Consider the following 57,170-nt stretch of genomic DNA (forward strand, 5'->3'; position numbering starts at 1 on the left):
CTCCGTGGAAACGATCTGAGTGTGGTTACCCACATCGTTCCCGGAGGTCTTCGCTCACCTCAGCCGATCACAACGTGTCGAGGAAGAACAGCTAGCCCCAGCGCTTCAGAAGGCGCTTTTCCAGGAGCCCAACCAGAGCATCCGTGGTCTTGCCCAGAATGGCGAGCAAGACGATCGCCAGGAACAGCCGATCGATGCGGCCATTGTTCTGCGACTCGATAAGCAAGAAGCCGAGACCCATGCTCGAGCCGACCAGCTCGGCGGCGACGAGGAACAGCCACGCCTGCGCGAGGGCGAGACGCAGGCCCGACACCACGGCCGGAACGATCGCGGGCAACTGCACCGTCGTCAAGAGCGATACACCGGTGTAGCCGTACGCTCGCCCGAGCTCGACGAGCTGCCGGTCGACGTGCCGGAGGGCACCGGCGACGGTCGTGTAAACGGGGAACGCCGCACCGATCGCGATCAGCACGACCTTCGAGTCTTCGCCGAAGCCGAGGTACAGCAGCAGCAGCGGCGCCCAGGCGAGCGACGGCACCGCACGCAGGGCGCCGATCGTCGGGGCGAGAGCGCCGTCCGCGAGGCGCGACAGTCCCACGATGGCGCCGAGCACCAGCCCGATGATCGCGCCGATTGCGAACCCGATGAGCACTCGCTGGGTCGAGATGGCGATGTATAGGCCGAGGAGGCCGCGCTCGCCGAGATCGATCGCCGCGACGACGAGCGACTCGGGGGTCGGCAGGCGGTAGGCCGGAATCCAGCCGAAGGTCGACGCGGCCTGCCACAGGGCGAGGATCGCGATCGGCAGCAGGGCGCCCAAGCCGATGTGGGCGAGGCGCCGACGTCGGCTCACCGCGCCGGAGCGGCGACGGTCGACAGTCGAGCGTCCCTCGACGGAGACGGCGACGCGAGGGAGCGCCGCAGCGCGGCGGCCCGAATCCTCGGGTCGCCGCGCTGCGGTGGCGCGATTGCGCTCGTCAATGGCCATGGAGTCCTCCTTGGCTACTCGAACCGACCGGGGTCGGCGGCAGCGGCGTAGTCGGGCACGAACAGCTCTGCGAGAGCCGCGTCCACCGCGTCCTGCGAGGCGATGTCGCCGTTGGCGACCTGGATCGGGCCGATCGTCGTCAGCACATCGAGCTGCACGTCGCCGGGCACCGGGTCGAGATCAATCACGGTTCGCTCGAGCAAGACGGTTCGCGCGATCTCGATATCGATCGCACCAACCTCGGCGAGGATCTCCGCGGTCTCGTCGGGGTTGTCGAGCGCCCACTGCCGAGCACGCTCGTAGGCGTCGACGACGAGCTGCAGCAGGTCGGGGCTCTGCTCGATGAACTCCTCCGTCGCGTTCAGGACGCCGTAGGAGTTGAAGTCGATATTGCGGTACACGAGCGTCGCGCCGGTTTCCTCAGCGGAGGCCATGATGGGGTCCAGCCCCGACCAGGCGTCAACCGTGCCGTTCGCGAGGGCTGCCGCACCATCGGCGTGCTGCAGGTTCTGGATGTTCACCTCGTTCGCGTCGACGCCCGCCTCTTCGAGTGCCTGCAGCAGGAAGAAGTAGGGGTCAGTACCGACGGTGACCGCGACCGTCTTGCCACGAAGGTCGGCGACCTCCGTGATGTCAGATCCTTCTGGCGCGACAATGGCCGCCCACTCGGGCTGCGTGTACACGGCAACCGTGTGGATCGGCGAGCCGTTGGCGCGGGCCAGCAGCGCGGCCGAGCCGGCCGTCGAGCCGAGGTCGAGTTCGCCGGCGCGCAGGCCCTCGTTCGCGCGGTTCGAGCCGAGCGACTGGGTCCAGACCACCTCGACGTCGTCGCCGAGCTCGGCCTCGAGCCAGCCCTGGTCGCGAATGATCAGGCTGAGCGGGTTGTAGGTCGCGAAGTCGAGCGAGAGGCGGTCGCTCGACCACTCCCCCGCGGCGGCGCTTTCGGTGGGCTCGGGAGCGCTGGCACTGCCCTCGCCTGCGACGCACCCCGTCATCGCCATCGTCGCGACAGCGGCGACGGCGGCGAGAGAGATGAGGGGACGGCGAGTCATGGTGGTGCCTTTCGTGTGTGCCCGGAGGCGGTTGGGGTGGTGGTGGGTGGTGCAGGTGGTGCGGGTGGTGCGGTCTAGTGGCCGTGATGGCTGTCGACGCCGAGGGCGTCGAGCAGTTCGGCGCGTAGCTCGGCGAGCTCGGCGTCAGCGCGGTCGCGCGGACGCGTTCCGGGAACGTCGACGATGCGGCGGATGCTCGCGCCCGGCGCGTCGTCCGCGTCGCGTCCCAGCAGAACGACGCGGTCGGCGAGGGTGAGCGCCTCGTCGACGTCGTGGGTGACGAGCACGATTGTGGCCGGCTCGACGGCGTGGATGTCGACCAGCAGGTCTTGCATCGTCAGGCGGGTGAGCGCATCCAGCGCGCCGAAGGGCTCGTCGAGGAGCAGCACGCCCGGGCCACGCGCGAGCGCACGGGCCAGCGACACGCGCTGAGCCATGCCGCCCGAGATCTGACGGGGGCGCAGCGCGGCGGCGTCGGTGAGCTGAACGAGTTCGAGCAACTCGGCAACACGCTCACGACCGGCGGCGCGGTCGAGGCTGCGCGGGATGCCCAGTTCGACGTTGCGAGAAATGGACCGCCAGGGCAGCAGGCGCGGTTCTTGGAAGGCCACGGCGCAGCGCTGGTCGGCCGGGGTGACCGCCTCGCCGCCGATCGTGACCGAGCCGGTGGTGGGCGCATCCAAGCCGCTGATCTGACGCAGCAGCGTCGATTTTCCGCAGCCGGAGGCACCGATCAAAGCGACGATTTCACCGGCGGCGATGTCGAGGTCAACGTCGCGGAGCACGGGGCGCTCCCCCGAGCCGGCGTCGTCGGTGAATGAGCGCCCCACGCCCGACAGGCGCACGGGAAGTGCGGGCGAGGTCGCCAGAGTCGAGGGTGCGGTGAACGTCATGCCGCCACCGTACGGAGCCGCGTCGTCGAGCCTCAAGCGCAGGCGACACAGTGTGACACCCGGTGAAACATTGCGTCACACAGCCTCAGGGCTGGCCAGTGCTGGCTAGTGCCGCCCGTCGGCGATTGCCCCGAGAACCCCGTTGACGAAGGCGGCGGAATCGTCGGTCGACAGCAGCGTCGCCGCCTCGATGGCCTCGCTGATCGCGACCGCGTCGGGCACCTCGGGATTGTGCAGCAGTTCCCACACGGCGACACGCAAGATCGCGCGGTCAACCGCGGGCATGCGGGCGAGGCTCCAGCCGGTCGCGTGCAGTTCGATCAGACGGTCGATGCCGTCGGCGTTGTCGATCACCCCACGCACGATCTCTTCGGCATATGGCCAGCTCGACGAGCGCTGGGGCTGGGCGGCAGAGCGCTCGGCCTCCTCGCGCAGGATGTCGCGCAGCGGCAGCTGCCGGACATCGGCGATATAGAGCATGTCGAGGGCGCGCTTGCGCGCCTTCGTGCGGGCGCTCACGCGTGGCCCCGCGGGGCTCGGAACGGGTGCGTCACGACGCTAGTCGTTGACGCGGCCGAGGTAGTCACCCGAGCGAGTGTCGACCTTCACCTTGGTGCCCGTCTCGAGGAACAGCGGCACCTGGATCTCGTAGCCGGTCTCGACGGTGGCGGGCTTCGTGCCGCCGGTCGAGCGGTCGCCCTGGAGGCCCGGCTCGGTGTAGGTAACCTCGAGCACGACCGACGCGGGCAGGTCGAGGTAGAGCGCGGCGCCCTCGTGCATGGCGATCGTGACGTTCTGGTTCTCGAGCATGAAGTTCTTGGCGTCGCCGACGACCGCGGCAGGAACGGTGACCTGGTCGTAGTCCGACAGGTCCATGAAGACGAAGTCGGCGCCGTCTTGGTAGAGGTACTGGTAGTCGCGACGGTCGACCGTGGCGAAGTCGACCTTGGTGCCAGCGTTGAAGGTCTTATCGACCACCTTGCCGCTCGTCACGTTCTTGAGCTTGGTGCGCACGAACGCGCCGCCCTTGCCGGGCTTCACGTGCTGGAACTCGATGACGTTCCAGAGCTGGCCGTCGATCGACAGCACGCTGCCGTTCTTGATGTCGTTCGTGGTCGCCATGCGCGTGTCGTTTCCGTTCGTGGGGTGCGAGAAGTCGAGCAAGGTGCGCGTCGGCACCGACCGGGAAGTCTAGTCGACGCTATGCGCGCCGCCGCACCTCGTCGAGGGCGAGGAGGTACGAGTGGGCGCCGAAGCCCGCGATCACGCCGGTAGCCACGCCGCTGATGACGCTCGTGTGGCGAAACTCTTCGCGGGCGTGCGGGTTCGACAGGTGCACCTCGATGAGGGTCAGCCCGGCCTCCGTGACGAGGGTTGCGGCGTCACGCAGCGCATACGAGTAGTGCGTGAACGCGGCCGGGTTCAGGATCACGGGAACCCGCGCATCGACGGCCTCATGCAGCCAAGCGATCAGTGTCGCCTCGTCGTTGCTCTGGCGCACCTCGATCGCGAGATCCGCGTGGTGCTCGGCGAGCATCCCTTCGATGTCGGCGAGAGTCATCGTGCCGTACACCTCGGGCTGGCGCGTGCCCAGCCGATCGAGGTTCGGCCCGTTGAGAACGAAGACCCGCAGCGCGTCAGCCATGTCGTCACTGTAGCGCCGGGGCTAGGCGCCGACCTCCTGGTACGCGCTGAACAGCAGCGACTCGTCGGTGCCGTTCAAGACCCGCGGGCGCCCGACGTCGTCGAGCACGATGAAGCGCAGCATGCCGGCGCGCGCCTTCTTGTCGCGCTGCATGGTTGCCAGCAGCGTCTTCCAGCGGCCGAGCGGGTAACTCGTCGGCAGGGTGAGCGAGGTGAGGATCGCGCGGTGCCGGTCGACGACCGCGTCGGGCAGGCCCGTCGCCAGGCGCGACAGCTCGGCGGCGAAGATCATGCCGATCGCGACGGCCGAACCGTGGCGCCAGCGGTAGCGCTCGGCGTGCTCGATCGCGTGGCCGAGCGTGTGGCCGTAGTTCAAGATCTCGCGGCGACCCTGCTCGGTGAAGTCGTCGCTGACGACATCGGCCTTGACGCGAATGGCGCGCTCGATGAGCTCGCGGAACACGTCGCTTGCGGGGTCGGTTGCGACGTCGACGTCGGCCTCGATCAATTCCAGGATGCGCTCATCGGCGATAAAGCCGGCCTTCACGATTTCGGCGAAGCCGGCGAGGATGTCGTTCTTCGGCAGGGTCGCCACGAGGTCAAGATCGGCGACGACGGCGCGCGGCGCCCAGAACGCGCCGACGAGGTTTTTGCCCTCCGCCGTGTTGATGCCGGTCTTGCCCCCGACAGCGGCGTCCACCGCACCGAGCACGGTCGTCGGCACGGCGATCCACGGCACACCCCGCAGCCACGTGGCGGCGACGAAGCCGGCGACGTCGGTCGTCGCTCCGCCACCGAGGCCGATGATCGCGTCCGTGCGCGTGAAGTCGGTTTGACCCAGGATCTGCCAGCAGAACGCGGCGACCTCGACGCGCTTCGCGCCCTCCGCATCCGGAATCTCGGCGAGCAGCACCTCGAGGCGGCCCGAGAGCTGCTCGCGCAGCCGCTCGGCGACGACCCCCATGGCGGGCGCGTGGATCACGAGCACCTTGGCGGCGTTCGGCGGCAGCACGGCCGCAAGATTCTCGACGAGGCCACGGCCGACGTGCACGTCGTAGCCGCCTCCCGAGGCGACGGAGATGATCGTGGCGTCGCTCATGATGCGTCCTTCCTTTCGGGGGCGCCAGCGCGCACCCAGTCGGCGATGTCGAGGGCGATGCGATCAGCGGGGAACGTCGAGGTGTCCCAGCTGGCGCGCGCCAAGCGTTCATAGGTGGGCATGCGGCGCTCGACCAGCGCCTCCCACTGGGCGAGACCTCCGGCGACGAGCGGGCGCGTCGACGCCGACTTCTCGAGCCGCGCGGCGACCGCCTCGGCCGACAGGGTGAGCAGCACCACGGGCATGCCCGTAAGTCGTTTAGCGGTCTCGGGCGTCATGACCGCTCCCCCGCCGAGCGCGACGACGGCACCGTCGATCGCGAGGGCGTCGGCGACCGCGTCGCGCTCGTAGGCTCGGAACGTCGCCTCCCCCTCGTTCGCGAAGATGTCCGGAATCGGGCCGTGACGCTCCACGATCATCCGGTCGGTGTCGAGGAACTCCGCGTCGAGTGCGCGCGCGACGCGCTTGCCGATGCGGGTCTTTCCCGCGGCGGGCGGACCGATCAGTACCGCGGCGGGGCCAGCAGCATCCGGATGCACGGTGTCAGTCACCGCTTGCGACGGCCGTCGCGAGCGTGGCCGGGATCGCGGCGAGGTACGCCTCGAGGTTGCGGCGCGTCTCGGCCACCGAGTCGCCGCCGAACTTGTCGAGCACGGCGTCGGCGACGACGAGCGCCACCATGGCCTCGGCGACGACGCCGGCGGCGGGGACGGCGCACACGTCGGAGCGCTGGTGGTGCGCGGGGGCCGCGTCACCGGTGGTCGTGTCGATGGTGCGCAGGGCGTGCGGCACGGTCGCGATCGGCTTCATACCGGCCCGCACGCGCAGAACGGTGCCGGTCGACATGCCGCCCTCGGTGCCACCCGCGCGGTCGCTCAGTCGCTCGACGAGGCCATCGCCCGGCACGAGTTCGTCGTGGGCTACCGAGCCTCGGCGGCGAGTGGTTTCAAAGCCGTCGCCGACCTCAACCCCCTTGATGGCTTGGATGCCCATGAGGGCGTGGGCGAGCTTCGCGTCGAGGCGGCGATCCCAGTGCGTGTACGAGCCGAGCCCCGGCGGCACGCCGTAGGCGAGCACCTCGACGACGCCACCGAGCGTGTCGCCGTCTTTGTGGGCGGCGTCGACCTCGGCGACCATCGCGGCCGAGGTGTCAGCGTGCAGGCAGCGCAGGGGGTCGGCATCGAGGCGCTCGACGTCAGACGGCAGCGGCAGCGGCGCGTCGTCGGGCACGCGCACGGGGCCGATCGACAGCGTGTGGCTCACGAGACGAATGCCCAGCTCGCTGAGGAACGCGCGCGCCACCGCGCCGAGCGCGACGCGGGCCGCGGTCTCGCGGGCGCTCGCGCGCTCGAGCACGGGGCGCGACTCGTCGAAGCCGTACTTCTGCATGCCGACGAGGTCGGCGTGGCCGGGGCGAGGGCGCGTGAGCGGGGCACCGCGGCCGCCCGTGAGTTCGGCGGGGTCGACCGGGTCGGGGCTCATGACGGTGGTCCACTTGGGCCACTCGGTGTTGCCGATGCGCAGAGCGACGGGGCTTCCCATGGTGACGCCGTGTCGGATGCCACCCGAGATGTCGAGCTGGTCGGCCTCGAACTTCATGCGAGCGCCGCGGCCGTAGCCGAGCTTGCGCCGGGCGAGGTCGGCCTGAATGGCCTCCCGGGTGACGGGCACTCCGGCGGGGAGCCCTTCGAGGATGGCCACGAGTTCGGGCCCGTGCGATTCTCCAGCGGTCAACCAGCGCAGCATTGCTCCATCCTCCCACGGCCCACACGGGCCGGATGCACGCGGCAGCCCGTCAGGACGCGTCCGGCAGCGCCGCCCGCATCGCCGCCTCGACGGCGTCTTCGTCTGGCAGCGGCGATTCGGTTTGACCGCTGACGAAGAAGCGCACCTGCCTGACCGCCTGGTGCAGCAGCATGTCGCGCCCGGAGGCGACACGGCCTCCGGCCGCGAGCCATGGCGCGGCAAGCGGGCCGGGCCAGGGTGAGTACGTCACGTCGAGTGCGATGGCATCGGGCTCGCCGTCGAGGGCCAGTTCGCCCGGCAGCGGAACCCCGTTCGGCAGGGTCCAGGCCACGACGTCGGTGCCGTCGACGACGTGCCGGAGGTTCGCGATGTCGACGAGGTCGAGCTCGAGACCCAGCTCGTCGGCGAGAGCGTTCACGGCGAGCGCGCGGGCGGGGTCGCGCACGAGGACGGTGACCCCCCTCAGCCCCATCTCGTCGAGGGCGACGATGACGCTGCGGGCGGTCGCGCCCGCGCCGACGACGACGGCGTGCTCGACCTCATCGGCCCCCGCATCGCGCAGCGCACGCTCGACACCCGCGACGTCGGTGTTGCGGGCGATGCGCCGCCCGCCGTCGAGCAGCAGGGTGTTGGCGGCGCCCGTCAGCTCGACCGTGCGGTCGGCGCCGGTCGCGAGCGCCGCGACCTCCTCCTTGAGCGGCATGGTGGCCGACAGGCCGCGCCACCGGCGGTCGAGGCCATCGACGAACGCCTCCAGGCCGCCCTCGCGCACCTCGTGCCGGCCGTAGCTCCAGTCGAGCCCCAGGGTGCGGTACGCCGCGCGGTGGAGGGCAGGTGACAAAGAGTGGCCGATCGGCGAGCCGATCACGCCGAGGCGACGCTCGGCCGCGGAACCCCCGGCCATCGAGCGCTCAGGCACAGAACGCGCTGTTTTCGTCGCTCGCGCGGCACCACTCCCGCAGCCGCGCGACGCCCTGTTCGTGCTCGGCGAGCGTGTTCGAGAACTGCGTCTCGCCGGTGCGCAGGTCGATCGTGACGAAGTACAGCCACTCGCCGTCGGCGGGCGCCAGGGCTGCGTCGAGGGCGACGTCACCGGGGGCCGCGATGGGGCCAATGGGGAGGCCGGTGATCGCGTAGGTGTTGTACGGGTTGTCGTCTCCGAGCGCCTCGGCGCTCGACCAGACCGAGCCGGTGTCACCCGTGCCGTACTGGGTCGCCGAGTCGAACTGCAGCATCATGTCGATCGCGAGCCGGTTCTGAATCACGCGCGACACCCGGTAGAAGTCCTCCTCCAGACGCGCTTCGCGCTGAATAAGGGAGGCGATGGTCAGAATGCGGTGGCGATCCTCGACGGCGACGCCGCGCGCATCCAATCGGGAGAACGTCTCGTTCACGAGGCGTTGGACGTGGTCGAGAGCGGTGAGGCCCGGCTCGAAGGTGTAGGTGGCCGGGAAGAGGTAGCCCTCGATGTTGGGCGCCTCGGCGGGGACCCCGAGCGCCTGCGGGTCGGCGATGGCCGCCTCGTAGTCCTCGAGCGGCACCCCCGTCGCCTCGGACAACGCCGCGATGACCTCGCCGGCGCGCAAGCCCTCGCGCACGAGGGCGCGGATCGTGATGATGTTCTCGGAATCGGCGAGTACGTCGAGCGCGGCCTGCGCCGACATCTCCTCCTCAAGCGGATAGGTGCCCGGCTGGAACTGGATGCTCGGGTCGGCCAGCAGCAGGTCGTAGAACGCGTCGAACGTCATGGTGACGCCCGCGTCGACGAGGTTCGTCGCGATATCGGAACCGATGTCACCCGGCTGGATCGCGAACAATACCTCGGTGCCGTTGCCGGTGCCCTCGTAGTCGTTCGGCAGCTCGATGCCGAGCACCTCGCGAATCTGCGGCTCGTAGTTCGACCAGGCCCACCACGCGGCGGCACCTGCACCACCGACGAGCACGAGGAAGACCGCGAGCAGCACCCACGGCCACTTTCGCCGCTTCTTCGGGCGCGATTCGCGGGATGCTCGCCCCCGGCCGGGCGCGGACGCGGCGATCGCGCGGGCGGCGCGCCGGCTGGTCGGTGCGGCCGCCGTCGCGCTCGGGTCGGCGCCGGTGTCAGCGGCAGGCTCGCCGTCGGGCTGCGTGCGGAAGATCGCGTCCCAGGCGTCGTTGTCGGCGTTGTCGGGGCGGGAATCGGTCACGATGTCGGGTGTCCTCCGTCGGCCGTCAGGGTCACGCCGGGCGGCTCACCACGGGAGCGCTCATGATCGAGGGCGTGCTGGAGCAGGATAACAGCGGCGACCTGGTCGACCACGTGCCTGCTCGACTTGGCGGTGCGCCCCGCCCCGTGCAGGGCGCGCTGCGCGGAGACCGTTGTGAGGCGCTCGTCGACGAGGCGCACCGCGAGACCGCGCTCGGCGAGGGCGGCCGCGAAGTCGCGCGCATCCGTCGTCGAGGGCGTGTCGCCGCCGCTCATCGAGAGGGGAAGCCCGACGACGAGTTCGATCGCCTCGTGTTCGGCGGCGAGTGTCGCCACCCGATCGAGTGACCGCGCGTCGCGCGGCACCGTCTCGACGGGCGTCGCCAGCATGCCGTGCAGATCGCTGCGCGCGACGCCAACGCGGGCCTTCCCCACGTCGATGCCGAGCCGCACCCCCGAGCGCACGCCGCTCAGCCCTGCAGGGCCTCGCGCACCGCGGCCAAGGCGTCGCCCACGAGCTCGAGCTTCGGCCCGCCACCCTGGGCGAGGTCGTCCTTACCGCCGCCGCCACCGCCGAGTACCGCGGATGCGCGCTTCGCGAGCTCGCCGGCACGGGCGCCCGCGTCACGGGCCGTCGGCGTGGTCGCGACGATGACCGTCGCCTTGCCGCCGGCGTGGCCGGCGAGGGCGATGACCGCGGCAGAACCCGCGAGGCGCTCGCGCACGCTCTGCGCGAGACTGCGCACGTCATCGGCCGAGCCGACGGCGCCGAGGTCGGCTGCGACGAGCTGCACGGCGCCGACCGATTCGGCCGACTGCACGAGCGCGGGCACGCGCTCGGAGAGCTTCTGCGCCTCGAACTGCGCAATGCGCTTTTCAGCGGTCTTGAGCTGCTGCGACAGCTCGGCGATGCGGTCGACAAGGCTGTCGCGCGGAGTCTTCAGCTGAGCAGTGAGCTGCTGCACGAGCGCACGCTCGGTCGCGAACTCGCGGAACGCATCGAGGCCGACGAGGGCTTCGACGCGGCGGTTCGTCGACCCGACGCTCGATTCACTGACCAGGCTGATCATGCCGATCTCGGCCGAGCGCGACACGTGAGTGCCCGCACAGAGCTCACGCGACCAAGGCCCGCCGATGTCGACAACGCGAACCCGGTCGCCGTACTTCTCGCCGAACAGCGCCATGGCGCCCAGGCTCTTCGCCTCGTCGAGACCCATCACGCGGGTCTCGACCTCGAGGTTGTCGCGCACCGCGATGTTGCTGATCTCCTCGATCTCGCTGCGCGTGTCGGGGCTCAGCGCCTGGTTCCAGCTGAAGTCAAGCCGCATGTAGCCGGCCTTGTTGTACGAGCCCGACTGGTGGGCGTCGTGGCCGAGCGTCTGCCGAAGCGCAGCGTGAATCACGTGCGTCGCCGAGTGCGCCTGTGTCGCGGCGCGACGGTAGTCGCCGTCGACCACGGTGCGAGCGCTCGAACCGACCGACACCTCGCCCGTGCGCACCTCGACGCGGTGGCTGACGAGCCCCGCGATGGGGCGCTGCACGTCGAGCACCTCGAGTTCGAAGCCCTCGCCGACAATCGTTCCCTCGTCGGCGTCTTGCCCACCCGACTCGGCGTAGAGCGTCGTCTCGGCGAGTATCACCTCGGCGAGCTGCCCGACGGTCGCGCGGTCGACGCTGACACCGTCGACGATGATGCCGACGACCCGCGTCTCGGCCTCAAGCTCGTCGTAGCCCAGGAAGCGGGTCTCGCCGAGCGAGCGGAAGGCGCCGTACACCGAGACGTCGGCGAGCACGGCCTTCTTCGACTTCGCGTCGGCCTTCGCGCGCGAGCGCTGCTCGGCCATCAAGCGGTCGAACGCCTCGCGGTCGACCGAAAGGCCAGCCTCCTCCGCCATTTCCAGCGTGAGGTCGATCGGGAATCCGAAGGTGTCGTGCAATTGGAAGGCGGTGTCGCCGGCCAGCACGGAACCGCCACCCGTCTTCGTATCGGCGACCGCGACATCCAGGATGCTCGTTCCGGCGACGAGGGTGCGCAAGAACGCATCCTCTTCGCCGAGGGCGAGGCGCGAGACGCGGTCGTAGTTCTGCGCGACCTCGGGATAGGCGGCGCTCATCGCGTCACGCGATGCGGCGAACAGCGTGTCGAAGCTCGGCGCATCCACGCCGAGCAGGCGCATTGCGCGGATCGAGCGGCGCATGAGGCGACGCAAGATGTAGCCGCGGCCCTCGTTGCCGGGGGCGACGCCGTCGGTCATCAGCATGAGGCTGGAGCGCACGTGGTCGGCGATCACGCGCATCCGCACGTCGTCGTCGGGGTTCGCGCCGTAGCGACGCCCCGAGAGGGCGGCCGCGGCGTCGAGCACGGGGCGCACCTGGTCGATCTCGTACATGTTCTCGACGCCCTGCTTCAGGAACGCGACGCGCTCCATGCCCATGCCGGTGTCGATGTTTTTGTTCGGCAGCTCGCCCACGATGCGGAACTCGGTCTTCGACCGCACGTCCTCAATGGCGTACTGCATGAAGACGAGGTTCCAGATTTCGATGTAGCGGGTGTCGTCGACGGCGGGGCCCCCCTCGGGGCCGTAGGCCGGGCCGCGGTCGAAGTAGATCTCGCTGCAGGGGCCAGCGGGGCCGGGCTGGCCGGTCGACCAGTAGTTGTCTTCCTTGCCCATCGACTGAATGCGCTCGTCGGGGAGGCCGGCGATCTTCTTCCAGAGCTGGCGCGCCTCGTCGTCGTCTTCGTAGACGGTGACCCAGAGGTCCTTTTCGGCAAAGCCGAGACCGCCGTCGGACTCGGGGGTCGTGAGCAGCTCCCACGCGTAGGTGATGGCGCCCTCTTTGAAGTAGTCGCCGAACGAGAAGTTGCCGTTCATCTGGAAGAACGTGCCGTGGCGGGTGGTCTTCCCCACCTCTTCGATGTCGTTCGTGCGAATGCACTTCTGCACACTGGTGGCGCGCGGGTACGGCGCGGGAACAACGCCCGTCAGGTAGGGGATGAACGGCACCATTCCCGCGATCGTGAACATGACCGTGGGGTCATCGGCGATCAGGGAGGCGCTGGGGACGACGGTGTGGCCGCGCTGCCCGAAGAAGTCGAGCCAGCGGCGCTGAATGTCAGCGGTCTGCACCTTCGGTTACTTCAGCTTGTTCGAGAGGTCGGCGATGGTGTCTTCCGCCTCAGCGACAGCCGCGCGCAGCTCGGCTTCGCGCTGCTTGTAGCCATCAATGACCGCCGAACCGAATTCGCGTGCGCGGCTGTCGACCTCGTCGAAGAAGTGGGCACCCTGCTCGGTGCGGGAGTACTGGTGGGCGGCAACAGCGCCGACCGCCACGCCGACGATGAACCAGAGGGCGTTCTTCATGAGGAGCTCCTTACCGGGTGGTGGGCATACGCAAATCAGTGCGCACACGGGCAGTGACCCAGCCTAGCGGCCCCGGGAACGCCGACGGGGGCCCAGCCACAGTGGCTGAGCCCCCGTCGGGATGCTCGGTGTGAGAGGCCTCGCGTTAGCGGGCGGCGTAGTACTCGACGACGAGCTGAACTTCACACGTCACGGGCACCTCGGCGCGCTTCGGGCGACGCACGAGGCGGGCCTGCAGCTTGTCGAGCTCGACCTCGAGGTAACCAGGGGTCTTCGGCAGCACGTCGACGTGGCCACCGGCGGCGGCGACCTGGAACGGCTCCATGCCCTCGCTCTTCGGCTTGACGTGGATGAGCTGGCCCGGCTTCACGCGGAACGACGGGCGGTCAACGAGCTGGCCGTCGACGAGGATGTGGCGGTGCACGACCATCTGGCGGGCCTGGGCGGTGGTGCGGGCGAAGCCTGCGCGAAGCACGAGGGCGTCGAGGCGCATCTCGAGCAGCTCGACCAGGTTCTCACCGGTCATGCCCTCGGTGCGGCGGGCCTCCTGGAAGACGTTGCGCAGCTGCGCCTCGCGGATGCCGTACTGGGCGCGCAGACGCTGCTTCTCGCGCAGACGAACCGCGTAGTCGCTGTCCTGCTTGCGGCGGGTGCGGCCGTGCTCACCCGGGCCGTAGGGGCGCTTCTCGAGGTACTTGGCAGCCTTCGGGGTGAGGGCGATGCCGAGCGAGCGCGAGAGGCGGGTCTTGCTGCGGGTACGTGACTTAGTCGACACGAAGTGGTTCCTTCCTGACGTGGCCGCGGCGTTCGCGACTCACGGACGTACATCCCGCCTGCCTACCCGGGCGCACGTCGCAGCGTTCCGGAGGATCCGTGAGGAAAGGGTGGGATGTGCTCGTGACCTGACGAGCCGGTAAAGCTTAGCAGAGTGGGGCTCTGACGCCCGTGCGGGGGCGAGCGCGCTGCCCTCGCTCAGCTCTCGGCCTCGCGACCGCGAATGATCGCGCGCAACTTCTCGAGCCGTGCGGCGATGTCGCGCTCGACGCCGCGCGCCGTGGGCCGGTAGTACTCGCGGCCCGCGAGGCGGTCGGGCAGATACTGCTGGGTCGAGACGCCGTGTGACTCGTCGTGTGGGTAGCGGTAGCCCTTTCCGTGGCCGAGCGCCTTGGCGCCCGGGTAGTGCGCGTCGCGCAGGTGCGCCGGCACGACCCCCGCCTTGCCCGCCCGCACGTCAGCGAGCGCGGCGTCGATGCCGAGGTAGGCGGCGTTCGACTTTGGCGCGGTCGCGAGGTAGACGACGGCCTCGGCGAGCGGGATGCGCCCCTCGGGCATTCCGATGAGCTGCACGGCCTGGGCGGCAGCGACCGCGAGGGGAAGCGCCTGAGGGTCGGCGACCCCGATGTCTTCCGCGGCCGAGATGATGACGCGGCGTGCGATAAACCGGGGATCCTCCCCCGCCTCGATCATGCGCGCGAGGTAGTGCAGCGCCGCGTCGGGGTCACTGCCCCGAATCGACTTGATGAAGGCGCTGATGACGTCGTAGTGCTCGTCGCCCGCGCGGTCGTAGCGCAACAGCGCCCGGTCGACGGCGGCGGAGACCGCCTCCGCCGTGATGATCGGATGCTCGTCCTCGTCATCGGCGGTCGCGACGGCCGTCTGCGCGGCCGCCTCCAGCGCTGTCAGCGCGCGACGGGCATCCCCCGATGCGAGGCGAACGAGCGCCGCCCTCGCCTCTGCGTCGAGAGCGACGCGGCCCGCGAGTCCGCGTGGGTCGTCGACGGCGCGGTCAACGAGCATGCCGAGGTCGTCGTCTTCGAGAGTCTTGAGGGTGAGCAGCAGGCTGCGGCTCAGCAGCGGCGAGATGACCGAGAAGCTCGGGTTCTCGGTCGTGGCCGCAATGAGCACGACCCAGCCGTTTTCGACGCCCGGAAGGAGCGCATCCTGTTGCGCCTTGGTGAAGCGGTGAATCTCGTCGAGAAACAGCACCGTCGTCGAGCCGTACAGATCGCGATCGCTGAGGGCGCGTTCCATCACCTCGCGCACGTCTTTCACCCCGGCGGTGATCGCCGACAGCTCGACGAATCGGCGCCCCGACTGTCGGGCGATCGCCTGCGCCAGCGTGGTCTTGCCGGTGCCGGGTGGGCCCCAGAGAATCACCGAGACCGCGCTCGGTGTCGACGTCGGGTCGTCAGAGGCAAGCGCCACGAGTGGCGACCCCGGGCCCAGCAAGTGCGACTGCCCCGCGACCTCGTCGAGTCGGGTCGGACGCATGCGCACGGCGAGCGGCGTCTGCCCGCGGTGGAGTCCCTGTTGCGTCACCCGACCAGGCTAGTCGGGCGCGGCGACAGGGCACCGGGGCGCTCGACTAGAGTTCGACGCGGTGAGTTGACCCGCACACGAAGGAGCGCGCATGGCCCAGGCGTCGTCGAAGGATCGCGAAGCACGCGAGAGGCTGCGTCGGTACCAGGCGCGCCAGACCGTGCACGACGGGGCGTTGCGCCGCCGTCGCCGCGACAACATCGCGAGCCTGATCGCGGTCGTGGCGGCCGCCGCCATCGCGAGCGGCGCCCTCCTCGCCTACCAATTCGGCCCCGGCGCGCCCGAGCCCGAGCCCTCAGCGAGCGCGTCACCGACGCCTGAGCCCACGGCCGAGGCGCCCGACCCCGCGCTCAGCGAGGACCGCACCTGGACGGGAGCCCTCACGCTCAACGACGAGGTGGAGCTCGGCATCGAGCTCGACGGCGCCGCGGCCCCGCAGGCCGTCGCCGCGGTGACCACGCTCATCACCGACGGCTTCTACGACGGACTCAGCTGCCACCGCCTGACCTCGGGCAACATCTTCGTGCTGCAGTGCGGCGACCCGGCCGGTGACGGCACCGGCGGCCCCGACTTCCGCTTCGGACCGGTCGAGAACGCCCCGGCCGACAGCCTCTACTCGGCGGGCACGATCGCGATGGCGCGTGCCGGCGGCGACGCCTTCAGCATGGGTAGCCAATTCTTCATCGTGTACGGCGACTCGGCGATTCCGACCGACGCCGCCGGCGGCTACACGGTGATCGGCGAGGTGACCTCGGGGCTCGACGAGCTCACGAACACAATCGTGGCCGGCGGAATCGAGGGCGGCGCCCCGGATGGCGCCCCGCGCATCCCCACCACGATCACCTCCATCACGATCGAGTAGCGATGCCGCGTGCGGCGGCGTCCTGGCCGTCGGGCGCGCGCGCCCGTGGAATATGCTGAACCCCGCCCGCAGGGCACTCCCTGCGCTCCCCCGTCGATGAGGAAGATGCACCCGTGGCTGTGAACGACCAGACGACCTTCGGCCGAGTGGACGAGACGGGCACCGTTTTCGTGACGGATGACGGCGTCGAACGCGCGGTCGGCCAGTACCCCGATGGCACCCCGGAGGAGGCGCTCGCCTACTTCACCCGCAAGTACGTTGAGCTCGAGACCCAGGTCGCGCTCGTTGAGCAGCGCGCCCGCGGCGGCGCACCGGCCGCCGACGTCGCGAAGACCGTGACGGCTCTGCGCACGACGCTCACCGACGCGGCTGCCGTGGGCGACCTTCCGGCGCTCCGTACACGCTTGGATGCCCTCGGCGGCGCCGTTGAGAAGCTCACGGAGGAGCAGCAGGCCGAGGCTCAGGCCGCACTCGAGGCGGCCATCAGCGAGCGCACCGCCATCGTCGCCGAGGCCGAGGCCCTTGCCGCAAAAGACCCGCAGTCGATTCAGTGGAAGCAGGCCACCGCGCAGATGGAGGCGCTGTTCACCCGCTGGAAGGAACACCAGCAGACCGGCCCGCGCCTTCCGAAGAAGCAGGCCGACGATCTCTGGAAGCGATTCCGCGCCGCCCGAGGCACTCTCGACCAGAACCGCCGCGCCTTCTTCGCGAACCTCGACGCCGAGCACAAGGGCGCCAAGCAGGCGAAGCAAGCGCTGATCACCAAAGCGGAGGCGCTCGCCTCGCAGGGCGCCGCCGGCATCCCTGCCTATCGCCGTCTGCTCGACGAGTGGAAGGCCGCGGGTCGCGCCGGCAAGAAGGTTGACGACGCCCTGTGGGCCGCATTCAAGGCCGCGGGCGACGTGCTGTACCAGGCGAAGTCTGAGGTCGACGCGCGCGAAAACGAAGAGTTCCAGGGCAACCTCGAGCAGAAGCTGGCGCTGCTCGCCGAGGCCGAGTCGCTGCTCACTGCCACCGACCGCGTGGTCGCGCGCAACACGCTCACGAACATCCAGCGCCGCTGGGACGCGATCGGCAAGGTGCCCCGCGAGCAGGTGCGCGTCGTTGAAGACCGCCTGCGCAAAATCGAACAGGCCGTGAAGTCGCTCGAAGAGGCGCACTGGCAGAAGTCTGACCCCGAAAAGAAGGCGCGCTCGGAGGGCCTGGCCGCCCAGCTGCACGACGCGATCGCTCAGCTGGAAGCTCAGCTGGCCGAGGCCAAGGCGGCGAAGAATACGGCGGCCGTCGCCGAGCTCACCGAGTCGCTCGAGGCGCGGCGCGCGTGGCTCGCCGCCGTCGGCGAGTAACGAGGCAGTTTTCCCCAGGCGGCAGTTATCCCCCGGTTCGGATGCTCGGGTCGCCGCCCGGGGACGCCGCGCGCACACTGCGCCCCGTGTCTGTGCTCATCATTCCTGACTCCCCGTCCGGCTCCCCCGACCCCCGCGCGCTCGCCCCGCTGAGCGACGCCGAACTGCGCGCTGCCGCGCTCGATGGCGAGATCGTCTCTCTCGGCGACGCCTACCTGCCGATCGACGCTCCCGCGTTACCGGGTGATCGCGCCCGCTCGCTGGCGGCGCTGCGTGCCGACCCGCGGCTCTTCGCCGAACGGCGCAGCGCCGCGTGGGTGCACGGCTGGTGCGCCGAACCCGCGGCCGCCTCGGTCGCCGTGAACGTGGCCGCGCGGGTGCCGAGCGGTGTCCGCCGCCGAACAGGGGCGCGCGAGCTCGTGATCGACGACGGCGAGCTCGTCTTCTGCGGGGGCGTTCGCGTGACCAGTCCCCTCCGAACGCTGCTCGACCTCGCGCGCGAGCACGACGATGACGTGTCTCTCGACGCGTTGACCGCCATTGTGGCGGCCTCGAGCATCCCCGTCGCCACCGTCCTCGCGAGCCTCGCCGCGGCGCGAGGCGCGCCCTACGTCACACGAGCGCGGCGGCGCCTGCTAGCCGTTGCTGACGCGATAGACGTCGTAGACCGCGTCGATGCGGCGCACCGCATTCAGCACTCGGTCGAGGTGGGTCACGTCACCCATTTCGAACACGAACTTCGAGATCGCCAAGCGGTCGCGTGAGGTGTTGACGCTCGCCGACAGGATGTTGACGTGGTGCTCAGACAGCACCCGCGTGACGTCCGATAGCAGCCCGCTGCGATCAAGCGCCTCGACCTGAATCTGCACGAGGAAGACGCTCTTCTTGGTGGGGGCCCACTCGACCTCGATCATGCGGTCGGGTTCGGTCAGCAGGTTCTGCACGTTGGTGCAGTCACCACGGTGCACGCTGACGCCCTGGCCGCGTGTGATGAAGCCGACGATCTCGTCGCCCGGCACGGGCGTGCAGCATTTTGCGAGCTTGACGAGGATGTCGGGCGCACCGCGCACCAGGATGCCCGAATCGCTCGTGCGGACGGGTGTGCGCTGGCGGGTGGGCACGCTGAACGGCTCATCGTCAGACTCTGCCTCGACGTGAATCGCGGCGAGAATCTTCTCGATCACCGACTGCGTCGAAATGTGGCCTTCGCCCACTGCGGCGTAGAGCGCATCCACCGTCTCGTAGCGCAGCGTGGCCGCGACCTGCGCGACGACATCGTGCGACATCATGCGCTGCAGCGGGAGGTTCTGCTTGCGCATTGCCCGGGCGATCGCGTCTTTGCCCTGCTCGATCGCCTCGTCGCGGCGCTCCTTCGTGAACCATTGCCGAATCTTCGACTTCGCGCGAGTCGACGTAACGAAGTTCAGCCAGTCGTGGCTCGGGCCCGCGTCGGGGTTCTTCGACGTGAAGACTTCGACGGTGTCGCCGCTGGCGAGCGTGGAGTCGAGGGGCATGAGGCGACCGTTGACCTTCGCACCCATCGTGCGGTGTCCGATCTCGGTGTGCACCGCGTAGGCGAAGTCGACCGGGGTTGCGCCGGAGGGCAAACCGATCACCTTGCCCTGAGGAGTGAAGACGTAGACCTCTTTCGCGCCGATCTCGTAGCGCAGGGTGTCGAGGAACTCACCGGGGTCGGCGGTCTCGGCCTGCCAGTCGGAGATGTGCTTGAGCCACGCCATGTCGGTGTCGTGGCCGAGCAGGGAGCGCTCATCGCTCTTGCCACCCGACGCCACGCGCTCTTTGTACGCCCAGTGGGCGGCGACGCCGAACTCGGCCCGCTGATGCATCTCGTGCGTGCGAATCTGTAGCTCGACGGGGCGCCCGCCCGGGCCGAACACGGTCGTGTGCAGCGACTGGTACAGGTTGAACTTCGGCGTCGCGATGTAGTCCTTGAATCGCCCGGGCATGGGGCTCCACCGAGCGTGCACAGCACCGAGAGCCGCATAGCAGTCGCGGATGGAACTGACGAGGATGCGCACTCCGGTGAGGTCATAAATGTCGTCGAAGTCGCGCCCTCGGTGCACCATCTTTTGGTAGATCGAGTAGTACTGCTTCGGTCGGCCGGCGACCTGGGCCTTGATCTTGGCCTGGCGAAGGTCGCCGTTCACGACGTCGATGACCTGCTGAACGAACTTCTCCCGCTCGGGGGTGCGGTTCTTGACCAGGCTTTCGATCTCGACGTACAGCTTCGGGTGCAGCACGGCAAACGAGAGGTCTTCGAGCTCCCACTTGATGGTCTGAATTCCCAGGCGGTGCGCGAGCGGCGTGTAGATCTCGAGCGTTTCCTGCGCCTTGCGCTTGGCGGAATCGCCCTCAACGAAGCCCCACGTGCGCGCGTTGTGCAGTCGGTCGGCCAGCTTGATGACCAGCACGCGGATGTCTTTCGACATCGCCACGATCATCTTGCGCACCGTCTCGGCCTGCGCAGAGTCGCCGTACTTCACCTTGTCGAGCTTGGTGACGCCGTCGACGAGCATCGCGACCTCGTCACCGAACTCGGCGCGCACCTGGTCAAGGGTGTAGTCGGTGTCTTCCACGGTGTCGTGCAACAGCGCGGCGGAGAGGGTCTTCACCCCGAGACCGAGCTCGGCCAGAATCTGGGCGACGGCGAGCGGATGCGTGATGTACGGCTCACCGCTCTTGCGCTTCTGGCCCTCGTGGGCGCGTTCGGCGACGCGGTATGCGCGCTCAAGGAAGGCGATGTCAGCCTTCGGGTGCTGCGCCCGAACAGTGCGATACAGCGTGTCGAGCGCGCCGGTCGACTGCGACCGCGAGAACAAGCGCGGCAGCAGCGAGCGCAACGGCGGTGCTGTGCTCTGCGTCACCTCGGTCATGCGAAGCCTCCGCTGTGCAGTCTACGAGGTGCGGTCGGGCGTCAGCGCACGGCCCCCGACTCGGGGTGCGGCGCCTTCTTGCGCGTTCCCTGCTTCTTGACCTCGGGCTCGTTCGAGCGCAGCTGCACGTACAGCGGCGCCGCGATGAAGATCGACGAGTAAGTACCGACGATGGTGCCGACGGTGAGCGCCAGAGCAATGTCGCGCAGGGTGCCCGCACCGAGCAGCAGCGAGCCGATGAAGAGGATCGCGGCGGTCGGCAGAACCGCGACGACCGAGGTGTTGATCGAACGCACGATGGTCTGGTTCACGCCGAGGTTGACCGATTGCGCGAAGGTGCGTCGTGATTCAGCGCCGTCTTCGGCCGTGTTCTCGCGCACCTTGTCGAACACCACGACCGTGTCGTAGAGCGAGTACGACAGGATCGTGAGGAAGCCGATGACGGCGGCGGGCGTGATCTCGAAACCGAGCGCGCCGTACAGGCCCGCCGTGAGCACCACGTCGTGGATCAGGGCAACACCGGCGGCGACGACCATCTTCCAGGTGCGGAAGTAGATGGTCATGATGACGCTGACGAAGGCGAAGAACACGAGCAGAGCGATGATCGCCTGGCGCGTGATGTCTTGCCCCCAGCTCGCGCCGATGAACGACGAGGTGACCTGATCGACGGGAACATCGAACGCCTCGGCGAGTTCGGCTCGCAGCTCATTCGTCGCCTCGGGCGTCAGCTGGTCGGTCTGTACACGCACGGAGTCGGTGCCGACCGTCGAGACGCGCGGGTTGCTGCCTTCGACATTCGCGTTGACCACGTCGGTGGCGAGCGCCGTGGCGGCCGTCGCGTCCTCGACGACGAGCGAGGCCTCGGACACGCGGAACTCGCTGCCGCCGCGGAACTCAATGCCGAAGACAAATCCGCCGCGCAGGGCGGTGAACCCGATGGCGAGCAGCAGAAGGACGGCGGCGATGCCGTACCAGAGCTTGCTACGGCCGACGATGTCGATCGACTTCTCGCCCGTGTACAGGCCATTGCCGAAGCGGGTGAGCATGCTCATCGGGCGTCCTTCTTCCCTGCGTTGTCGGCCTCCGCGGCCTTGCGCTCGGCAATCGTCTGGCGGCGCTGCGCCTCCCGCGTGCTGCCGGCGTTTTTCTTTTGCGTCGCGACGGGAGCGCGGAACTGCGCACGCCCGCGGTACACCGCGCCGAGTGCCTTCGGGTCGAGACCCGACATCGGGTGACCCGAGCTGAAGAACGGCGTTCGAGCCACGAGCCGCAGCACGGGGTAGGTCATGAGCGACACGATGACGAGGTTGATCACCGACATCACACCGAGGGTGAACGCAAAGCCGCGCACGTTGCCGACAGCAAGCACGTAGAGCACGATCGAGCCGGTCAAGCTGATGACGTTCGAAATCAGGATCGTGCGGAAGGCGCGCTTCCAACCGGCTTCGACCGCCGACTCGATTCCACGGCCGTCGCGCAGCTCGTCTCGCACACGCTCGAAGTACACGATGAAGGCGTCGGCGATGACACCCACCGAGATGATCAGACCCGCGACACCCGCAAGTGACAGGCGGTAGCCCTGCTGATTCGAGAGGTACAGGATCACGAAGTACGAGAGCACTGCGGCGACCATGAGGCTCGCGATAATCACGCCGCCGAGAGCGCGGTACTGCACGAGCGCGTAGCCCATCACCAGCAGCAGACCGATGACACCCGCGATGATGCCGCTCTCGAGCTGCGAGATGCCGAGGGTGGCCGAGATGTTCTCCTGGCTCTGCAGCTCAAAGCCGATGGGCAGCGCACCGAAGCGCAGCTGGTCGGCGAGAGTCTGCGCGGTGTCCTGCGTGAACGAGCCGCTGATCTGCGGGCGGCCATCCGTGATGGCGCTGATTGTCCGGGGCGCGCTGATGACGTTGCCATCGAGCACGATGGCGAACTGGTTTTGGATGCCCTGCAGGGCGACCAAACGCTCGGTCACCTCGCGGAACTGCTGGGTGCCCTCGCCGTCGAACTCGATGAACACACCCCACTCGTTCGAGGTGACGCCGGTCGAGGACGCAACGAGCCCGGCGGTGGCGTCGGTGATGCTCGAGCCCTCAACCTCGGCCGGGCCAAGGATGTACTTGACGAGACCATCGGCGTCACACGTCACCAGCGGCTCATCCAACGGAGCCACATTGGTACCGAGCTCCTCGAGATTCGCGCAGTCGAGCTCATCGAATGCCTGCTGGATCTCCGGAGTGATCCAGTTGAGGTCGCTCGCGTTCGTCGGCTCGGGCTGCGGCGTCTGCTCAACCGGCGCCTCCTCGGCGGGCTCCGTATCCCCCGTGTCGGTGGTCGACACGGTCTGAGCCGTCACGCCATCGAAGCCCGACGCCGCGGGGCTTTCGGAGGTCTCGGGCTCGGGGCTCGTCGACGGGGCAGGCGTGTCCCCCTCAGCGGGGTCAGCCGGGTTGAGCGCCGAGTTCGACGCGGTGTCGGCCGCGAGCACGGCGCGGAAGTCGAGACGCGCGGCCGACTGAATGCGGTCGATCGTTGACTGATCAGGGGTGCCGGGGATCGCGACGACGATATTGCGGCCACCCTGCGTCGTGATCTCGGCTTCGGTGACACCGCCCGCATCCACGCGCTGACGGATGATCCCGACAGCCTGGTCGAGCTGCTCCTGGGTGACCTCCGCGGTCTCTTCGAGCTGCGGCTCGAGGATCAGCTGCGTACCGCCCTGCAGGTCGAGGGCAAGGCGCGGGGTCCACTGGCCCTCATTCCAAATGACGCTCGCCGCATTCGCCGACACAAGGCCGATGATGATGACAAGCAGCCACACGAGGGAGCGCACAGCTTTGCGCTCGGGCGTCGTTCTAGCCACGGAGGTTACTCATTTCTCGGGGGTGGTGGAGCGGGGTGTCGAAACCCCGCCGCCCGGCTGCGCAGCGTCGCGCAGGGTCAGTCGTCGGTCTTCTTGGTCTCGCGGCCGGGGTCGACGCTCGACTCGTTCAGCCGCGGGGCAGCCTCGTCGATGACCGGAGCGTGCTCGTCGAGCTCGTCCGCCGAGTCAGCCACGGTGTCCTCGACGACGCGCGCAAGCGTCTGACGGTGCACGCGAATGGTGCTGCCCGGCGAGACCTCGATGGTGGCGATGTTCGCGTCCTCATCAAGGGCGACGAGGGTGCCAAACAGACCGAAGTTCGTCATCACCTCAGCGCCCGGCACCATCTTGTTCTGCAGCTGCTCCATGTCGGCGCGACGCTTGCGCGAGTTGCGCACCATGAAGAAGATCAGCAGGCCGAGAACGCCCAGCATGACGATTTCGAGGGGACCCATGACTACCTTTCCGGGGGGAATATGACGGCACGCACGGCGGAGCAGAGCCCCGCGGCGGCCTGCCGACCACTATAGGTCATCGATGAGCCCCGGCTGCGGCCCCGCCTGCGGGCTGAGGCCCAGGTGCGTCCAGGCACGGGCCGTCGCAATGCGGCCGCGCGGGCTGCGCGTGACGAGGCCCGTGCGCACGAGGAAGGGTTCGACGACGGCCTCGATCGTCTCGGCCTCCTCCCCCACGGTGACCGCGAGGGTCGACAGGCCAACGGGTCCGCCGCCGAATCGTTCGACGATGGCCGACAGCACCGCGCGGTCGAGGCGGTCAAGGCCGTGCTCGTCGACGTCGTACAGCTCGAGTGCGGCGCGCACCGCAGAGTGATCGGCCGCCCCACCGTGCACAAGGGCGTAGTCGCGCACGCGCCGAAGCAGGCGGTTGGCGATGCGTGGGGTGCCGCGCGAACGTCCCGCGATCTCGGTGAGCGCATCCGAACCGATGGCGAGCCCGATGAGCGCCGCAGCGCGCTCGAGGACGCGATGCAGCTCGTCTGTCTCGTAGAACTCGAGGTGCGCGGTGAAGCCAAAACGGTCGCGCAAAGGGTTCGGCAAGAGGCCAGCCCGGGTAGTCGCCCCCACCAGCGTGAACGGCGCCAATTCGAGGGGGATGCTCGTCGCCCCGGCGCCCTTACCGACCATGATGTCGACGCGAAAGTCCTCCATCGCGAGATACAGCATCTCCTCCGCGCTGCGCGCCATGCGGTGGATCTCGTCGATGAACAGCACCTCGCCCGGCACGAGGGACGACAGCACCGCAGCGAGGTCGCCGGCGTGCTGGATGGCCGGCCCGCTCGTCATCCGTAGCGGGCGGTTGCCCTCGTGGGCGACGATCATGGCGAGCGTCGTCTTGCCGAGACCGGGCGGGCCGGCGAGCAGGATGTGGTCGGGCGCGCGGTTCTGCAGCGTGGCGGCGTTGAGCAGCAGTTCGAGCTGACCGCGCACCTTCTGCTGTCCGACGAACTCGGCGAGCGAGGCGGGCCGCAGTGCCCCCTCGAACGCGAGGTCGTCGCCGGCGGCCTCGGGCTGCAGCACGTCGTCGGTCATGAGCGACCCCCGGCGGGCCCGAGTTCGGCGAGAGCCGTGCGCAGCAGCGCCGACAGACCGGGAAGAGGCGCGCCGTCGCCCACGTCCGCTCGCGCCGACTCGACGACCGCGGTGGCCGTGGCAACTGCGGTGCGCTCCGGCCAGCCGAGGCCGGTGAGCGCGGCCGCAAGCGCGGTGCGGGCCGCGCCATCGCTGTCGTTCGCGGGCGCCGTCGTGACGCTGGGCTGCGCTGCCGCCGACGGGGGCGCGATGCGGCCAGACAGCGACACGACGATGAGCTTGGCGGTCTTGGGGCCGATCCCACTCACGCGACGGAAGGGCGCATCGTCGCCGTCGGTGATTGCTCGGGCCGCCTCGTCGGGCGTCATCGCGCCGAGCACGCCGAGGGCCGACTTCGGCCCCACACCCGAGACGCTGCGCAACAGGTCAAAGAGCCCGAGCTCCAGCTCGTCGGCGAAGCCGTACAGACTCATGTCGTCTTCGCGCACGATGAGCGCGGTGTGCAGGCGCGTCTGCTCGCCGACGCGCAGCGACTGCGCAATGCGGGGGGCGATCGCAACGGCATAGCCGACCCCCTGCACATCGATGACGGCGCGACTGGAGGAGACGGCGATGACGGTTCCGTGGATGCTCGCGATCACTTCTCGAGCCTAGGGTTGCGGGCCGTGCGTTCCGCGTCACGCCACGCACGCTGGGCGGGAGTGAGCGCATCCGAGACGGACGCGGCGCCGGCGGGCGCGCCCCGCCAGCCGTGACAGATCGCGAGCGCGAGGGCGTCTGCCGCGTCGGCGGGCTTCGGGGGCGCGTCGAGGCGAAGGATGCGCTGCACCATCGCCGTCACCTGATTCTTGTCGGCACCGCCGTGGCCCGTGACGGCGGCCTTCACCTCGGTCGGCGTGTGCAGGGCCACCGTGAGCCCTCGCTCGGCGGCAGCCGCCAGCACCACGCCCGACGCCTGCGCCGTGCCCATCACGGTGCGAACGTTCTGCTGCGCGAACACCCGCTCGAGCGCCACTGCGTGCGGCGAGTGAACATCGAGCAGCGCAATGACCCCCAGCTGAATCGCGCGAACCCGCGCGGCCAGATCGAGCTCGTGCGAGGTGCGGATCACCTCGACGGCGACCAGCGTCGCGCGGCGGTCAGGGGCGATGTCGACGATGCCGACACCGCACCGGGTCAGCCCCGGGTCGACGCCGAGCACGCGCAGCGCCACGGCCCGCCTACTCGTCGTCAGCGTCGAGTTCGGCCCGCACCTCGGGGCTCAACTGCACGTTCGTGTACACGTTCTGCACGTCGTCGCTGTCTTCGAGCGCGTCGACGAGGCGGAATACCTTCCGCGCGGTCTCTGCGTCGGCCTCGACCTGGAGGTTCGCGACGAACTCGGCCTCGGCCGAGTCGTACTCGATGCCGGCTTCCTTCAGAGCGTTCCGAGCATCCAGCAGCTGCGAGGGGTCGGTCACGACCTCGAAACCGCCGCCCTGATCGATGACCTCCTCGGCACCCGCCTCCAACACGGCGAGCAGGATGTCGTCCTCGGTAACGCCGTCGTCTTTCGTGATCGCGATGACGCCCTTGCGGCTGAAGTTGTACGCGACGCTGCCCGGGTCAGCCATCGTGCCGCCGTTGCGGGTCATGGCCGTGCGCACCTCGGCGGCCGCGCGGTTGCGGTTGTCGGTCAGACACTCGATGAGCATCGCGACACCGCCGGGCGCGTAGCCCTCGTACATGATCGTTTGGTACTCGACGGCATCACCGGTGAGGCCCGCGCCGCGCTTAACGGCGCGGTCGATGTTGTCGTTCGGAACCGACGTCTTTTTGGCCTTCTGGATCGCGTCGGCGAGCGTCGGGTTGCCCGCCGGATCGGGCCCGCCGATCTTCGCGGCGACCTCGATGTTCTTGATCAGCTTGGCGAACGACTTGGCACGGCGGGCATCGATGACGGCCTTCTTATGCTTGGTCGTCGCCCACTTGGAATGGCCTGACATGCGGCTCCTCTACTTGGGCGGTACCCGAGAAGTTTAGGGCAGGCGATCTCGGGCGACGCCGAGCCGGCGCAGTTCGAGCTCGGCGAGCGCGCGCACGGCGACGGTGTCGCGCGCGAGAATCGCGGCACCGGGGTCGGGGTGCACGCGGCCGAGCGCGCTGAGCCGGGTGGTCGCCAACGCCCGCAGCGCGAAGGTGTCGGCTCGCATTCCCGCCGCGATCATGCGCTCCGCCCGGCGGCGGCGCAGCACGAAAAGGGCCCGAGGCACGAGCCACACGAGAACAAGAACGGCGATGAGGCTGAGCGCCACGAGCCAGCCCGCCGCGACGGCGAGCGACTCGACCGTGTCGACGACGGTCGTGCCCGTGCCGCTGACCGCATCTCCTGCCCCCGCCGCCGCGCGAAAGGGCCCGGCCACCGAATCGCCGATGAGCGGGATTGCCCCCAGGCGCTCGCCCGCGTCGACGAGACCGGCACTGATGGAGCCGCCCGCGGTCTCGAGCTGCCGCCCGAGCTCGGCGAGCGCGCGAATGGCGCCAACCACCGCGCTCGTGACGATGATCACACCCACGATGGCGAGAACACCGGCGATATCGGCAAGGATCTGCCGCAGGCGGTGGGCGGAGTATGCCGAGTAGAGCACCATGCGCACATGGTGGCGCGCACCGTAACCACCGCCGCCGCGACGCGCCGCGCGTCAGCTCGACGTGGTCGGGCCGCTGCGGCTCAACTCGTCGCGCGCACGGTCTGCAGGAAGCGCTCGTGAAAGCGCTGCTCGCCGCTCACCTCGGGGTGGAAGGAGGTGCCGAGCAGAGCGCCCTGCGCGATGGCCACAATGCGGCCGTCGTCCAGGCGCGCAAGCACCTCAACGTCGGGCCCGACCCGCTCGACGACGGGCGCGCGAATAAACACCGCGTGTACGGGATGCTCGCCGAGCGCCGGAATCGCCAGATCCGTTTCGAAGGAGTCGCTTTGGGTTCCGAAAGCGTTGCGGCGTACGGTCGCGTCGAATCCGCCGAAGGTCTGCTGCCCGTCGATGCCGTCGACCAGTTCGTCCGCCAGCAGGATCAGGCCGGCGCACGTACCGTAGACGGGCATCCCGGCGGCGATCCGTTCGCGAATGGCGTCGCGAACGCCGAAGATGCGCGACAGCTTGTCGATGACACTCGATTCGCCGCCCGGAATGACGAGCCCGGCGACCTGCTCCAGATCGGCCACCGACCGCACCTCGCGCACGTCGGCTCCGAGCTCGCGCAGCGAGGCGACGTGCTCGCGCACGTCGCCCTGCAACGCAAGAACTCCGACGGGCGGCGTGCTACCAGCCACGCTCAGCAAGGCGGTGCGGGGCGGGCAGATCGGCCACGTTGATGCCGACCATCGCCTCGCCCAGCCCGCGCGACGCATCCGCGATCACGGCGGCGTCGGTGTAGGCAGCGGTTGCCCGGACGATCGCCTTCGCCCGCGCCTCCGGGTTGCCCGACTTGAAGACGCCCGAGCCGACGAAGACGCCGTCGGCACCGAGCTGCATCATCATGGCCGCGTCGGCGGGCGTCGCCACGCCACCGGCCGTGAACAGCACGACGGGGAGCTTCCCGGTCTCAGCGACCTCACGCACCAGCTCATACGGAGCCTGCAGCTCTTTCGCCGCGACGTACAGCTCGTCCTTCGTGAGCGAGCGCAGGCGGTTGATCTCGCCCGTGATCGTGCGAATGTGCTTGGTCGCCTCCGAGACGTCGCCGGTGCCGGCCTCGCCCTTCGAGCGAATCATGGCGGCACCCTCGGTGATGCGACGCAACGCCTCACCCAGGTTGGTGGCGCCGCAGACGAAAGGAACGGTGTAGTCCCATTTGTCGATGTGGTTGACGTAGTCGGCGGGGCTCAGCACCTCAGACTCGTCGATGTAGTCGACGCCGAGCGACTCGAGCACCTGCGCCTCGACGAAGTGACCGATGCGGGCCTTCGCCATGACGGGGATCGACACCTCCGCCATGATCTGCTCGATCAAATCGGGGTCGCTCATGCGGGCGACGCCGCCCTGGGCGCGGATGTCGGCGGGCACGCGCTCGAGGGCCATGACGGCAACGGCACCGGCGTCTTCCGCGATGCGGGCCTGCTCGGCGTTGACGACGTCCATGATGACGCCGCCCTTCAGCATTTCTGCCAGGCCGCGCTTCACTCGGCTGGAGCCGGTCTCGGACGTGCTCATGAGGGGGTCCCTTCGACGGAGGATGCGCGCTGCGCATGGGTGCTGTGATCAAGATGATGTTGACCTAGGCCAAAAGATAGCATGGGGGAAACGCCGCTTCCTGACCCGCAACGGATGACGAAATGACCCTTCCGATCACCGGCCGTTCTGCCGCCGAGATCGCCGCCAGCGTGCGCGCCCTCATCGAGCGCGGCGAGCTGACACCGGGCGACGCCCTGCCTCCTGTGCGCCAGCTCGCCGATTCTCTCAGCGTCAACCGCAACACCGCGGTGTCGGCGTATCGGCAGCTCACCCAGGCGGGCATGGTCGTCACGCGCGGTCGCGGGGGCACCCGCGTTGCCGACCGCTCCCCCGTGGCGCAGGAAGGCTTTGCGGCCGAGAGCGTGCTGCGTGACGTCGCGACCGGTAACCCGGACCCCGAGCACATCCCGAATCCCTCGCGCGCGCTCGCCGGGGTCGCTGGCCGACCCGTGCTCTACGGCGAGCCGGTCATCGACCGCGAGCTCGAATCGTGGGCGAGCGGGTGGATGCGCGCTGACCTCGCCCCTGCGGAGGTGCGGCTCACGATCACCAGCGGCGCCGCGGATGCGGTCGATCGCCTCCTTGCGCAGGCTCTCGTTCGCGACGACGCCGTCGCGCTCGAAGACCCGTGCTTCTTGACCACGATTCACACGGTGCGCGTGGGCGGCTATCGCCCCGTCCCGGTCCCCGTCGACGACGAGGGCATGACCGTGGCGGGCCTTCGCGCCGCACTCGAGCAGGGCGTTCGCGCGGTCATCTGCACGCCGCGCGCGCAGAACCCGACGGGCGCGAGCCTCGGCGAGCAGCGCGCATCCGAACTGCGGGAGGTGCTCGCCGAGTACCCCTACGTGCTCGTCATCGAGGACGATCACTTCTCGATGCTGTCGCGCACGCCGTTCCGCTCGGTCATCGGGCCTGAGCACAAGCGCTGGGCGCTCGTGCGTTCGGTCTCGAAGTTTCTCGGGCCCGACATGTGCCTCGCCGTCGCTGCCTCCGACCCCGACACTGCCGAGCGCCTCGCCATGCGCCTCACCCCCGGTACCACGTGGGTCAGCCACCTGCTGCAGCGCCTCGCGCTCTCGCTGCTCACCGACGAGAGCGTCGCCGCCGACATCGCGAACGCCGCCCAGCACTATGCGGAACGCAATGGCGCGTTTGCCGCGCGGTTGAGCGCGCTCGGCGTTCCCGCGACGGCGGGCGACGGCCTGAACCTGTGGGTGGCGCTGCCGGTTCCCGCACGCGACGTCTCCGAGCAGCTCATGCGACGCGGCTGGCTCGCTCGCACGGGCGACGAGTTTTCGCTGGGCGCCGTGCCCACCGACCACCGCCTTCGCCTGACCGTGCACGACCTCTCTGAGCTCGACGCCGATCGACTCGCGGCCGATATCGCCGCCGCCGTGCGCGCCGCGGGCGGGCGCCTCGTGCCGGCCGAGGTGAAATGATCGACGCATGAAGGTGCTCTCGATTCAGTCCGCCGTCGCCTACGGACACGTCGGCAATTCGGCCGCCGTCTTCCCGCTGCAGCGCATTGGCGTTGAGGTGATGCCGGTCTACACCGTGAACTTTTCGAACCACACCGGGTACGGCGCGTGGCGCGGTCCGCTCATCAGCCCTGACGACGTGCGCGAAGTCATCACCGGTATCGAGGAACGCGGCGCATTCCCCCAGATCGACGTGATCCTGTCGGGCTACCAGGGCTCAGAGGGCATCGCCGACGTGATTCTGGATGCGGTGGCCCGCATCACGGAGGCGAACCCCTCCGCGATCTACGCCTGCGACCCCGTCATGGGCAACGCGAAGAGCGGCTGCTTTGTGGCGCCGGCGATTCCGGTGCTGCTGCGCGAGCGTGTTGTTCCGGCCGCCGACATCATCACGCCGAACCAGTTCGAGCTGGGGTATCTGACGAACACCGATCCGGACACGCTCGAGTCGACGCTCGCCTCGGTGGACCTCGCACGCGCCATGGGGCCGTCTACTGTGCTCGTCACCAGCGTCGAGCGCCCCGACCGCGAGGACGGCACGCTCGAGATGCTGGTCGCCGATGATCACGGTGCCTGGATCGTCACGACCCCGCAGCTGCCCATGAAGGCAAACGGCTCGGGTGACGTGACCGCGGCCCTCTTCACCGCGCACTACCGGCGCACGGGTGACGCCGCCGATGCACTCGCGCGCACCGCCTCGAGCGTCTTCGACCTGCTGAGCAACACCCTCGAGTCGGGGGAACGCGAACTGCAGCTCGTCGAGTCGCAGGAGGCGTATGCCCACCCGCGCATGCAGTTCACGGTGCGTCAGCTGCGCTAACGCCGACGCGCCGTCCCGCTAGAGCGCGGCGGGCCAGGCCGCAGCAAGCTCGTCGCGCACCTCACCGAGCAGGCGCGGCACGGCCTTCGTGCGGGCCACGATGGGGAAGAAGTTCGCGTCTTGTGCCCAACGCGGCACGATGTGCTGGTGCAGGTGCCCGGCGATGCCGGCCCCCGCCACCGCACCCTGGTTCATGCCGATGTTGAAGCCATCGCAGCGACTGGTGTCGCGCAGCACCCGCATGGCCGTCTGCGTGAGGCTCGCCATCTCGGCGACCTCCTCGTCGCTCGCCTCGTCGTACGTCGCCACGTGGCGGTACGGGCAGACCAGCAGGTGGCCGCTGTTGTACGGGTAGAGGTTGAGCAAGACGTAGGCGTGCACGCCGCGCGCGACGACCAGCCCCGTCGCGTCATCGAGTCCGGGGGCCCGACAAAACGGGCAGCCGGAGCGCTCCCCCGAGCGGTCCTCGTCGTCGATGTACACCATTCGATGCGGCGTCCAGAGCCGCTCGAACGCGTCGGGAACGCCCGCGAAGTCGGCCGCGCGTTCGGTCCCGAAACCTGAGTCGGGGGCGTCGTCGCGCATCCGAATTAGAGCTCCTGCGAGCGGGACGCGATCGCGCCCGTGATGCGGGCGATCGCCTCGTCGATGGGCACACCGTTCAGCTGCGTGCCGTCGCGGAAGCGGAAGCTGACCGCGCCATTCGCGCGGTCGTCCTCCCCCGCGATCAGCAGGTACGGCACCTTCTGCGTCGTGTGCGTGCGGATCTTCTTCTGCATGCGGTCGTCGGAGTGGTCGACGTGCGCGCGCACCCCGGCCGCCTTCAGGCGCCCGATGATCTCCTCGAGGTAGTCGGCGTACTGCCCGGCGACGGGGATGCCCACCACCTGTTCCGGGGCAAGCCAGACCGGGAAGGCGCCGGCGTAGTGCTCGACGAGGATGGCGAAGAAGCGCTCGATCGAGCCGAACAGAGCCCGGTGGATCATGATCGGGCGCTGCTTCGTGCCGTCGGTGGCGGTGTAGGTGAGGTCGAAGCGCTCGGGCAGGTTGAAGTCGAGCTGAATCGTCGACATTTGCCAGGTGCGGCCGATCGCATCGCGCGCCTGCACCGAGATCTTCGGGCCATAAAACGCGGCGCCGCCCGGATCGGGCACGAGCTCGAGGCCCGACTCTTCGGCGACCTCTTGCAGCGTCTGCGTCGCGGTCTCCCACAGCTCGGGTGAGCCGACGAACTTCTCGCTCTCGGGGTCGCGCGTCGACAGCTCAAGGTAGAAGTCGTCGAGGCCGTAGTCGCGGAGAAGGCCCAGCACGAAGTTCAGGGTGCCAGTGAGCTCGCTCTTCACGAGCTCCGGCGTCGTGTAGATGTGCGCGTCGTCCTGGGTCATGCCACGCACGCGCGTGAGGCCCTGCAGCGAACCCGACTTCTCGTAGCGGTACACGCTGCCGAACTCGAACATGCGCAGCGGCAGTTCGCGGTACGAGCGCCCGCGCGAGCGGAAGATCAGGTTGTGGAAGGGGCAATTCATGGGCTTCAGGTAGTAGTCTTGACCCTGCCGCGTCACGTGCCCGGTCTCGTCGCGCTCTTCATCAAGGTGCATGGGCGGGAACATGCCGTCGGCGTACCACTGCAGGTGGCCGCTCGTCATGAAGAGGTTCGACTTCGTGATGTGCGGTGAGTACACGAACTCGTAGCCCGATTCGGTGTGGCGCTTGCGCGAGTAGTCCTCCATCACCTGACGGACGATGCCGCCCTTCGGGTGGAAGACGGCAAGCCCCGAGCCGATCTCGTCGGGAAAGCTGAAGAGGTCGAGCTCGGTGCCGAGGCGACGGTGGTCGCGCTTCTGCGCCTCCTCGAGCCGGTTCTGGTAGGCACGCAGCTCGTCCTTCGTCGGCCAGGCCGTGCCGTAAATGCGCTGCAACTGCGGGTTCTTCTCGCTACCGCGCCAGTAGGCGGCGGCGACGCGCATGAGCGCGAAGCCGTTGCCGATCATGCGGGTGTTCGGCAGGTGAGGGCCCCGGCAGAGGTCCTTCCAATGCACCTCCCCCGTCTTCGGGTCGACGTTGTCGTAGATCGTGAGCTCGGCGCCGCCGACCTCGACGCTCTCGCCGTCGCTGCCCTCGTCGGCCGCGCCCTTCAGCCCAATGAGCTCGAGCTTGTACGGCTCGTCCGCGAGCTCAATGCGCGCCTCATCCTCGGTCACGACGCGCCGCACGAAACGCTGACCCGCGCGGATGATGCGCTCCATCGCCTTCGTCAGCGCCGAGAAGTCGTCGCTAGAAAACGCGGTGGGCACGTCGAAGTCGTAGTAGAAGCCGTCGGTGACGGGCGGGCCGATGCCGAGGCGGGCATCCGGGTTGATTTGCTGCACCGACTGGGCGAGCACGTGCGCGGCGGAGTGCCGCAGGATGTTGAGGCCGTCAGGCGACGAGATCGTCACCGGCTCGACGCGGGTGCCGGCGGGAACGCGCCGGGCGAGGTCGAGCAGCTCACCGTCGACGCGCATGGCGACGACGCTGCGGTCGCGGAACAGGCCGAAACCGTCCGTCTCCTCTGTCGCGACGACCGGTTCGACGGCGGGCAGAGCGGATGCGGGGGCGTCGGACACGGCGGACCTTTCGACGGCGGGCAGAACGGCCTCAATGCTATCGGCGCAGCGCTGGGGTCTTGGCGCGTCACCGAGCCCCGGCGGCGGAGGTCAGACGGACAGGGTCAGGCCGCGCCCGTCGCGAACTCAACGAGCGCTCGGGCGACCGCGAGCATCCATTCGACGACGATGGGCCGATCGAGCGCGATCAGCCACCCGAGCGCGAGCTGCACGACGGCAACCGCAGTGAGCAGGCCGTTCTGCAGCGGCGTGCGACCGGCGGGCAGAAGGGTAATCGCGAGCAGGGTGGTGAGCAGGTGCGTCGTTCCCGCGGCGCCCGCCGAGACGAGACCCGCGAGGAAGCCGAGGTGAATCAGCGCGAAGGCCGCGAGTGCGACAGCGGCAGCCGGCACGCGCCGGGTGATGATCGCGATCACGATGGCGACGAGCACGGGGCCGGCGATCAGGACCGCCGACGCGGGTGACTGGGAGTAGATCGCCTCGAGTAGCGCGAGCCGTTCGGGCACGCGGTCGAGCCCCGCGTCGATGCTGACCGGCCACAGCACGCGGAAAAACGCGAGATTCAAGAGCATGACGGTCGCGAGAGTTCCGAGCGCCGGGAACGCGAGTACGAGGCTGTTCGCCGCGCGGAGCCCGCGCGTTGTCCAGCGCCCGGAGCGCAGGAAGGGAGCGGCGATGAGCGCGACCAGCAGCAGGAGGATCCCCGATGGATCGCTGAGTGCCGACGCGGCGAACAGGAGCCCGGCGCGGAAGCCGCTGCCGGTGTTGCCCCAGGTGACGAAGCGCTGAATGTCGGCAAGGGCGAGGCCGAAGAACGTGAGGGCGAGAAACGCCGCCAGGTTTTCTTGCGCGAGGTAGAAGAACAGGGGCGTCGCCGCGAGGGCAAGCATCAAAGCGGTACCGAATGGAATCGACACGGCCCGTTGCGCGAGGATCTGGATGACCGCTTGCAGCAGGAAGCCTGCGGCGATGACCCCGGCAAGGGCGAGCCCCGATGCCCCGAGCGGCTCGACGATGACCGCGATGAGCGTCGACACGTGCGGGTAGAGCTGCGAGAGCCACAGCGAGTCGGCGCGTGTGAACTCGAGTTCCGCGATGCGGGCGAGCAACAGCGCGTTGGGCGTCTCGGCCGTCAGCGAACCGGGAACGCCGAGGGCGACGACCGCGACGCCGGGCGCCATGAACAGCAGGCGCAGCATCCAGCGCCGCCAGGCGGCGCGCGGAAAGGGCAGCGACCGGCGCAACTGCTCGTCACGGCGAGCGCGTTCGCGGCGCGAAATCACGGCCGCGCGCGTGGTGGCCGTCTGCTCAGCCATGCGCATCCTGGGTCGTGAGACCGTGCTCGGTCTTCTCCCAGTAGTGCGGCTTCGTGATGAGCTGCCAGAGCCCCTTGTACGACGCCCAGGAATGCAGGAGCCAGTAGATCGGGTTCAGCAACGCCCAGAGCACAAGGTGAAAGGCGCCGCGCTTGTACGGCCCCATCATTGACAGGTAGATCATCACCATGTTGCCGATGACGAAGTTCAGCAGCGTGAGCCACAGAACCCAGACGGGGAAGAATGGCTCGACAATCTCCCGGGGCAACAGCAGAGTCACCGCCGTCAGCAGGTAGGCCGGGATCACGCCGAGGAAGGTTAGCGGCGTGCCCGCGATTAAGAGGACGAAACTCGAGAAGCGCTTCCAGCCCACCTCGCGGATAAGGGCGATCGGCTGGCGAGCGTGCACGAGGCTCGTCTGCATGTAGCCCTTGATCCAGCGCGAGCGCTGGCGGATGAAGTTCGGGATGGAGGTGTTGGCCTCCTCCATCGTCGTCGAGTTGATGACGCCGACGCGGTAGCCGAGCGCGCTCGCGCGGATACCGAGGTCGGCATCCTCCGTCACGTTGTACGGGTCCCAGCCGCCGAGCTCGAGCAGCGCCGAGGTGCGGAAGTGGTTCGACGTGCCCCCAAGCGGAATCGGCAGGTCGGCGACGTCGAGGCCCGCGAGCATGTAGTCGAACCAGTAGCTGTACTCGAGCGTGAACATGCGGGTAAGCACGTTCTCGGTGTCGTTGAAGTAATTGAGGGCCGCCTGCACGCAGACGGTCTCCTCGCCGCCGCGCTCGAAGGCGACAACGGCCTTCTTCAGCTGGTCGGGGTCGGGGGTGTCTTCGGCGTCGTAGATGACGAGGTAGTCACCGGTCGCGAAGTACAGGCCGACGTTGCACGCCCGCGGCTTCGTCTGCGGCTGACCCTTCGGAATTGTGACGATCCGAAAGTGCGGGGGCGGCGAGGAGGCGAGCACCGCATCCCGGGTTTCGTCGTCTTCCTCCTCGATGAGAATTAGCACCTCGAGCTTCTCAGTCGGGTAGTCGAGACCGCCGAGGTTCTTGATGAGCTGAGCGACGATGTTCGCCTCGCGGAAGACGGGAACGAGCACCGTGTACCGCGGCAGTTCGCGGTCGGCCAGGGCGGCGACCTCCGCCTTTGAGACGCGTTCGACGACGTCGTAGCGCGCGCCGATCATGGCGACAATGAACTTGAAGCTCGTGCCGGCGAGAAACACGAGGCTCACGAGCGTGAGCAGCGCGATCACCGTCTGCACCGGCCAGATCACCGCGAACACGGCGATGACGAGCGCCGCGACGGCGGCAGCCACCTTCTGGCCGCGACTGAACGTGATGCGGGCCGACATGGCGGGGTTCTGGCGCCAGAGCTCGTTGGCCGCCGAGTCGGCAATCTCGGAGCGGAAGAGGCGCAGACACGCGTTCTTGATGTTCCAGGAAGTCGTCGCGACAAAGCGGGGCTCCGCCCCGATCGCCGAGCGGATGCGCGCGGCGCGTTCCGCGGACGGCTCACGCGCCGTCGCCACGAACACGCGCCCATCGTCGCCCCGCTTGATGGGGAGCCAGTTCTCGGCGAGGAATCGCTGACCCGCGTCGTCTTGCCCGCGCACGAGCGTGTCGTCGAATTTGACCGCGTCGAGGTCGATCGGGAGGACGCCCCAGGCTTCGGCCTCCGCAATGAGCAGCGACTCGCTGTCGAGCAGGCCCTCGCTGATCAGCACCTGGTCGAACGAGGCACCGGTGCGCTGCTCGACCTCGCGCGCGAAGCGCAGGGCGTCGGGGGTGACGAGGTTCGAGCGCAGCAGCAGTTGCGCGAACGCGTCGTTGTCGGCCGGATCGACGTACGGCGCGGCGAGCGTCTCCCCCATGGACATGCTGCGAGCGTATCGGCGTTTGTGGCCCGAAACGGCGAAACCCCCGCCGTGGCGGGGGTTTGCTGGGGCCGAACTGTGGTGGGCGATACTGGGATCGAACCAGTGACCTCTTCCGTGTCAGGGAAGCGCGCTACCGCTGCGCCAATCGCCCGCTAGTGCGGTGGAGTTTCTCCGCGGTAAAACTTGTCTGGCAGTGTGAGGTGGCGACGGGATTCGAACCCGTGTGCACGGCTTTGCAGGCCGCTGCCTCGCCTCTCGGCCACGCCACCGTGGGCGGTGCCCCACTACCGAGAGGCCCCACTCGAGCGGATGACGAGATTCGAACTCGCGACCCTCACCTTGGCAAGGTGATGCGCTACCACTGCGCCACATCCGCGTGCCCGCCGGTCTCCCGTTGGGCGTGAGATGACTCTAGCGAATCGATCGGCGATGCGCCAAACCGGCGAGGCCGGGCGTGTCCCACCGGGCGCGCTGGCGGGGCGTCGAGTTGTGGCAAGATGGTCGTCGCGGGCGATTGGCGCAGTTGGTAGCGCGCTTCCTTCACACGGAAGAGGTCATCAGTTCGAGTCTGGTATCGCCCACCACTCACAGCCCCGGTTCGCCGGGGCTGTTGTCGTTTCTGGGAGGGTTCGCGGGCGCAGTCGAGACTCCGCGACGCGCGGCGAGACGCGTCCCGGCCCCCACAATCGCTCCCCCGCTGGCCGCGACGCCCGTGGCGAGAGCGACCGCCATCACCTGCCCGACCACCTGGCCAAGGCCGCCCGTCGCCGCGAACCCGATCCCGTCGGCGAGGAGCCCGACGACAACTCCGCCGGCCGCAATCCCGACGATGAGCCCCGCCAGCGCCCCCCGCAGCGGCGCCCCACTCCCCCGCAGCGCCCCGCCCGCGAGGCCCGCGGCCACGGCGGTCGCCGCCACGGCGACGGGAACGAGCGCTGGCAACACGAGCAGCACGGCCGCCGACCCGACGAGTGCGCCGGAGACCGGATCGACCGGGTGCGCGGGGCGTCCGGCGATGCGCACCACGAGCATCCACGAGACGGCGCCTAGAACCGCGCCGACAAGAGCGCCAAGAAGGATGCTCGGCGCCGTCTCGGCGGACCGCTCGGACGCGATCGCGCCGGCCGCCACCGCAAGCGTTGCCACGATGACCGCGGCGTTGGGGACGATGGCCCGGATCCTGCGGGGCGCATCGTTGCGCGCGGACGCGTCGGACGACCGTCGCCTCCACACCGCGAGGAACCCCAGCGCGACTGCCGCGGGAGCGACCACGCGCGGAAGTGCACCCCCGAGATCTAACGCCCCGAGCACGCGCTCCAGTACGGGCGGAGCCACCGCAAGCTGCAGCGTCGCGATGAGCGCGACACTGAGCGCGGCGACGATGCCTGCCACGACGCGGGCTCCGACCGCGCTACCGCTGCAACGTACGAGACCAGCGACGATCGCGCCCCCCGCGGCGGCGGCACCCGCGACCGCAAGGAGCCGGCCCACGTCGCTGGTGCCGGCAAGCAGAACGCCCGCCGCGAGCCCCACGAGGGCCGACGCCAGCTCGGCGCCGCCGAACAGCTGGCGTGCGGGACGAGACCCGGAGGCTGCCGTCAGCATCACGGTGATCCAGAGCAACACCGGGGCAAGAACGGCGGCCACGACGATGATCGGATCGCTCACGGCGGCACCTCCGTTGTTGTCGCGGGCACACGCGACGGCGGGGCGCCCTCTCGTGGTGAGAGTAGCGCCCCGCCGAAGGGGTGGTGCGAAGGGGTGCGGCGTTACTTCGTCTCGACGAAGTCGTACGCCTCGCCACCGTGGATGATCGAGTCGATTCCGGCGACCTCGTCCTCGTTCTTGACGCGGAAACCGATCGTCTTCTCGATCCCGAGGCCGAGCACGAAGGCGACCACGAACGAGTAGATCAAGACGCCGAAGGCGGCGATCGTCTGCACGATCAGCTGGCCGAGGTCGCCACCGGTGAACAGGCCGGTGTCGATCGCGAAGAAGCCGAGGTACAGGGTGCCGATCATGCCGGCGACGAGGTGCAGACCGACCACGTCGAGCGAGTCGTCGAAGCCGAGCTTGAACTTCAGCTCGATCGCGAACGCGCTGACCGCACCGGCGATGACGCCAAGCAGCAGCGCCCAGCCCGGGGCGAGGTTCGCACAAGCCGGGGTGATCGCGACGAGACCGGCAACGGCACCCGAGGCGGCACCGACAGCGGTCGGCTTGCCGTCCTTGACCTTCTCGACGACGAGCCAGCCGAGGATCGACGCGGCGGTCGCACCGAGCGTGTTGACGATGATGAGGCCGACGAGGCCGTTCTGGCCACCGAACGCCTCAGCGCCCGCGTTGAAGCCGAACCAGCCGAACCACAGCAGCGCGGCGCCCAGCAGGACGAGCGGCACGTTATGCGGCTTGTGAGCGCCCTTCTCGAACACGATGCGACGGCCGAGAACGAGGGCGAGGGCGAGAGCCGCAGCGCCCGCGTTGATGTGCACGGCGGTACCACCGGCGTAGTCGATGACCTCGGGCAGGCCCATCAGCTCGCCGAGCGAGTACGCCCAGCCGCCACCCCACACCCACGCGGCGACGGGGAAGTACACGAGGGTCGCGAAGAGTCCAACGAAGACCATCCAGGCGCCGAACTTGGCACGGTCGGCGATCGCCCCCGACACGAGCGCGACGGTGATGATCGCGAAAGTTGCGCCGTACGTCACGCTCACGAGCCCGTCGTTGTCGTTCACCATGCTCATCAGGCCGATGTCAGCAAACGGGTTGCCCGCGAACTGGAAGGGGCTGTCGACGGCCGACATCGATGCGCCGTAGAGAATCCACAGCACGCCGACGAGGCCGAGCGAGCCGAAGCTCATCATCATCATGCTGACGACGCTCTTCGCCTTGACGAGGCCGCCGTAGAAGAATGCGACGCCGGGGGTCATCAAGAGCACGAGCGCGGTGGCCGTTACGGCCCATGCGAGTTCGCCGGTATCCATTGGGTAGTACCTCTCGAGTTCGGAACAGGGGATGCGACCCGTTCCGTCGGAGGCCTCGTGGTGGCGAAGGTCCCCAGGGTCGCTGTCGAAAGTGTTGACCCGGGAGGTTTCGCCGACAGTGCCGAACGTGTTTCTCGAGTGTTACGCGAATCGGCCGCGCGTAAACATCGCGTTTCGGGCAGCCGGATGCGCGCCCCGGCCTGGATTTAGATTCGCTCGGTATCCGCGGGGTTATCCCGCGCATCCTCGGCGAGCTGATCGGGCACCGTGAAGGCGGCGGGGCGCGCTCCGGTGAGGTAGCCAGCCCGCGCAAGCGCGAACCCACCGATCGACGAGGTGACGAGTTGTCCGATGATCGCGATGACGCCTTTGATGATGTTTTCGACCGTCGGGTCGAGAACGAGGAGTCCGACGATGAGCAGTGCGACTCCGAGCCCAGCCGCGGCTGCGATCGCGCAGACGCGGGTGTAGAAGTCGGGGAGTCGAATTAACCCGATCGCGCCACTCAGGATGATGAAGGCGCCAACGACGAGCATCGCGTTGCCGACGATGGTCTGCACGGTATCGAGCATCAGCGCTTCCTCCCCTGCAGCAACCGCGCGAGCGACAGAATCGACAGGAAGCCGAGGATCGCCGCGACCAGAATGATGTCCAGAACGGCATCGACACGGAGCAGCAGGCCGAACACCACCATCAATCCCATGAAGGCAAAAAGGATCAGGTCTCCGGCGATAGCACTGTCGGCCTTGGTGGGGCCCACCACAATGCGCACGACCGCGAGGGCGACCGCGGCGATCAGCATGATCACGACGATGACGGCGACGACGGGATGGATCATGCCGGGGTGTCCTTTCCTCCGTCAGCGCGCGGGCGCGACCGGGTGGCGCGGAGCATCCGCCTCTCGAGGTCGAGAATGCTGGCACGGAACGCGTCTACGTCGCCGTTCACGAACATCCCGTAGACGTACACGTCGCCGCGTTCGCGGTTGATGGCCATCAGGATCGTGTCGGGGGTCAGCGCGACGAGGATGACGAGCAGCGTCTCTTCGGTCTCGGTCAGGTCGTAAAGGTGCACATTCACGATGCCGGGTGTGGGCTTCTTCTTCGGCAGCAGCATGACGGCGAGCACGCGAATGCTCGCGACGACGACCTCGCCGAAGAACCAGCCGATGAAAATCAGGATGCGCAGGGGCCACGCCCAGGGAGTGTTCACTGGCCGATCACCGCCACCACGTAGTCGGTCGTGTCGATGAGTCCGGCCGCGGCCTGCTCCGAGAGGCCGAGCAGGAACTCCGCGCCGATACCGAGGCAGACCGTGATGGCGGCGAGCTGGAGCGCCGGCAGCGCCAAGCGCAGCGGCACCCGGGGGCCGTGGTGGTCGTGCGTATCGTCGTCGCTCTCGCCGGCGCGCGCCGTGTCGTGGCGCTCACGTACCGCCTGCATCTCGGCATCGACGGCGGCCGCCTCAACGGGTTCGTCGTCGAGCAACCCGGCCGTCTCGCGCACGCGCGCCTCGGCGGCTCGCCGCTCGCTGTCCTGTGGCAGCTTGCCGTTGAAAACGGCAGCCCAAATCTTCAGCATCGACAGCAGGGTGAACAGGCTGACGGCGATCGCCACAATGCCCACGATCACCTGGCCCGCGTCGATGGTCGCGAGAATCAGGCTGAACTTGGCGACGAATCCCGAGAACGGGGGCAGGCCGGCGAGCGACAGCGCCGCGATCACGAAGGCCGCCGTGATGAGTGGCTCGCGTGTGCGCATGCCGCCCAACTGGTCGAGCCGCCCACTGCCGTAGGTCTGCTCGATCGCGCCGGTCGAGAGGAACAGCGAGGCCTTCACGATCATGTGGTGCAGCAGGTAGAAGATGCCGGCCGTGAGGCCCAACTGGGTGAACAAGCCGACGCCGACGAGGATGTAGCCGATCTGACTGACCATGTGGAATACAAGGATGGAGCGCATGGTGGGCTCACCCATGGCGCCGAAGACACCGATCACCATCGTGAGCGACGTGATCACGAGCGCGATCACGAGCCAGGTGGCGTCGCCGTCGAAGACGACCGCATAGATGCGGTAGATCACGTAGATCGCAACCTTGGTGTGCAGGCCTGAGAACAGCGCGGTCACCGCGGGCGACGTAACGACGTAGGTGCGCGCAAGCCAGCCGTGCACGGGGAACACGGCCGCCTTGACGGCGATCGCACCCAAACAGACGGCAGCGGCCACGGCCGTCGCCGGGTTGTCGACCGCCGCGCCCGCCAGTTCGGCGAGGTTCACGGTGCCCTCGACGGCGTAGATGAGGCCAACCCCACCCAGGAACAACGTCGAGGCGAGCAGGTTGACGGTGACATAGAGGCGCGCGCCGCCCAGGTCGCCCTGGCGACTGAGCACCAGCAGCAAGCCGTACGAGGGCAGCAGCATGACCTCGATGAAAACGAAGAGATTGAAGAGGTCGCCGGTCAGCAGCGCGCCGGCCACGCCACCCGCGAGAATCAGCACGAACGAGGCAATCGACGGGCTCCGCGCCTCCCGGCTCGCGATCATGTATTGGAAGCTGACCACCGCGAGGATCGACGTCACGGTGAGGACTAGCGAGGCAAAGAGGTCGGCGACGAACGGGATGGAGATTCCGCCGGGCCACAACGCAACCTGGTGCGCAATGACGGTGCCGTCCGCGGTGAGCACGACGAGCAGAACGGCACCGGCGAGCATCGCCAGCAGCGAGACCATGCCGAGCACGCTGCGCACCGTGTGCTGGCGCGGTAGTGCGAGCAGGATTCCACCGACCAACAGCGGGGCCCCCGCAAACATCGGCAGAAGCAACGAGACGACGTCGGTCATGAGCGAACCTCCTCGCCCTCGTCGCCCAGGTCGGCGGGCGTCAGGGAGTCCGGTTCGGTGTCGTCGTCGCGGCGGCCGATCGCCGCGAACGTCGCCATGACGACGGTGATCGAGAAGGCGATGACAATGGCGGTGAGCACGAAGGCCTGGGGCAGCGGGTCGGCCGCCTGCGACGTGTCGCCGCCGAAGAACGGAGCATCGCGTCGCGCGACGCCACCCGACGCGATCAACAGCAGGTTGATCGCGTGGGTCAAGAGGATGAAGCCAAAGATGATGCGCATCATGCCGCGTTGCAGGACGAGATAGATACCCGCCCCCATCAGTAAGCCAATGGTCAGCGCGAGACTCATGCCGACACCTCCTCTCGGGCGCGTTCTGTCGATCGTTTCGCTCGCTCGACAATCTCGCCGTGCCGCTCGCGCACCCCACCGAGTTCGTTGAGAACGGCGATCACGACGGCGACGACGGCGAAGTACACGCCGAGGTCGAAGATGAGCGCGCTGGTGAAGGCGTACTCACCGCCCCACGGCAGCGGGATGTCGAAGCGGATGGGGCGCAGGAACGACCCGACCGCCATTCCGGCAACACCGGTCAGAACGGCGACGATGATGCCGGAGGCGAAGAGTCCGCGGTACGGCCAGCGGACAGGCGCGAGACGGTCGGCCGATGCGCCCAGGTAGAAGAGGGCGAAGCCCGTCGCCCCGACGAGTGCCGAGATGAAGCCGCCGCCCGGCTCGTAGTGACCGCGCAGCAGCAGGTACAGCGACAGCACGACGATGACGGGCGCCGTCCAGTGCGCAACGACCCGGATGGGCATCGTGTTGTCGTGGCTGCGGGCGAGGGCGGAGGTCTCGGGCACGGCGAGGGCAACGTCGCGCTCGCCGATGAGCCGGCGGGTCCCGAGCACCGCCATCACGACGATGCCGGCGACCGCCACGACCGTGAGCTCACCGAACGTGTCCAGCGCGCGATAGTCAACGAGGATCGTGTTGACGATGTTCTCGCCGCCCGTGTCGATGTAAACGTTGTCGAGGAAGTACTGACCCACAGCAGAGATCTCGCGTCGACCCGTAAAGGCGAGGGTTGCAAGCGTGGCGGCGAAACCCGCACCCAGGGCGATCGCCGCCGTCACGATGGTGCGCTGGCGCGAGACGCGGTGGAAGCGCCGGGGCAGACGCCGGAGAATTAGCACGAGGGCGACCACCGTGAGCAGCTCGACGAGCAGCTGGGTGAGTCCGACGTCGATGGCGCCGAGGGCGAAGAACCAGATCGCCACCGCGAAGCCGGCGCCGCCGACGAGCACGAGCGCCGTGAGTCGCGAGCGAACGAGCACGGTCGGGATGACCGTGGCCGCGACGAGCGCGAACAGAACCGCATCGGTCCACGGCTCGTCGGGCTGGATGAGCGCGCCCGCGGTCGGGGCGACGACGATGGCGGCGGCCGCGATGATACCGAGCAGGATCCACGGCACGCCAAGGTGCAGGGCCTGCCCGTCGGTGCGGGTGAGGTCGCCCACCCGGGCACCGAGGGCAATCGACCCCGTACGCATCTTCTCGACCACGTCGATGGCGGTGAACGACAGGATGCGCCGCTCAAACACGCGGTCAAGTCGACGACGCTGGCTCACCACGACCAGCCCCAGCACGATGATCGTGATCGACAGGGCGAGCTCCAGCGTGAAACCCGCGAACAGCGCGAACGTTGCCGTGTACGGCTCACCGGCGGCGGCGCTGCCGGCCGCCCCGGTCAGCGGGTGTAGCCACACGATCGCCGGCCCGAGCACGAGGCCCGCCAAGGCGGGGGCGAGGGCCGGGGCGAGGAATGCGGGCGATGCCTCGGAGACCATCTGGGGCATCCGATGCGTGTCGAGCGTGTCGTCGACGCGTTCGGTGCCCCGGTAGTCGGTGAATCCGCCGAGCAGGATGCGCGCGGTGTACGCGAACGTCGCCGTCGCGGCCAGCACGCCGGTCGCCGCGAGCGCCACACCGAGCCACGCCGGGCCGCCCGGGTCGGCCAGGCCCCCGAGCAGGTACTCCTTTGCCACGAAGCCGAGCAGCGGGAAGATGCCCGCCATCGACAGCCCGGCAAGCAGGGTCGTCGCGAATGTCACGGGCATGCGGCGCGCCAGCCCCCGCAGAAGGCGAATGTCACGCGTTCCGGCCTGCTGGTCGACGATGCCGACCACCATGAACAGGGCCGCCTTGAACAGCGCGTGACCGAGCGTGTAGAGCGCCGCGGTCGCGAGGGCGCCCGGAGTACCGATGCCGATGATCGCGACGATGAAGCCGAGTTGGCTGACCGTCGAGTACGCCATGATCTCTTTCAGATCAAAGCGGCGCAAGGCAAAGACGGCGCCCATGATGGCCGTTATGAGACCCGTGGTCACCAAGATCGACTGCCACACGACCGTGCCGGCGAGCGCGGGCGAGAACAGCAGCAGCAGGTAGATGCCCGCCTTCACCATGGCGGCGGCGTGCAGGTAGGCGCTCACCGGCGTCGGGGCGACCATCGCGTCGGGCAGCCACATGTGGAACGGGAACTGCGCCGACTTGGTCATCGCGGCGATCGCGACGAGCACGGCGACGGCCGCCGTGAACCCGCCGTCGGCCTGCCAAGCGTCACTCGCGAGGGCCTCGCTGACGACGGTGGTGCCCGTGCGGGCGATGATCAACACGACGGCGAACAGCAGCGCGAGACCACCCATCGCCGTGACGAGCAGGGTGCGCACGGCGGGGGCGCTCGCCTTGCGTCCCGAGCGGTTGATCAAGAAGAACGAGCAGAGCGTCGTCAGCTCCCAGAACACGAACAGCAGCACGAGATCGTCAGCGAGAACGAGACCGGTCATCGCGAACGCGAACAGCAGCATCCATGCGTAGTAGCCGGTGTGCCGGTGAATGTCACGGCCCGACAGGTAGCGCGCTGAATACGCCATGACGAGGGCGCCGATGCCGAGCACGATGATTAAGAACAGGGCCCCGAGGCCGTCGAGACGCAGTCGGAGGGCGATGTCGAGCGTCGGCATCCACGGAACGCTTTCGCTCACGACACTGCCCGGTTCCAGAACCTCGGATGCTCGCATGGCGACCGCGACCGCGAGGGCTCCCAGCCCTGCCGCGGCAACCCAGCCCGCGGCGCGCCCAATGGCGACGGTGGCGGCCATTGTTACAACGACCACAACGAGGGTGGCGCCGAGCAGCATCATGAGGCTCACGGGGAACCTGCCGGGTGTGCGATTCCAGGGGTCATGAGCTCCTCAGGTGCTGATCGTCGCGGTAGTGCACCGCTGTCGTAGCGGTACCGCGGCGCGCACTCTGCGCTCCGCATTTGCCGACCAGTCTTCCCGGCGCACCTGCCCGCTATTCTACAGGCTCGCGCTCCGCTGACATTCAGGAAATCCGCAGTCCAGTCAGGGAATAACCGGAACACGTCGCGTCACGACATTGAGGTGAGCGCGATCATTCGCGAGACCGCGCGCAGGTACTTCTTCCGATATCCGCCCGCGAGCATCTCGTCGCCGAACACGCGGTCGAGGGGCACACCGGTCGCAATAATGCGAACCTGCGCGTCGTACAGGCGGTCAACGAGCGCGACGAGGCGCAGCGCATCCGTCTGGTTATCCAACGTGCGGACGCCGGTCACGGCCACGGCCGAAAGCCCCTCGATGAGCCCGACGTAGCGCGACGGGTGAACGGTGGCAAGGTGCCGCAACACGTCGTCGAACGCATCCAGCGTGACCGAGCCCGCGACGCCCTCGATGGTGCGCGCAAGGTCAGCGTCGTCGACCGTGACCGCGGTTCCCTCGATGTCGCGCTTGCGGTAGTCGACCCCGTCAATGCGAACGGTGAGGAATCGGTCGGCCAGGGCGTGAATCTCGCGCAGAAAGTCTTGCGCGGCGAAGCGCCCCTCGCCGAGCGCGTGCGGCGGGGTGTTCGACGTCGCCGCGATGCGGGACCCGCTCGCCACCAGTTCACCGAGCAGCCGCGACATCACCATGGTGTCGCCCGGGTCGTCGAGCTCGAACTCGTCGATCGCGATGAGCTGGGCACCCCGGAAGTGGGCGACCGCTTCCCGATAGCCGAGCGCCCCAACGATCGCCGTGTACTCGATGAAGGTGCCGAAGTACTTGCGACCGCGCGTGCGGTGCCAGAGCGAGGCGAGCAGGTGCGTCTTCCCGACGCCGAAGCCGCCGTCGAGGTAGATGCCGGGCTTCGCGGCGGGGGCGGCTGGCTTCCGGCGAAACAGCCCGCCGCCCTTCGCCGCGGGGGCACCGTCGACGAAGAGGCGCACGGCATCAACCGCCGCCTGCTGACTCGGGTACGCGGCATCCGGCACGTACGACTCGAGGCTTGCCGTCTCGAACTGCGGCGGCGGCGCGAGGTGGCCGATCAGTTCGTCTGGCCCCATTCCGGGTCGACGATCGCACAGGCTGAGCTGAGTGGAGAGGGGCACCGAGTCTCGTTCGTCAGGCGGCGGGGAGACCCCAATTCTATTAGCGTGTCGGCATGCTGCTGCGCCGGGTGCTGCCCACGACCGAAGGGCCGATCGCGCTCGACACGAACGAGGGTCGCGAGCAGCTTGCCGAGTGGTACCGGCCGCACGGCGACGCGTCGATGCGGCTCATGATGATCGCCACCCTCGACGGGCGCGCGGCCGGGGGCGACGGGGTGTCCGACTCAGTGAGCTCCCCTGTCGACCGGCGCGTATTGCAGGCGGTTCGCGGTCACGCCGACGCGGTCATCGTCGGCGCGGGCACGGTGCGCCGCGAGTCGGTCGGCCGACCCCCGGGGGCGGCGCTTGTCGTGGTGACGGCCACAGGCACCCTCGACGGGCACCGGCTGCGCGAGTCCGACGACGGTTCGCCACTGATCATCATGACGACCCCCGACGGCGCGGAACGGGCACGCGCAGCGCTGACGCGCATCCCGCATGAAATCGTCACGGTCACCGGCGATGACGCCGGTCGACCGACGGTGGATGCGGTGGTCGGCATTTTGCGTCGCCGCGGCTACGCGCACCTCGTTTGCGAGGGTGGCCCGACGCTTGCGGCGCAGTTCGTCGACGCCGCGCTCATCGACGAGTACTGCCTCACGACCGCGCCCGCTCTCGGCGGAGCCCAGCCCCTCTTGGGCGAGGGCGATCGACCGCTAACGCACCTCGAGCCCCGTCAACTGCTCGTCGACGACGCGGGCTTCAGCTACGGGCGCTGGCGGCCGGCGGGGCGCTGAGCCCGCAGGGTTGCTGAGCCCCCAGCGTTGCTGAACGCTCAGAGCTCGCGCAGCCACCCGCCGATCGCGCGGTCGAAGCGTCGCGGGTCGATGTTCCAGAGCCGCGTGTGCCCCGCATCCGCGAAGCGCTCGAGTCGCACCGTGCGGGGCGGTGCGGCGGCGACAAGCCGCAGCACGGGCTCAATCGGCACGTCCGGGTCGGCGTCGCTGTGCAGCACGAGCAGGGGCACGCCGAGTTCCGCCGCGCGCGCGACCGCGTCGAGCCTGTTCAGGTCGATCGGCGCCCCGCGGCCGGTGAGGCGCACGCCGATCGGGTGCGACAGCAGGCCGAACGCGAGTGACTGCACGGCAGCCGGCAGACGTCGCCGCGCGGCCTGGTGCGCGAGAATCGCCCGCCAGTGCACGGCGGCAGACTCCAGGATCACACCGTCGAGAGCGGCGGCCTCCGGGGCCCGCAGCACGGTCTGCAGCACGCTGGCCCCACCCATCGACCACCCCATCAGCACGATGCGCTCGGCGCCGCGGCCCCGCGCGAAGCGGATCGCGGCGGCCACGTCGCGCCACTCGTCATCGCCGAGTCCGTAGCGCCCGTCGGGTGACGCAGGCGCATCGCCGTCGTTGCGATAGCTGATGAGCAGGCTTGACCAGCCAGTTGCCCGAGCGATCGGCACGGCACGCAAACCTTCCGCCCGCGTGACGCCGCGGCCGTGCACCTGAATCACCCAGTCGCGTTCGTGCCCGGCGGGCACGAACCAAGCGGGGGCGGGGCCCAGCTCGGTCTCAACATCGACGTCCTCGAACGGCACGTCGAGATCGGCGGGGGTGAGGTAGTACCACGCACCCCAGCGGCCACGCAGCGCTGTCACAATGTCGCCGCGCTGCACCGACTCGAGACGACGCGTGACGGTGCCGGCACCTCGCGCGAGGATCGTGCCGACACGCGCGTGGCCGCGCCCGCGGTCGAACCACAGGCTGTAGCGACCGGCCAGTGCCGTTTCCGGGGTCAACGACACCGTCACGGTTCCGGATGCGCGATCCACGCTGTGCAGGATCACTTCCTCCGGGCGCTCCCCCGGCGGCGTCACGACGCTCCGCGCCGCGCGCACCGCGACACCCGCGGCAGCGACGGCGGCCGTGGCGACGAGGACGCCCGATGCGAGTGCGACGGATCCGAGCATCCGCACAGCCCGCGAGGAATCGCGGCCCCGCGGGCCGGGGTCGTGCCGTGCGGCGAGTCTCACGCGCCGACCGTATCAACTCGCCCTAGCCTCAAGGCGTGGTCGCGCCCTCCGTCTCCCCCGACGCGCGATTCGATGCACTGGTCGCATCGATCGCCCACGCTCGACCGCGCGACGAACTCGTGGTGAGCGAGATTCCTGCGCCCACGGGCCTCGCCCCGTTCGCCTACGCACTCGCCGCCGACGTCGACCCCGCCCGGCACGCCGACGACTCTGACCTGGGCACGGGCCGCCTCATCGTGCTGTTCGACCCCGACGAGCCCGAGGGCTGGGAGGGCGCGGTGCGCATCATCTGTTTCGCGCAGGCACCGCTCGAGCACGACATCGGCGTCGACCCGCTCGTCGCCGAGGTGGCGTGGTCATGGCTCATGGATGGGCTGGCCGTCCGCGCGGCGAGTTTCACGGCCGAAAGCGGCACGGCGACGAAGACCCTGTCAACCGGCTTCGGCAGCCTGGCCCCCCAGGGCTCGGGCGCCCAAATCGAGCTGCGCGCCTCGTGGAGCCCGCTCGACGACGACCTCGCCCCGCACGTCGAGGGCTGGACCGAACTGCTGTGCATGCTGGCCGGGTATCCGCCGACTGCCGAGGGGGTCACACCCATCACCCCGCGCAGGAGGGCCCGTGCCTGACCGCGACACTGACCGCGACACCGCTGCCGCGCCTGACGAAGCAACGCCGCTGCCCACGGCGGCGCCCGCCGAAAAACCGCGCGTCATCGACACGCGAGACGATTATCTGGATGCGGTGCGCCGGCTCGCGGCGGGCACCGGCCCGGTCGCGGTCGACGCCGAGCGTGCGAGCGGATTCCGCTACTCGCAGCGCGCGTACCTGATCCAGGTGTTCCGCCGAGGCGCGGGAACCTTCCTCTTCGATCCCCCCGCCATCGACTCCTTCTCCGAGCTTCAGGACGCGATTGGCGACGCCGAATGGGTGCTGCACGCGGCAAGCCAAGACCTCGCGTGCCTTCGCGAGGTGGGCCTTGAGCCGCCGAGCATCTTCGACACCGAACTCGGCGCGAGGCTCGCGGGTCTCCCCCGGGTCGGGCTCGCCGCCGTGGTGGAAGAGACCCTCGGGCTGCACCTGAAGAAGGAGCACTCGGCGGCCGACTGGTCGACGCGCCCGCTCCCGGAATCGTGGTTGACCTACGCCGCGCTCGACGTCGAACTCCTCGTTGACGTGCGCGACCGCATCCACGACCGCCTTGAGGCGGCGGGCAAGCTCGCTGCCGCCGAGCAAGAGTTCCGCGCCGTGCTGGAGCGGCCCGCGCCCGAGCCGCGCTCTGAGCCCTGGCGCCGCCTGTCTGGCCTGCACGCCGTGCGCGGCCAGCGCGCCCTCGCCGTCGCCCGGGCCCTGTGGCTCGCGCGCGACGCCTACGCGCGGGAAATCGACATCGCCCCCGGTCGTCTCGTCCCCGACGCGTCGATTGTGGCGGCCGCCAAGGCAACCCCCACCTCAAAGCGCGAACTCGCTCAGTTGTCGAGCTTTCACGGGCGGGCCTCGCGTTCGCAACTCGACCGGTGGTGGGCGGCGATCCAGGAGGGTCTCGCCACCGACGACCTCCCCGCCGTGCGCGTGCGCGAGGAAGCGACGATTCCGCCGCCGCGGTCGTGGAGCGATCGGAACCCCGAAGCCGACCGCCGACTACGCGCAGCGCGCGAGCGGCTCCAGCTCGTGGCCGACGACCTCGAGGTTCCCCTGGAAAACCTGCTGACGCCCGACACGCTGCGGCGCATCGCCTGGCAGCCGCCGCGCACGGTCAGCGAGGCGACGATCGCGGCCGCGCTCGAGGCGGGCGGGGCGCGCCCGTGGCAGATTGACGCAACGGCACTAATAATCGCCGATGCTTTTGTGGATGCTGCCCAAGCGCCCGACGAGGACGCGGACACCGCTTCGTAGGTTCACCCAGTCGGTCCCCCGCTGTTCGACCGCCGTTCCTAGGCTGGGCGCACACCTGTTACCGAACTGGGAGGCACCGTGGCCGAACGAGCCGATGTCGTCTTCGTCGATGGGGTACGCACCCCATTTGGACGAGCCGGCGAAAAGGGCATGTACTGGAACACCCGAGCCGACGATCTGATCGTCAAGGCGATGATCGGGATGCTCGAGCGCAACCCGAACCTGCCGAAAGAGCGCATCGATGAGGTCGCGGTCGCCGCGACTACGCAGGAGGGCGACCAGGGGCTCACCCTGGGGCGGACCGCCGCGATTCTTGCCGGGCTGCCGCTGAGCGTTCCCGGCTACGCCATCGACCGCATGTGTGCCGGCGCCATGACCGCCGTCACGGCCGTTGCCGGATCGATCGCGTTTGGCGCGTACGACGTCGCCATCGCTGGTGGCGTCGAGCACATGGGTCGTCACCCCATGGGCGGTAACGCCGACCCGAACCCGCGCTTCCTGGCCGAGAAGCTCGTGAGCCCCGACGCCCTCAATATGGGCATCACAGCCGAGCGCCTGCACGACCGTTTCCCGCAGCTGACGAAGGAGCGCAGCGACCGCTTCGGCATGCGCAGCCAGCAGAAGGTGGCGGCGGCCTACGAGGCCGGCCACATTCAGCCCGACCTCGTGCCCGTCGCGATCCGCAGCGGCGAGGGCTGGGGGCTCGCCACCCACGACGAGGGCCTCCGCCCCGAGACGACCATGGAAGGTCTTGCCACCCTGCGCACCCCCTTCCGCCCCCACGGCCGGGTCACGGCGGGCAACGCCTCGCCGCTCACCGACGGCGCGTCCGTCAGCCTGCTGGCTAGCGCCGACGCCGCGCGTGAGCTCGGCCTCAGCACGAAGATGCGCCTCGTGAGCTTCGCGTTCGCCGGCGTACAGCCCGAGGTCATGGGCATCGGCCCGATCCCGTCGACCGAGAAGGCGCTGAAGAAGGCCGGGCTCACGATCGACGACATCGGCCTGTTCGAGCTGAACGAGGCCTTCGCGGTTCAGGTGCTGAGCTTGCTCGACCACTTCGGCATCGACGACGACGACCCCCGCGTCAACCAGTGGGGCGGCGCGATCGCGTTCGGCCACCCGCTCGCGAGCTCCGGTGTGCGTCTCATGATTCAGCTCGCGCGCCAGTTCGAGCTGCACCCCGAGGTTCGCTACGGCCTGACGGCCATGTGCGTCGGCCTCGGCCAGGGCGGCTCGGTCATCTGGGAGAACCCCCACTACGACGGAAAGAAGAAGTGACCGTGGCGAAGAGCGCTGTCAGCCAGTACCGCCGCGAGCAGTTCGACTCACTGCTCGCCCTCTCCGACGACGAGGTCGTCACCCACTCGTACGTGCGCGACGTCGCGCTGCCGAGTGGTGGCACCCTCGCCCTCATCACGCTCGACAATGGGCGCGACCACACCCGACCGAGCACGCTCGGCCCGCAGGGGCTGCTTGAGCTCGCTGGGGTCCTCGATGAGCTGACCGCTCGCGCATCCGCTGGTGAGATCCAGGCTGTTGCGATCACGGGGAAGCCGTTCATCCTCGCCGCGGGCGCCGACCTGTCGAAGGTCGGTGACCTCCCGAACCGCGACGCGGGGCTCAAGATGGCGCAGCTCGGCCACTACGCCCTCGGCAAGCTGGGCGAGACCGGCGTGCCGTCGTTCTGCTTCATCAACGGCCTCGCCCTCGGCGGCGGCGTTGAGGTTGCCCTGAACTGCGACTACCGCACGCTCGACTCGAGTGCCGCGGCGCTCGCCCTTCCCGAGGTGTTCCTCGGCATCATCCCCGGTTGGGGCGGCGCGTGGCTGCTGCCGAACCTCATCGGCATCGAGAACGCGCTCAAGGTCGTCGTCGAGAACCCGCTCAAGAACAACCGCACGCTGAAGCCGGCCCAGGCACTCGAGCTCGGAATCGCCGACGTGATGTTCTCGCCGGCGAACTTCCTCGAAGACTCGATCCGCTGGGCTGACGGCGTCATCACGGGAAAGACGACGGTCAAGCGCCCGAACGCCCCCGGCAAGCTCGAGCGCGCGGTGAAGTGGGATGCGGCGATCGGCATCGCGCGCAAGATGCTCGAGAAGCGCATCGGCACCGTCGCGAAGTCGCCGTATGCCGCCCTCGACCTGCTGAAGGCCGCCAAGTCGAGCGACAAGGCGACGGGCTTCGCCGCCGAAGACGAGGCGCTCGCTGACCTCGTCTCGGGCGACCAGTTCGCCGCGTCGATCTACGCGTTCAACCTCGTGCAGAAGCGCGCGAAGCGTCCCGCAGGTGCCCCCGACAAGGCGCTCGCCAAGCCGGTCACCAAGGTGGGCGTGCTCGGCGCGGGTCTCATGGCGAGCCAGTTCGCGCTGCTGTTCGTGCGTCGCCTCAAGGTGCCGGTCATCATCACTGACCTCGACCAGGCGCGCGTCGACAAGGGCCTCGAGTACATCCGCGGCGAGATCACCGAACTCGAACAGAAGGGACGCCTCGACGCCGACGAGGCGAACCAACTGCGGGCACTCGTCACGGGAACGGTCGATAAGAACGACTTCGCCGACTGCGACTGGGTCATCGAGGCGGTGTTCGAAGAGCTCACGATCAAGCAGGACCTGTTCGCCGAGATGGAGGGCATCATCTCGCCCGAGACGATCCTCGCGACGAACACCTCCTCGCTCTCGGTCGAGCAGATCGGCGCGAAGCTCGCGCACCCCGAGCGGGTTGTCGGCTTCCACTTCTTCAACCCGGTCGCGGTCATGCCGCTCATCGAGGTCGTGAAGACGCCGCACACCGACGAGGCGTCCCTCGCCACGGCGATGGCGACCGCGGCAAAGCTGCGAAAGAACGCCGTGATCACGGCCGACACTCCCGGATTCGTGGTGAACCGCATCCTGGCGAAGCTGCTGGGCGAGGCGATGCACGCCGTCGAGCAGGGCACCCCGTTCGACGACGTGGTGGCCGCACAGAAGCACTTCGGCCTGCCGATGGATCCGTTCGTGCTGCTCGACCTTGTGGGGCTGAAGGTGGGCGCCCACGTGCTCGACACGCACCACGGCGCCTTCCCCGACCGCTTCTTCGAGTCGAAGGCTTTGCACGAGCTCGCTGAAGCCGGCGTGCTGCTCGAGAAGGACAGCAAGGGTCAGGCCAAGGGCATCGATAAGAAGGCCATCGCGATCGTCGACAAGCACCGCCCGGCGGATGCGCGGCCGTACACCGTCGCGGAGCTCACCCGCCGCCTGGAAGACGGTCTCGCGGACGAGATCCACCGCATGCTGGAAGATCAGGTCGTGGAGGCGCCTGAGGACATCGACCTCTGCATGATCCTCGGAGCCGGTTGGCCCTTCCAGATGGGCGGCGCGACGCCGTTCCTCGACCGGGTTGGCGCCTCAGATCGCGCGTTTGGCGGCACTTTCCACAGCCCGCGTATCGCGGGTGCGAGCTAGCACTCGCCCCGCCCGAACCGCGGCCCCCGGCCCCTCTCGCTGCGAGGGGCCGGGGGCCGTTTCGTGTGTCGGTGGCCGCCGCTACTCTTCCGACCATGCCTGATCACGTGCCCGCCCCCGCTGCTCCCCTCGTGTATTACGTCGCGCAGAGTCTTGACGGCTTTGTGGCCGACCGCGATGACGCACTCGACTGGCTCCTGCAGTTCGGCTTCGACACCTTCCAGCAGCACTACGACGAGTTTTTCGCGGGTGTCGGCGCGATCATCATGGGCGCATCGACGTATCGCTGGCTCGCCGCGGCGGGTGAGGCGTGGCCGTACCCCGGGCTCCCGTGCTGGGTACTGACGCACAGCACCCTGCCCCCGATGGGCGGCGCCGAGGGCGTCATCACCGCCACCGATGTGCCGGCGGTCGCTCGTGCCGCTCGGGCGGCCGCTGGCGACCGCTCAGTCTGGGTTGTCGGCGGCGGGCAGACTGCGGCGCAGTTCGCCGAGCACGGCGAACTCGATGAGCTCAGAGTCACGGTCATGCCCATCACACTCGGCGACGGCGCCCCCCTGCTGCCCCACGCCGGCCCTGCTCGGCGCTGGCAGCTCACCGGAACGACCGCCTTCGACGGCGGGCCGATCGAGCTCGCGTACCGCGCAGTGACCGACGCCGGTGTGGCGTCGGGCGACACGCGAGACGACGCCGCATCCCGCCGCTGACGCCTTAGCGGGCGCGCTCGTCCTCGTCGACGGACGCTCCCTGCTCGGCGGGCAGCGGCCGAGCAACAGGGATTCGCGTGCCGAGCACCTGGGCAACCAGGTCACGAGCGATGGCTTGAGCCGTGAGGCCCACGCGCTCGAGAATCTCGGCACGCGTCGCGTGCTCAAGAAATTCGTCGGGCAGGCCCAGCTCGTCGACGGCCGTGTCGACGCCGGCCGCCCGCAGATCCTGCCGGATGCGCGTGCCGATTCCGCCGACGCGCACGCCGTCCTCAATCGAGACAACGATGCGGTGATCGCGAGCGAGATCGATGATGCCGCCCGCCACCGGCACCACCCAGCGCGGGTCGACGACGGTTGCGCCAATGCCCTGATCGGCCAGACGATCGGCGACCTCGAGGCCCAGTTTGGCCATCGGGCCGACCGTCACAATGAGCACATCCTTGTGGGGAGCCTCCCGCAACACGTCGACCCCGTCGTCGGTGCGGCGAACGGCATCGAACTCGGTGCCGACGCTGCCTTTGGAGAAGCGGATCACCGTCGGCGCGTCCTGAACCTGAACCGCCTCGGCGAGTTCCTCACGCAGTCGCGTCGCATCCCGCGGCGCCGCGAGGCGGATACCCGGAACCACCTGCAGAATCGCGAGATCCCAGACGCCATGGTGGCTCGCCCCGTCGGGGCCGGTCACGCCGGCGCGGTCGAGCACAAAGGTGACCCCCGCCTTGTGGAGGGCAACATCCATCAGCACCTGATCAAAGGCGCGGTTGATGAATGTGGCGTACACAGCGACGACGGGGTGCAGCCCGCCGTACGCGAGGCCCGCCGCCGAGGCGACGGCGTGCTGCTCGGCGATACCGACGTCAAAGACGCGGTGCGGGTGCTTCTCGGCAAGCTTGTGCAGACCCGTCGGACGCAGCATGGCCGCCGTGATGCCCACGAGTCGCTCGTCGCGGTCGGCAAGACGCACCAACTCGTCGGCGAACACGCTCGTCCACGAGTGGGCGCTCGACGTCTCGACCGACTCACCGGTCTCGGGGTCAATCTGGCCCACCGCGTGGAACTGGTCGGCAACGTCGGCGAGGGCCGGCTCGTAGCCCTTGCCCTTCTGAGTGATCGCGTGCACGATCACGGGCGCTTCGTACTCTTTCGCCTGGCGCAGGGCGCGCTCAACGTCGCGAATGTCGTGGCCGTCGATCGGGCCGACGTACTTGATGTCGAGGTTCGAGTACAGCGCCTCGTTGTTGGTGAAGCGGGACAGGAAGCCGTGTAGTCCGCCGCGCACGCCGCGGTAGAAGGCCCGACCCGGGGCGCCCAGATGGTCGAACATCGCTTCCGTGCGCCGACGGAATGTGCGGTACGAGCGGCGCGTGCGCACGCCTGAAAGGAAGCGCGCCATGCCGCCGATCGTGGGCGCATAGGAACGCCCGTTGTCGTTCACGATGATGACGAGGTTGCGACTGTTGTCGTCAGTGATGTTGTTGAGCGCCTCCCAGGTCATGCCGCCCGTCAGCGCGCCGTCACCCACGACGGCGACGACGTGGCGGTCACCCTGGCCGGTCATCTCGTAGGCGCGCGAGATGCCATCGGCCCAGCTCAGCGAGCTGGAGGCGTGCGAACTCTCGACGATGTCGTGCGGCGACTCGGAGCGTTGCGGATACCCGGCGAGCCCGCCCTTCTGGCGCAGCCCCGAGAAGTCTTGGCGGCCCGTCAACAGC

52 protein-coding genes, 4 tRNA genes and 1 pseudogene (1 of these 57 running past the window's edge) are annotated in these 57,170 nt (G+C 68.9%); 12 read left to right on the forward strand and 45 right to left on the reverse strand.

Features of this window, described 5'->3' with window-relative positions; all coding sequences use genetic code 11:
* Window positions 1-91: 91 nt before the first annotated feature.
* The 16 genes from EV141_RS10995 to EV141_RS11070 all read right to left on the reverse strand — a co-directional run bounded on the left by EV141_RS10995 (window position 92) and on the right by EV141_RS11070 (window position 15,240).
* Window positions 92-988, reverse strand: coding sequence for an ABC transporter permease (locus EV141_RS10995; RefSeq protein WP_130486023.1), 897 nt, complete (start codon window positions 986-988; stop codon window positions 92-94).
* A 14-nt stretch (window positions 989-1,002) separates the two neighbouring features.
* Window positions 1,003-2,040, reverse strand: coding sequence for an aliphatic sulfonate ABC transporter substrate-binding protein (locus EV141_RS11000; protein ID WP_130486024.1), 1,038 nt, complete (start codon window positions 2,038-2,040; stop codon window positions 1,003-1,005).
* A 74-nt stretch (window positions 2,041-2,114) separates the two neighbouring features.
* The gene (locus EV141_RS11005; RefSeq protein WP_130486025.1) at window positions 2,115-2,933 is read right to left on the reverse strand and encodes an ABC transporter ATP-binding protein; all 819 of its coding nucleotides are present in this window, start codon (window positions 2,931-2,933) and stop codon (window positions 2,115-2,117) included.
* A 105-nt stretch (window positions 2,934-3,038) separates the two neighbouring features.
* Window positions 3,039-3,452 (reverse strand): transcription antitermination factor NusB, encoded by a 414-nt coding sequence (nusB, locus tag EV141_RS11010; RefSeq protein ID WP_130486026.1) that lies wholly within the window; start codon window positions 3,450-3,452, stop codon window positions 3,039-3,041.
* 39 nt (window positions 3,453-3,491) lie between these two features.
* Entirely contained in the window at window positions 3,492-4,055 is a 564-nt protein-coding gene (gene efp / locus EV141_RS11015) for an elongation factor P (protein WP_130486155.1), read from the reverse strand.
* A gap of 79 nt (window positions 4,056-4,134) precedes the next feature.
* The gene (locus tag EV141_RS11020; protein WP_130486027.1) at window positions 4,135-4,578 is read right to left on the reverse strand and encodes a type II 3-dehydroquinate dehydratase; all 444 of its coding nucleotides are present in this window, start codon (window positions 4,576-4,578) and stop codon (window positions 4,135-4,137) included.
* A gap of 21 nt (window positions 4,579-4,599) precedes the next feature.
* On the reverse strand, window positions 4,600-5,676 hold the full coding sequence (gene aroB / locus EV141_RS11025; RefSeq protein ID WP_130486028.1) for a 3-dehydroquinate synthase: 1,077 nt from the start codon (window positions 5,674-5,676) through the stop codon (window positions 4,600-4,602).
* Complete coding sequence (locus tag EV141_RS11030; RefSeq protein ID WP_241969236.1) at window positions 5,673-6,227, reverse strand: shikimate kinase; 555 nt, start codon at window positions 6,225-6,227, stop codon at window positions 5,673-5,675. The genes aroB and EV141_RS11030 overlap by 4 nt, the downstream gene beginning before the upstream one ends.
* Window positions 6,220-7,422 carry a chorismate synthase gene (gene aroC / locus EV141_RS11035; protein WP_130486029.1) on the reverse strand — a complete coding sequence of 401 codons (1,203 nt, stop codon included), beginning with the start codon at window positions 7,420-7,422 and terminating at the stop codon, window positions 6,220-6,222. Before aroC ends, EV141_RS11030 begins: the two co-directional genes overlap by 8 nt.
* Before the next feature lie 49 nt (window positions 7,423-7,471).
* The gene (locus EV141_RS11040) at window positions 7,472-8,341 is read right to left on the reverse strand and encodes a shikimate dehydrogenase (protein WP_241969237.1); all 870 of its coding nucleotides are present in this window, start codon (window positions 8,339-8,341) and stop codon (window positions 7,472-7,474) included.
* Window positions 8,334-9,608 (reverse strand): endolytic transglycosylase MltG, encoded by a 1,275-nt coding sequence (gene mltG / locus EV141_RS11045; protein ID WP_157985551.1) that lies wholly within the window; start codon window positions 9,606-9,608, stop codon window positions 8,334-8,336. Before mltG ends, EV141_RS11040 begins: the two co-directional genes overlap by 8 nt.
* Entirely contained in the window at window positions 9,605-10,081 is a 477-nt protein-coding gene (ruvX, locus tag EV141_RS11050) for a Holliday junction resolvase RuvX (protein ID WP_130486031.1), read from the reverse strand. Before ruvX ends, mltG begins: the two co-directional genes overlap by 4 nt.
* A complete protein-coding gene (gene alaS / locus EV141_RS11055) occupies window positions 10,078-12,735 on the reverse strand; it encodes an alanine--tRNA ligase (protein ID WP_130486032.1) in 2,658 nt (885 codons plus the stop codon). Before alaS ends, ruvX begins: the two co-directional genes overlap by 4 nt.
* Window positions 12,736-12,741: 6 nt before the next feature.
* Window positions 12,742-12,969: a hypothetical protein gene (locus EV141_RS11060; protein ID WP_130486033.1), complete on the reverse strand. Its 228-nt coding sequence runs from the start codon at window positions 12,967-12,969 to the stop codon at window positions 12,742-12,744.
* Between the two features lie 145 nt (window positions 12,970-13,114).
* A complete protein-coding gene (gene rpsD / locus EV141_RS11065; protein WP_130486034.1) occupies window positions 13,115-13,744 on the reverse strand; it encodes a 30S ribosomal protein S4 in 630 nt (209 codons plus the stop codon).
* A 197-nt stretch (window positions 13,745-13,941) separates the two neighbouring features.
* Complete coding sequence (locus tag EV141_RS11070) at window positions 13,942-15,240, reverse strand: replication-associated recombination protein A (protein WP_130486158.1); 1,299 nt, start codon at window positions 15,238-15,240, stop codon at window positions 13,942-13,944.
* Between the two features lie 139 nt (window positions 15,241-15,379).
* On the opposite strand from EV141_RS11070, the gene EV141_RS11075 reads away from it, so the two are divergent.
* The 3 genes and pseudogenes from EV141_RS11075 to EV141_RS12465 form a co-directional block, all read left to right on the forward strand.
* The gene (locus EV141_RS11075) at window positions 15,380-16,150 is read left to right on the forward strand and encodes a peptidylprolyl isomerase (protein WP_130486035.1); all 771 of its coding nucleotides are present in this window, start codon (window positions 15,380-15,382) and stop codon (window positions 16,148-16,150) included.
* A gap of 113 nt (window positions 16,151-16,263) precedes the next feature.
* Window positions 16,264-17,496 carry a DUF349 domain-containing protein gene (locus EV141_RS11080; protein WP_130486036.1) on the forward strand — a complete coding sequence of 411 codons (1,233 nt, stop codon included), beginning with the start codon at window positions 16,264-16,266 and terminating at the stop codon, window positions 17,494-17,496.
* A 41-nt stretch (window positions 17,497-17,537) separates the two neighbouring features.
* Window positions 17,538-18,113: pseudogene (locus EV141_RS12465) on the forward strand (type IV toxin-antitoxin system AbiEi family antitoxin); the annotation flags it as partial.
* Window positions 18,114-18,131: 18 nt separating this feature from the next.
* Here the strand turns inward: EV141_RS12465 and EV141_RS11090 are convergent.
* The 11 genes from EV141_RS11090 to pdxS all read right to left on the reverse strand — a co-directional run bounded on the left by EV141_RS11090 (window position 18,132) and on the right by pdxS (window position 28,996).
* A complete protein-coding gene (locus EV141_RS11090; protein ID WP_130486038.1) occupies window positions 18,132-20,390 on the reverse strand; it encodes a RelA/SpoT family protein in 2,259 nt (752 codons plus the stop codon).
* A gap of 41 nt (window positions 20,391-20,431) precedes the next feature.
* Window positions 20,432-21,442 (reverse strand): protein translocase subunit SecF, encoded by a 1,011-nt coding sequence (gene secF, locus EV141_RS11095; RefSeq protein WP_130486039.1) that lies wholly within the window; start codon window positions 21,440-21,442, stop codon window positions 20,432-20,434.
* The gene (gene secD, locus EV141_RS11100; RefSeq protein ID WP_130486040.1) at window positions 21,439-23,256 is read right to left on the reverse strand and encodes a protein translocase subunit SecD; all 1,818 of its coding nucleotides are present in this window, start codon (window positions 23,254-23,256) and stop codon (window positions 21,439-21,441) included. Before secD ends, secF begins: the two co-directional genes overlap by 4 nt.
* A 77-nt stretch (window positions 23,257-23,333) precedes the next feature.
* Entirely contained in the window at window positions 23,334-23,711 is a 378-nt protein-coding gene (gene yajC, locus EV141_RS11105; RefSeq protein ID WP_130486041.1) for a preprotein translocase subunit YajC, read from the reverse strand.
* Between the two features lie 69 nt (window positions 23,712-23,780).
* Window positions 23,781-24,806 carry a Holliday junction branch migration DNA helicase RuvB gene (gene ruvB / locus EV141_RS11110; protein WP_130486042.1) on the reverse strand — a complete coding sequence of 342 codons (1,026 nt, stop codon included), beginning with the start codon at window positions 24,804-24,806 and terminating at the stop codon, window positions 23,781-23,783.
* On the reverse strand, window positions 24,803-25,447 hold the full coding sequence (gene ruvA, locus EV141_RS11115; protein ID WP_130486043.1) for a Holliday junction branch migration protein RuvA: 645 nt from the start codon (window positions 25,445-25,447) through the stop codon (window positions 24,803-24,805). Before ruvA ends, ruvB begins: the two co-directional genes overlap by 4 nt.
* Complete coding sequence (ruvC, locus tag EV141_RS11120) at window positions 25,444-26,019, reverse strand: crossover junction endodeoxyribonuclease RuvC (RefSeq protein WP_130486044.1); 576 nt, start codon at window positions 26,017-26,019, stop codon at window positions 25,444-25,446. The genes ruvA and ruvC overlap by 4 nt, the downstream gene beginning before the upstream one ends.
* Before the next feature lie 7 nt (window positions 26,020-26,026).
* On the reverse strand, window positions 26,027-26,791 hold the full coding sequence (locus tag EV141_RS11125) for a YebC/PmpR family DNA-binding transcriptional regulator (RefSeq protein WP_130486045.1): 765 nt from the start codon (window positions 26,789-26,791) through the stop codon (window positions 26,027-26,029).
* Window positions 26,792-26,824: 33 nt separating this feature from the next.
* Window positions 26,825-27,436, reverse strand: a complete 612-nt coding sequence (locus EV141_RS11130) for a hypothetical protein (protein ID WP_130486046.1) — start codon at window positions 27,434-27,436, stop codon at window positions 26,825-26,827.
* Between the two features lie 80 nt (window positions 27,437-27,516).
* Window positions 27,517-28,116 carry a pyridoxal 5'-phosphate synthase glutaminase subunit PdxT gene (gene pdxT / locus EV141_RS11135; protein ID WP_241969238.1) on the reverse strand — a complete coding sequence of 200 codons (600 nt, stop codon included), beginning with the start codon at window positions 28,114-28,116 and terminating at the stop codon, window positions 27,517-27,519.
* Window positions 28,106-28,996, reverse strand: coding sequence for a pyridoxal 5'-phosphate synthase lyase subunit PdxS (gene pdxS / locus EV141_RS11140; protein WP_130486048.1), 891 nt, complete (start codon window positions 28,994-28,996; stop codon window positions 28,106-28,108). The genes pdxT and pdxS overlap by 11 nt, the downstream gene beginning before the upstream one ends.
* A gap of 122 nt (window positions 28,997-29,118) precedes the next feature.
* On the opposite strand from pdxS, the gene EV141_RS11145 reads away from it, so the two are divergent.
* Window positions 29,119-30,459: an aminotransferase class I/II-fold pyridoxal phosphate-dependent enzyme gene (locus EV141_RS11145; RefSeq protein WP_130486049.1), complete on the forward strand. Its 1,341-nt coding sequence runs from the start codon at window positions 29,119-29,121 to the stop codon at window positions 30,457-30,459.
* Between the two features lie 7 nt (window positions 30,460-30,466).
* Window positions 30,467-31,318 (forward strand): pyridoxal kinase PdxY, encoded by an 852-nt coding sequence (pdxY, locus tag EV141_RS11150; RefSeq protein ID WP_130486050.1) that lies wholly within the window; start codon window positions 30,467-30,469, stop codon window positions 31,316-31,318.
* Between the two features lie 18 nt (window positions 31,319-31,336).
* Here pdxY and EV141_RS11155 read toward each other — a convergent pair whose 3' ends face one another.
* The 7 genes from EV141_RS11155 to EV141_RS11185 all read right to left on the reverse strand — a co-directional run bounded on the left by EV141_RS11155 (window position 31,337) and on the right by EV141_RS11185 (window position 37,498).
* Window positions 31,337-31,903, reverse strand: coding sequence for an HIT family protein (locus EV141_RS11155; protein ID WP_130486051.1), 567 nt, complete (start codon window positions 31,901-31,903; stop codon window positions 31,337-31,339).
* Between the two features lie 5 nt (window positions 31,904-31,908).
* Window positions 31,909-33,822, reverse strand: coding sequence for a threonine--tRNA ligase (thrS, locus tag EV141_RS11160; protein ID WP_221625040.1), 1,914 nt, complete (start codon window positions 33,820-33,822; stop codon window positions 31,909-31,911).
* 206 nt (window positions 33,823-34,028) lie between these two features.
* Window positions 34,029-35,240 (reverse strand): hypothetical protein, encoded by a 1,212-nt coding sequence (locus EV141_RS11165; RefSeq protein WP_130486053.1) that lies wholly within the window; start codon window positions 35,238-35,240, stop codon window positions 34,029-34,031.
* A complete protein-coding gene (locus EV141_RS11170; RefSeq protein WP_241969239.1) occupies window positions 35,233-37,122 on the reverse strand; it encodes a glycosyltransferase family 2 protein in 1,890 nt (629 codons plus the stop codon). The genes EV141_RS11165 and EV141_RS11170 overlap by 8 nt, the downstream gene beginning before the upstream one ends.
* A 76-nt stretch (window positions 37,123-37,198) precedes the next feature.
* Window positions 37,199-37,273 (reverse strand) — tRNA-Val (locus tag EV141_RS11175).
* A 47-nt stretch (window positions 37,274-37,320) separates the two neighbouring features.
* Window positions 37,321-37,391 (reverse strand) — tRNA-Cys (locus tag EV141_RS11180).
* A 35-nt stretch (window positions 37,392-37,426) separates the two neighbouring features.
* Window positions 37,427-37,498, reverse strand: a tRNA-Gly gene (locus EV141_RS11185).
* 132 nt (window positions 37,499-37,630) lie between these two features.
* On the opposite strand from EV141_RS11185, the gene EV141_RS11190 reads away from it, so the two are divergent.
* A tRNA-Val gene (locus EV141_RS11190) sits at window positions 37,631-37,706 on the forward strand.
* 1 nt (window position 37,707) lies between these two features.
* Here EV141_RS11190 and EV141_RS11195 read toward each other — a convergent pair.
* From EV141_RS11195 to zapE, 9 genes are all read right to left on the reverse strand, one after another.
* Entirely contained in the window at window positions 37,708-38,790 is a 1,083-nt protein-coding gene (locus tag EV141_RS11195; RefSeq protein WP_130486054.1) for a hypothetical protein, read from the reverse strand.
* Between the two features lie 101 nt (window positions 38,791-38,891).
* The gene (locus EV141_RS11200; protein WP_130486055.1) at window positions 38,892-40,109 is read right to left on the reverse strand and encodes an ammonium transporter; all 1,218 of its coding nucleotides are present in this window, start codon (window positions 40,107-40,109) and stop codon (window positions 38,892-38,894) included.
* A gap of 206 nt (window positions 40,110-40,315) precedes the next feature.
* On the reverse strand, window positions 40,316-40,681 hold the full coding sequence (mnhG, locus tag EV141_RS11205; protein ID WP_130486056.1) for a monovalent cation/H(+) antiporter subunit G: 366 nt from the start codon (window positions 40,679-40,681) through the stop codon (window positions 40,316-40,318).
* Window positions 40,681-40,947, reverse strand: a complete 267-nt coding sequence (locus EV141_RS11210) for an MrpF/PhaF family protein (protein WP_198675543.1) — start codon at window positions 40,945-40,947, stop codon at window positions 40,681-40,683. Before EV141_RS11210 ends, mnhG begins: the two co-directional genes overlap by 1 nt.
* Window positions 40,944-41,321 carry a Na+/H+ antiporter subunit E gene (locus EV141_RS11215; RefSeq protein ID WP_157985552.1) on the reverse strand — a complete coding sequence of 126 codons (378 nt, stop codon included), beginning with the start codon at window positions 41,319-41,321 and terminating at the stop codon, window positions 40,944-40,946. The genes EV141_RS11210 and EV141_RS11215 overlap by 4 nt, the downstream gene beginning before the upstream one ends.
* Window positions 41,318-42,946, reverse strand: a complete 1,629-nt coding sequence (locus EV141_RS11220; RefSeq protein WP_130486058.1) for a monovalent cation/H+ antiporter subunit D family protein — start codon at window positions 42,944-42,946, stop codon at window positions 41,318-41,320. Before EV141_RS11220 ends, EV141_RS11215 begins: the two co-directional genes overlap by 4 nt.
* The gene (locus tag EV141_RS11225) at window positions 42,943-43,296 is read right to left on the reverse strand and encodes a sodium:proton antiporter (RefSeq protein WP_130486059.1); all 354 of its coding nucleotides are present in this window, start codon (window positions 43,294-43,296) and stop codon (window positions 42,943-42,945) included. The genes EV141_RS11220 and EV141_RS11225 overlap by 4 nt, the downstream gene beginning before the upstream one ends.
* Window positions 43,293-46,148, reverse strand: a complete 2,856-nt coding sequence (gene mbhE / locus EV141_RS11230) for a hydrogen gas-evolving membrane-bound hydrogenase subunit E (protein WP_241969250.1) — start codon at window positions 46,146-46,148, stop codon at window positions 43,293-43,295. The genes EV141_RS11225 and mbhE overlap by 4 nt, the downstream gene beginning before the upstream one ends.
* A gap of 230 nt (window positions 46,149-46,378) precedes the next feature.
* Window positions 46,379-47,350 carry a cell division protein ZapE gene (zapE, locus tag EV141_RS11235; protein WP_130486161.1) on the reverse strand — a complete coding sequence of 324 codons (972 nt, stop codon included), beginning with the start codon at window positions 47,348-47,350 and terminating at the stop codon, window positions 46,379-46,381.
* Between the two features lie 98 nt (window positions 47,351-47,448).
* On the opposite strand from zapE, the gene EV141_RS11240 reads away from it, so the two are divergent.
* Window positions 47,449-48,171, forward strand: coding sequence for a dihydrofolate reductase family protein (locus EV141_RS11240; protein WP_130486061.1), 723 nt, complete (start codon window positions 47,449-47,451; stop codon window positions 48,169-48,171).
* Between the two features lie 38 nt (window positions 48,172-48,209).
* Here EV141_RS11240 and EV141_RS11245 read toward each other — a convergent pair whose 3' ends face one another.
* A complete protein-coding gene (locus EV141_RS11245) occupies window positions 48,210-49,412 on the reverse strand; it encodes an alpha/beta hydrolase family protein (RefSeq protein WP_130486062.1) in 1,203 nt (400 codons plus the stop codon).
* Window positions 49,413-49,447: 35 nt separating this feature from the next.
* Here EV141_RS11245 and EV141_RS11250 point away from each other — a divergent pair, with 35 nt between their 5' ends.
* The 5 genes from EV141_RS11250 (at window position 49,448) to EV141_RS11270 (ending at window position 55,455) form a co-directional block, all read left to right on the forward strand.
* Window positions 49,448-50,038, forward strand: a complete 591-nt coding sequence (locus tag EV141_RS11250; protein WP_130486063.1) for a DUF3000 domain-containing protein — start codon at window positions 49,448-49,450, stop codon at window positions 50,036-50,038.
* Complete coding sequence (locus tag EV141_RS11255; RefSeq protein ID WP_130486064.1) at window positions 50,031-51,305, forward strand: HRDC domain-containing protein; 1,275 nt, start codon at window positions 50,031-50,033, stop codon at window positions 51,303-51,305. The genes EV141_RS11250 and EV141_RS11255 overlap by 8 nt, the downstream gene beginning before the upstream one ends.
* Window positions 51,306-51,383: 78 nt before the next feature.
* On the forward strand, window positions 51,384-52,583 hold the full coding sequence (locus EV141_RS11260; RefSeq protein WP_130486065.1) for a thiolase family protein: 1,200 nt from the start codon (window positions 51,384-51,386) through the stop codon (window positions 52,581-52,583).
* Window positions 52,584-52,585: 2 nt separating this feature from the next.
* Complete coding sequence (locus EV141_RS11265) at window positions 52,586-54,748, forward strand: 3-hydroxyacyl-CoA dehydrogenase NAD-binding domain-containing protein (protein WP_130486066.1); 2,163 nt, start codon at window positions 52,586-52,588, stop codon at window positions 54,746-54,748.
* A 95-nt stretch (window positions 54,749-54,843) separates the two neighbouring features.
* Window positions 54,844-55,455: a dihydrofolate reductase family protein gene (locus EV141_RS11270; RefSeq protein WP_130486067.1), complete on the forward strand. Its 612-nt coding sequence runs from the start codon at window positions 54,844-54,846 to the stop codon at window positions 55,453-55,455.
* A gap of 4 nt (window positions 55,456-55,459) precedes the next feature.
* Here EV141_RS11270 and dxs read toward each other — a convergent pair whose 3' ends face one another.
* Window positions 55,460-57,170, reverse strand: partial view of a 1-deoxy-D-xylulose-5-phosphate synthase gene (gene dxs, locus EV141_RS11275; RefSeq protein ID WP_130486068.1) — the 3' portion only. Its footprint extends 236 nt past the window's final position; the window shows 1,711 of its 1,947 coding nt (coding positions 237-1,947); its start codon lies beyond the right edge, outside the window — the gene reads right to left on this strand; its stop codon occupies window positions 55,460-55,462.

Source organism: Microcella putealis, assembly GCF_004216575.1.
Lineage (GTDB): Bacteria > Actinomycetota > Actinomycetes > Actinomycetales > Microbacteriaceae > Microcella > Microcella putealis.

Excerpts from the sequence above, each read along its gene's own strand:
- EV141_RS10995 (WP_130486023.1), bottom strand. The coding sequence starts at position 988 with ATGGCCATTGACGAGCGCAATCGCGCCACCGCAGCGCGGCGACCCGAG.
- EV141_RS11000 (WP_130486024.1), bottom strand. The coding sequence starts at position 2,040 with ATGACTCGCCGTCCCCTCATCTCTCTCGCCGCCGTCGCCGCTGTCGCG.
- EV141_RS11005 (WP_130486025.1), bottom strand. The coding sequence starts at position 2,933 with ATGACGTTCACCGCACCCTCGACTCTGGCGACCTCGCCCGCACTTCCC.
- efp (WP_130486155.1), bottom strand. The coding sequence starts at position 4,055 with ATGGCGACCACGAACGACATCAAGAACGGCAGCGTGCTGTCGATCGAC.
- EV141_RS11020 (WP_130486027.1), bottom strand. The coding sequence starts at position 4,578 with ATGGCTGACGCGCTGCGGGTCTTCGTTCTCAACGGGCCGAACCTCGAT.
- aroB (WP_130486028.1), bottom strand. The coding sequence starts at position 5,676 with ATGAGCGACGCCACGATCATCTCCGTCGCCTCGGGAGGCGGCTACGAC.
- aroC (WP_130486029.1), bottom strand. The coding sequence starts at position 7,422 with ATGCTGCGCTGGTTGACCGCTGGAGAATCGCACGGGCCCGAACTCGTG.
- EV141_RS11060 (WP_130486033.1), bottom strand. The coding sequence starts at position 12,969 with ATGAAGAACGCCCTCTGGTTCATCGTCGGCGTGGCGGTCGGCGCTGTT.
- EV141_RS11070 (WP_130486158.1), bottom strand. The coding sequence starts at position 15,240 with ATGCGTCCGACCCGACTCGACGAGGTCGCGGGGCAGTCGCACTTGCTG.
- EV141_RS11075 (WP_130486035.1), top strand. The coding sequence starts at position 15,380 with ATGGCCCAGGCGTCGTCGAAGGATCGCGAAGCACGCGAGAGGCTGCGT.
- EV141_RS11090 (WP_130486038.1), bottom strand. The coding sequence starts at position 20,390 with ATGACCGAGGTGACGCAGAGCACAGCACCGCCGTTGCGCTCGCTGCTG.
- secF (WP_130486039.1), bottom strand. The coding sequence starts at position 21,442 with ATGAGCATGCTCACCCGCTTCGGCAATGGCCTGTACACGGGCGAGAAG.
- yajC (WP_130486041.1), bottom strand. The coding sequence starts at position 23,711 with ATGGGTCCCCTCGAAATCGTCATGCTGGGCGTTCTCGGCCTGCTGATC.
- ruvB (WP_130486042.1), bottom strand. The coding sequence starts at position 24,806 with ATGACCGACGACGTGCTGCAGCCCGAGGCCGCCGGCGACGACCTCGCG.
- EV141_RS11125 (WP_130486045.1), bottom strand. The coding sequence starts at position 26,791 with ATGTCAGGCCATTCCAAGTGGGCGACGACCAAGCATAAGAAGGCCGTC.
- EV141_RS11130 (WP_130486046.1), bottom strand. The coding sequence starts at position 27,436 with ATGGTGCTCTACTCGGCATACTCCGCCCACCGCCTGCGGCAGATCCTT.
- pdxS (WP_130486048.1), bottom strand. The coding sequence starts at position 28,996 with ATGAGCACGTCCGAGACCGGCTCCAGCCGAGTGAAGCGCGGCCTGGCA.
- EV141_RS11145 (WP_130486049.1), top strand. The coding sequence starts at position 29,119 with ATGACCCTTCCGATCACCGGCCGTTCTGCCGCCGAGATCGCCGCCAGC.
- pdxY (WP_130486050.1), top strand. The coding sequence starts at position 30,467 with ATGAAGGTGCTCTCGATTCAGTCCGCCGTCGCCTACGGACACGTCGGC.
- EV141_RS11155 (WP_130486051.1), bottom strand. The coding sequence starts at position 31,903 with ATGCGCGACGACGCCCCCGACTCAGGTTTCGGGACCGAACGCGCGGCC.
- thrS (WP_221625040.1), bottom strand. The coding sequence starts at position 33,822 with ATGCGCGTCGACGGTGAGCTGCTCGACCTCGCCCGGCGCGTTCCCGCC.
- EV141_RS11165 (WP_130486053.1), bottom strand. The coding sequence starts at position 35,240 with ATGGCTGAGCAGACGGCCACCACGCGCGCGGCCGTGATTTCGCGCCGC.
- EV141_RS11170 (WP_241969239.1), bottom strand. The coding sequence starts at position 37,122 with ATGTCCATGGGGGAGACGCTCGCCGCGCCGTACGTCGATCCGGCCGAC.
- EV141_RS11200 (WP_130486055.1), bottom strand. The coding sequence starts at position 40,109 with ATGGATACCGGCGAACTCGCATGGGCCGTAACGGCCACCGCGCTCGTG.
- mnhG (WP_130486056.1), bottom strand. The coding sequence starts at position 40,681 with ATGCTCGATACCGTGCAGACCATCGTCGGCAACGCGATGCTCGTCGTT.
- EV141_RS11210 (WP_198675543.1), bottom strand. The coding sequence starts at position 40,947 with ATGATCCATCCCGTCGTCGCCGTCATCGTCGTGATCATGCTGATCGCC.
- EV141_RS11220 (WP_130486058.1), bottom strand. The coding sequence starts at position 42,946 with ATGACCGACGTCGTCTCGTTGCTTCTGCCGATGTTTGCGGGGGCCCCG.
- EV141_RS11225 (WP_130486059.1), bottom strand. The coding sequence starts at position 43,296 with ATGAGTCTCGCGCTGACCATTGGCTTACTGATGGGGGCGGGTATCTAT.
- mbhE (WP_241969250.1), bottom strand. The coding sequence starts at position 46,148 with ATGATGCTGCTCGGCGCCACCCTCGTTGTGGTCGTTGTAACAATGGCC.
- zapE (WP_130486161.1), bottom strand. The coding sequence starts at position 47,350 with ATGGGGCCAGACGAACTGATCGGCCACCTCGCGCCGCCGCCGCAGTTC.
- EV141_RS11240 (WP_130486061.1), top strand. The coding sequence starts at position 47,449 with ATGCTGCTGCGCCGGGTGCTGCCCACGACCGAAGGGCCGATCGCGCTC.
- EV141_RS11270 (WP_130486067.1), top strand. The coding sequence starts at position 54,844 with ATGCCTGATCACGTGCCCGCCCCCGCTGCTCCCCTCGTGTATTACGTC.